This is a genomic window from Clostridium prolinivorans, from assembly GCF_004011155.1.
Classification (GTDB): Bacteria; Bacillota; Clostridia; order Clostridiales; family Clostridiaceae; genus Clostridium_AT; species Clostridium_AT prolinivorans.
In genome coordinates this window covers 1-48,961 of sequence record NZ_RJWG01000013.1, presented here as the reverse complement: position 1 = coordinate 48,961, position 48,961 = coordinate 1, and the positions used below count along the sequence as shown (strand labels likewise).

Sequence of the window (48,961 nt, the reverse complement as noted above, 5' to 3'; positions counted from 1 at the left end):
GAAGATGCTTTAAGAAAAACTGCATAAAAATTTGAGTTTTTGTGTCTACTATATTGACATAAATCCAGTAGGCGCTGTGGACTCAATTGTGGACATAGTTGGAACTGCAATATGTATTGACTACATAAATCCTGATAAAATAGTTTCATCCCCTGTAAACACAGGAAGGGGATTTGTAAAATGCCAGCACGGTATAATGCCCGTTCCGGCACCTGCAACTCTTAACATACTTAAGGACGTTCCAATATATGCCGATGAAAGGGAAATGGAGCTCACAACCCCAACGGGGGCAGCTGTTATTAAAACCCTTGCGTCGGAGTTTAGGAAATTCCCTGAATTAAAGGTTAAAAAAGCAGGCTATGGATGTGGAAAGAGGAACACGGAAAAGCCAAATGTACTAAGGGTTATCCTGGGCGAAACAGATAGTCAGGAAAACTGCATACTTGAGGCAACAATAGACGATATGAACCCACAGATATATGGATATCTTATGGACAAGCTCTTTGAAGAGGGAGCCAAGGACGTATATTTTACTCCCGTTTACATGAAAAAGAACAGGCCTGGAATAGTTATAACCGTAACTGCTCCTGTGATTCTTGAGGATAGGATTAAAGAAGTTCTTTTCAGAGAAACAACAACAATAGGCATTAGAAAGTTAAACATAGAAAGGACAGAACTTCAAAGGGAGTTTAAAAAGGTAGGTACAGAGTTTGGAGAAATAAGCTTCAAGGTTTCAAAGTATAAGGACAGGGTTGTAAATGTAACACCTGAGTATGAGGATGTAAAAAAGGCGGCAGAAAGAGCGAACCTTCCTCTGAAGGAAATTTATGGAGCCATAAGCAGACATATAGGAGAGTTTTATAATAGATAAGTAAAAATACATAGGAGACGTATGTCTGAGCTTAAAAAGAGGCAGGCCTCAAACCATTCTATATGTTTGATAACAAAGCCCCGATAAGGTTTATCTGGTTTTGTGAGGCTGCCCTCCTATAACGGGGAGAACAGCCTCACTTGGAAGTGAAAAACATGCATATTCAAGCTCCACAACCAGCATAGTTCCTAAATATCCTGTTTAACGGTTCAAGAATTCTGGTCATAATTATATTTGGCAGCTCTATGGTAATCAATCTCCAATTTTATTTATATCTCGTTTTACAAACACAAGCTTGTAAAGCTGTACAAGTACCAGTGGTATTAATGGCAGTCCATATACATAGGCATATTGATTTCCAGTAAGCGGCACAACCTCAAAGATTCCCCTTAGGGGCTCAAGGGTTAATACAGCAGTTACAAGGAGATATCCAATTATTATAGCAAACCACAGGTATTTATTTGAGAAAACCCCTATTTTAAAAACCGATTCCCTGGATCTTGAGTTTATGCCGTGTACAAGCCTTGTAAGTCCCAGGGTTGCAAAGGCCATAGTGCTTGCAACGGCTGGGCTTCCCGTAGAAAGTCCAAGGTGGAATGCTACTATGGTGCTTATTGCAATTAAAATTCCCTCCAGGATAACCTCAATACCAAACTCCCTTGTGAATATGGGAGTGTTTATGTCCCTTGGCTTTTCATTCATTATATTTTCGTTGTGAGGCTCAAGCCCTATTGCAATTGCCGGAAGGCTGTCTGTAATAAGGTTTATAAAGAGCAGGTGAACCGGTGCAAAGGGCACTGGAAGGGCTAAAAGCGAGGCATATAAAACCGATAAAATTCCTGCTGTGTTACCCGAGAGCAAAAATTTTATTGAATTTTTAATGTTTTCATATATGCTTCTCCCATTGGAAATCGCCTTAACTATGGTTGAGAAATTATCATCCGTAAGAATCATTGATGCTGCATCCTTTGCAACCTCTGTTCCCGTAATTCCCATGGCTATTCCAATATCAGCCTGTTTAAGGGCAGGTGCATCGTTAACTCCATCTCCCGTCATGGCAACCACATTACCCTTGTTCTGCCATGCCCTGACTATTCTAATTTTATGCTCAGGTGAAACCCTGGCATACACGGAGATTTTTTCAACCCTTTCCATAAGCTCCTCATCACTTATGTTTTCAAGTTCATGGCCTTCCATGGCCTCAGATTCGTCCTTTAAAATTCCTATCTGCTTCGCTATTGCCGATGCTGTTATCTTATGGTCTCCAGTTATCATAACGGGTTTTATACCGGCATTGATACAACTTCTAACTGCCTCAGCAGACTCCGCTCTTGGTGGATCCATCATGGCAATTAATCCTACAAAGGTTAAATCCCTTTCGTCATCTACTCCTATTTCCTGTCCCTCTTGAATTTCCTTATAGGCAAAGGCTAAAACCCTGAGACCATTCCTTGAAAAATCTTTATTTACCCTTTCTACATCTTCTCTGTATTCCTCTGTAAAACTCTGTATACCTGAGGAGTTTTCATAATACTTCGATCTTGAAATGAGAACATCCGGTGCTCCCTTTGTTATCATAACCATCTTTCCATCCACTTTATGAACCGTACTCATTAACTTTCTATCTGAATCAAAGGGAATTTCTCCATATCTTTTATATTCATTCCTTATCTTTAGTTCATCAAGTCCATATATTTCTCCCAAATTAACAAGGGCAATTTCGGTTGGATCACCAATTTCCTTTTTTTCCACGGTTACTGCATCGTTACAAAGCAGTGCCATAAGCACAAGCCTCTTTTCAAGAACCTTATCGTGATTCAAATCATCATGGTCAAGGATCTTTCCATCCACATAAACCCTTTGTACAGTCATCTTGTTTTGCGTAAGTGTACCTGTTTTATCAGAGCATATTACCGATATTCCTCCAAGGCTTTCAACTGCATGGAGCTTTCTTATTATGGCGTTTTCCCTGGCCATTTTTTGAGTCCCAAGTGCAAGAACAATGGTCACTATGGAGCTTAAGGCCTCAGGTACTGCAGCCACCGCCAGGGATACAGCAAACATGAGAGATTCAATTATTGCCTGTCCCCTGACAACGTTAAGACCAAATATGAAAATAGATATTGCTATTATTACAAAGGCCAGCTTTTTCCCGAAGTTACCAAGATTTGTCTGAAGGGGAGTCTTCTTTTCCTTGGCAGAATCAAGGAGGTTTGCTATCTTACCTATTTCAGTATCCATCCCGATAGCGGTAACTACGGCAGTTCCTCTTCCATAGGTGACAAAGCTTCCTGAGAAAACCATGTTCCTTCTGTCACCAAGGGCAACGTTGTCCCCCTCAATAACCTCTGTTGTTTTCAAAACCCCTTCAGATTCCCCTGTAAGTGAGCTCTCATTTACTTGAAGACTTGCGGATTCAATGATTCTACCATCTGCACTTACATAGTCTCCTGCATCAAGATAGAGAATATCTCCAACCATCAATTCCCTTGAGGGTATCTCAAGCCTTTTACCATCCCTTAGAACCTTTGCAACTGGTGAAGATAGTGCCTTAAGGCTTTTTAAGGATTGCTCAGCCTTAATGTGCTGAACTGTTCCAAGAACAGCATTTATTATGACCACTGCTAAAATTACAAGGGTGCTCTCAAACTTTCCAAGAAAGGCAGAAATAAGTGCCGATCCCAAAAGTATAAGTACGAGAAAATCCTTAAACTGCTCAAAGAATACCTGAATTGCACTCTTTTGTTCTCCCTCCGTCAATTCATTATATCCATATTTACTTCTTCGTTCCTCCACATCAGAATTGCTTAAACCCTTTTCGGTAACTTTAAGCTCCCTTAAAACTTCCTCCACACTGCTTTTATAAAACTCCTTCAATTTTATATCTCCCTTCTTTTGTTTATAAAAAAAATAAGACCTTTAATATAATTCCCATAAGTAAACTATATTAAAAGTCTCGTAACCAAAACATTGGTATACAGTGCCAGATTATTAAAATAATCGTAGTGTTGACACCGTATTTGTAACTACTCCCTTTTAATTTAATAAGAAAATATTCATTTGTATTAAGATTATATTATGAGAATATCAAGTTGTCAACAGATATCAATATTCTCCCAGAGATTTCGCATCTAATTTCCTATAAAGAAAAAAGCTTTACTGGAAATTAGATGCGAAATCTCTGTATATTCAACATTTTATTTGTGACATTTTTCTGCATAATTCATTATTATTATTTTAAGATAAATTTTTACATAATATTCTATTAATTTTTTCTTTATTCAATTACAACTTCTATCTCCGTCCCATCAAGCAAACTCACTATTATCTTTTCTCCATCAAATACTGTCATTTTCTCTATTATTCTAAAATACATATCAACATCAAACTCATCTACTATCTTTGCATCCTTTAAAATTCCCATAAACTGCTTTGCCCTATATCTTACCAACACATTCTCACTATTAAGTTCTTTCTTCCACCTTTCTATAAAATGTTCCTTATTTTCCACCATAGCATTAAAGGTATTTACAAAAGCTTGATATAAAACCTTGTCATCTATATGCTTATTCTCACAGCTCTTTTTTCCCTTTACTTCATATTTTTTATTGCATCTCCAAACAACCCTTCTTAACCTTTCATCAGTAGAATTCCACACCTTTCTTCCAAAGGCACTGCCGCAGTGTCCACAGATAACTCTTCCTGCAAAAGGATTATCAACTGTTGCATAATCAAGCTTACTAATGTTATATTTTTCTGCAAATGCTCTTCTTCTCTCCATTTCAAGCTGTACTGCAGTATGCATTTCTTTATCTATAATTGCAGGATGGCTTTCTTCTACATAATACATTGGAACTTCTCCATTATTTACTGCTCTTTTTTTGGTTAAAAAATCAACGGTATAAGTCTTCTGAAGAAGTGCATCTCCCTTATATTTTTCATTACTTAAAATCTTTCTTATACTGCTTTCATACCACTTAGGTTTCCCATTCCAGTTAGGAACACCTTCTTCTTCAAGTTCTCTTGCAATTCTATTTGGACCTTTGCCATCAAGGTAATCTTTATAAATTCTCCTCACAATTTTAGCCTGTTTTTCATTTATAACAAGGTTTCCTTCTTCATCTTTATCATAGCCTAAGAATTTTGTGTGGTTTATATGAAGCTTTCCCTGTTCAAACCTTCTCCTTATGCCCCATGTAGAATTTTCACTTATACTTCTTGACTCATCTTGGGCTAGAGAGCTGAGGATAGTAAGCAAAACTTCTCCTTTAGAATCTAAAGTGTTGATGTTTTCCTTCTCGAATATTACTCCAATGCCTAATTCTTTAAGCTGTCTTACGTAGTTTAATGTATCAAGTGTATTTCTTGCAAACCTTGATATAGACTTAGTTATTATCATATCTATTTTTCCTGCTCTGCAATCCTCAATCATTTTATTGAACTGTTCTCTCTTTTTAGTGTTTGTCCCTGAAATCCCCTCATCTGCATAAATTCCTCCGAATTCATAATCTGGATGATTTGTTATATAAGATGTATAATAAGCTACCTGTGCTTCATAGCTTGATAACTGTTCTAATTGGTCTGTTGATACTCTGCAATAGGCTGCCATTCTCTTTTTCTGCGGCTGTATCTGCTCTGCCAGATTGCTCCTGTTTGCTCTTGCAGGTATAACTGTAATATTTCTTGCCATCCTTAACTTCCTCCCTTACAATTATTGGTTCTTTTATATTAAGCCTGCTTACAACCTCATCATCAATTGATGTTCCACTGCAGGCATCTTTTCCATTTTTAATATAGTTACTGCATTGCCATACAATCTTTCTGCAATTTAATTTGCTGTTCCAAGTTCTTCTCCTTAGAGTAGAGCCGCATTTACTGCAGAAAAGCATTCCTGTTAATGGATATCTGTTTGTATATTTTTTTGTATCTCCTGCTTTATTTCCCTTTGCTTTTGCTCTTTTTGCAATTTCTATCTGAACCTGCTCCCACATTTCCCTTGAAACTATGGGAGAGTGATTATCTTCAATATAATAGCTGTCAATTACGCCTTCATTTCTTACGCTTACTTTTCTCAAATGGTCTGGTGTGTAATACTTTTGAAGTATGGCATCTCCCTTGTATTTTTCATTTTTAAGGATATTTAAAATTGTACTTTCCTGCCATCTGCCGCCTGCAACAGTGGGCACTTTATCTTCATTCAATTCTTTGGCTATAGTAAATGTTCCTTTACCTTTTAAGTAGTCTTCAAATATTCTTCTAACTATTTCTGCTTCTTTTGGGTTTATTACTAAATCGCCGTATTCATCCTTGTCGTAACCTAAAAATCTTGTGGTATTTATAATCAGCTCTCCTCGTTCAAACTTCTTCTTTACCCTCCACTTTAAGTTGTCACTGATATTTTTGCTTTCTTCCTGTGCAAAAGAAGAGAGGACGGTTAGCATAAGCTCACCATCCCCTGATAAAGTTTTGATATTTTCTTTCTCAAATATTATTTCTACACCAATGTCTTTTAGTTCTCTTACTACTTGAAGCATTATCGCTGTATTTCTTGCAAATCTTGAGATAGATTTAGTAATGATTAAATCAATTTTTCCTTCTCTTGCAAGATTAAGCATTCTTTGAAACTCTGGTCTGTTATCTGTAGTGCCGGTAATTCCTCTATCAGCAAACACACCTGCATATTCGTAATCAGGATTATTTGAAATCAGATTTTCATAATACTGGATTTGATTTTCTAAAGATTCCCCCTGAGCATCGCTGCCGGTTGAAACCCTTGCATAGGCACTAACCCTTTTCTTTTTGTTTTCCTGCTTTTTTACAGGTTCAATAATCCTAACACGCATTTTATTTCCTCCCTTCTATCAATTTGGTACTACTATACATCACTCTAAAGGTGATAGAAGTCAAGCTTAATAAAAGAAAAACCGCTACTTTAATTAACGGCTACTTATTAAATATCATAATTACAGCATCAAAGCCTGCTGCCTTTAATTTCTTCACTTGATTTTCAGCATTTTCTCTTACCTTATAAGAACCTGCCATTACTCTATAAAGAGTTTCTCCACTTGCAGATTGTATTGGTGCTGAGGCTTCGATATAATCCACTCCTATTTGAGCTAATATTGCTTTTGCTAAAGCCTTTATTATTTCATTTGTCTTTGAATCAAATAAATTATTATCCCCTGTATTATCAATAAAGCCTATCTCAACAAGCACTGCTGGAGCTTTTGTTTCTCTTAGCACATGATAGTTAGCCTCTTTAACTCCTCTATCTGTAAAACCTAAGGCTACAAGTGCTGTTTGTATCCTTTGTGCTAAACTTTTAGATTTTGTTCCTGGATTTAAATACGTATAGGTTTCAACTCCTCTAGCTTTTTCCGGCTGATAAGCATTTCTATGAAAGGATATAAAATAATCATAGGTATTTCTATTTTCAAATTTACTTCTATTATTAAGGCTTACTGTAGCATCGGTCGTTCTTGTTTCATCAACTGTAACTCCATGCCTTCTTACCTCTGCTGCTACAGCTCTGCCTATGCTTAAAACATCATTGCTTTCCTTTCTGCCATTATAAGTTGCTCCTGGATCTTCTCCACCATGTCCATAGTCAAAACATAATCTAGCCATTAATCTCATCCTCCTTATTTAACTGCTTTAAAACATCCTTTAGTTTCTCTGGTATTGGTAAGCCTATCTTAGCAGAGTTCTCTATAATGCTTATTCCTTCATTGGAAACGTAGAAAAAAATAACAGCAGTACGAATCGCACTACCGTTCTTAATCAAATGAACATCTATTATGTTTCCTATGCCTACCATTACAAAAATTAAAACCTTTTTAAATATCCCCCTAAATCCAACCTCACTTGATAGCTTTCTCTCTAGCACTGCTACCATGAGGCCTGTTACATAATCAATGACAACAAAGGTAATCAGTGCATACATAAAGCCATCAACTCCTCCTAAAAACCAACCAATATAGCCGCCAATGGCAGCAAATACTGCTTGAATAAAATTAATTGAATTTTTCACTGTAAATCCCTCCACTCTAATAAAAATCTTCTCCATAGTTTATTAAATCTACCTCAAACATATATTGAACTTTCATTGTATTTGCCTCAGTTTTCTCAACAGGCTGTGCAAGCTTGGTATGTGCTCCAATAGGTCTGCTTGTTAAAAGGGCTTGGATACATAATTGAACATAGTTGTTATAAGCATAAGTGTATCTGCTTATCCATCTGTCAGTACCAAGAATATTATGATAATAATAATTACCATAACCATTTGGAAAACTAAAATACATTTTATAGGCTTCCAGTAAATTCCCTTGAGGAGTTATAACTTGATAAAAGCTTGTACCCCCTTGAGTGCTTGTATAATAAAGATATATTCTATTGGCGCTTCTATAAAAATTATAAACATAGCATCTTCTCTCAATATTTCCACTATCCATACCCTTATTTCCAAACCAAGTGCTATTACCAATCTTAGGTTTAATATTCATATCCTGAACCTTGTTTCCTGCGGCATCTACTCTAATCCATCTGTTTGTATAAACAGTTTCATTAAATTGGCTGTCTGTTCTTGAGGTGTATCCAATAATATCAATGCAACCATCAAGATAAATTCCATCACTAGAAACTGTTCTATATGTGAAAGGTACGTTATATGCTGTATCCTTAAAACTTTGGCTCATATTTATATCAACATAGCTTAATTGAACTCCTACTTTTGTCCACTTATATATTCTCATATAGCTTTCACTGCTAATGCTGTAAAGGTAATACCCAATAAAAATAAGTTCTCCATCTGGCTGAATATATGGGCATACATGAGAAAGTCCATCGTATTTTCTTACTGCATGACTACTGTCAATGTTTAGTGCATTTCCTTCTGAATTTAATAGTTTAACCACCTTATCCCAAAACACAACATCATTTGTATTTATATCAAATGGAATCATAAGCCATTGTCCTTTTAAGCTGTCTGGAAATTGAATATAGCTTGACTGTGTTATGTTTGTATCCCTTGAATCTGCTAATATCCATCCCTTTGTTGGACTTGTAAATTTTATAGTTCTTGCATAAGAAAATAAAGTATTCACTGCCCAATACCTTTTAGGATTTGTAGTATTATATACAGCATAATCTGAATCTGCTGTTTCCCTTCCATAGATTGCGGTTCCCGCATAAAAATAATCCTTATTATCAGGGTCACCCTCTGCCCAGTAAATACTTTCAATTTTACCGTTTGCCGCATGGGTTGGAAAGTCAAATACAAAATTCATCTTTATTTTAGAATCTGTAACTTCAAATTTTGATTCTGCTCTATTTATAGTTCCACGCCTTGTATCATTTCCAGAGTAAGTATTATTTCTATGGGCAAACCCTATAATATTTCCCATAACCCTTTGCTCATTAACATTTTCCGGCTTATCATTATCAGTTAAGTATAAGTATTCAAACCAGCTGTAATTATCACATCTTCTTGTATTTCCTGCACCCATAATACCTTGAACAAAATGTCCTAAAAATGTATCTTTAAAATATAAATCCGGTATTAAGTTTTCTGTGTATGCCTCTCTTATTTTCTCCTTAGTTTCTGCATTAAAAAGTTCTAATAAAACCTTTCCTTTAATGCCCCTCTGTCTTTTACTCTTTTTACTTTCAGAAATCTCACCTGTAAGCAAATCTTTATTGTAAGCAATACTTTCGTAAGGCTGTCCCTCAATAAACATATCATCACCCCTCAGTTGTAAAGAATTTTCATCTTCCTTAATTTACACACATCATTTAATGTAGGTTTTTCTAAAATATAAGCAAACCTCAGTTTCCTATTTTGAGCAATCATTGTATTTAAAGCTGCATAATCTAAACTTGTAAGTATTGTAGGATTTATCCCATTTACAAGAAATGCAGCAGAATCTATAATATCAATACTTTCAAAGCTTGATGTATTGATATTATAGGTAAGCCAGCTTAATCCCGAATCAACACTTAAAGCTATTCTAATTCTGCCATTGGTTGTAACATCATTTAAATTTGAATCTTTCTTAGTGTACTGAACAATTGCTTCAAGTTTATTTATGCTTTTCCCATCATGTATGTTAAAATCATAGTTTTGAATAATTACCTTTGGCTTACTTGTTACTGTCTTTTCAATAAAGAATCTATTGCTATTTTTATTTGCCTTAACATCTGGATTATCAGTATAGATATAAAGAGCAGGTGAAGTGCCTGAAAGTCCTGCCATGGAAGCAGGAAGAGTATCAACGCCGTAGGTTTTAAACATTTCTTCTGTAAGAGGTAAATCTCCAATTTTAACCCATGTACTACCTTGATAGTTTTTCACTCCTTCATTATCCACCATAAGAAATTTTGTTATACATGGAATATATGAACCTTCCTGCACTATGTAATTTTTACCCAGTGGGTCTGATGGAGTGAAAATATATGATTTTCCCGCTGTTAATGCCAATGATTGAGTGCCTACATTTGGATTTACAAAACTATTTGTGCCGTTATTAGGTATCTTCTCAACAACAAGCCTTATTACTCCAGTTTCAAAAATAGAAAGTTCCCAAATAAGGTCATTGCTGCCCCAGTTGCTATAGGAACTGTTTCCTTCAAACCTTATTCTGAAAAGCTTTGTGCTGTATTCTACTTCACTGGCATAATAAAGGTTATTATAGCTGGCATCTCTTCTGTTAATACAAAGATGTTCTGATGCTCCCCCAAAGCCTACCCAGGTATTACCGCTTGTGTAAAGCTGTCTTATGGCTAAACCATTGTAATTAAAGTTAAAACCAATGTCAGGAAGAGTTACTGTACTATCATCATTTCTTGTACCATAAAGTGTCATTCCTGCATTTCCTTTTGGAAGGGACATTTGATTTATAACTGGCATTATCCTCTCCCCCTAACCTTGCTTAAGATATGCATTTATTGCAATCAAATCCTTATAAAGTGTTGTATCCCGCACATTTGCAGCATAAATTACGCCATTTCCTAAGTCCTCAATATATCCGCCTTCTCTTTTTAAAATGGGCTCCTTTATTGTTACCCTATTATAAAAGTCATAGGTTCCATCTTTGTTTTTATCGTAGTCAGAACTAAACTCAACCCAATCGGCGTCAAAAGCATAGCTGCTTGATTTACTGTTATTAAACTCTTCTATAATTCCCATTACATTTAAGGTTAACTTTGGGTTTCCATGAGATATAGCAGCAATATTAAATCTTGTATTGAAATTCTCAAGACTATAGCTATCTACTCCACTCACATTGTTGTCTAAATAATACTTAAAACTGTGTCCTGTATTAAAACTGTATGTTCCAATCTTGATATTGAACAAATTATAAAGGAAAGTATAAACAATCTCTGCCCTTGGTATACTTGCACTTAGTCCACCCTCTAAGTCTCTTCCCTCAATACTTACCTGCAGATTATTCTTTTCAATTGTAAATGTTCCATTTGAAACCTTCATCTCTACCATAAAAGTATGGTCTCCTGCCGTTACCTGTGGCATTGGAAGGGGCAATCCTATAACATTATCTCCTGATGCTAACTTTTGAATTGGCTTAAAATCGTAGTATTTTCCATCTAAGGAAAACAGAATTGTTAATGTGCAGTCTGCACTAGCTTTCCCTGTCATGGTGATATTACAATTTAAGTTTGTATCTGCTTTTGTTGTTATTCCTATAATCATTGCTGGATAGCTGCTAGTGCTGATTGTTATAGTATCGCTGTTTTTCTTGATTATTACACTGCTTAAAGTACCGCTTATTGCACTGTTTATTTCCTCTAAAAGCTTACTGGTATCCAGCTTTTCAATAATTGTGTTTAAAGGATCACCAAGCTCTATCTTTGTATTTATAGGATTTATAAGGTCTGTCTTTTTCTTTATAACTCTAAGGTCTGTTGTTACAGCTATCTTTTCATTTCTCACCTTTACAAAATCACCAACACAAACCTTAGTAAGATGACTATAGTTTTTATACTCTTCTGTTTTACTAAGTTCCATAAAATCTATTGTTATAAATACCTTTGGACTTGCAGCCTTTTCAGCATATTCTTCTGCCATTGCTCTAAGGCTTTCTACATCCTTACACTCCTTAAACTCTACCCTTTTGGTTATGGGATAGGGAAGTAATTTTGCTCTTTCTCCCTCGACTTCTATATATCTTTCTGGCAGCAATAAATTATTTGCTCCTACTGCATATATTCTTGTAGCAAGTTCACTGGTATCCTCTATAACCTTCATTCCTTTTATGTTTTTGCCGTATTTTATTAAGATTCCGTTATTTTCACCAATAGACTCTTTTATCTCTATATTGAAGTTATCTCTAAAAAGTTCTCCACCATAAATTTCAATAAGTCTAAAAATAGCATCTACTGCATTAACCTCTTTAACAGCAAAAGGTGCTATATTTTCTTCCAATGCCTTAAATAAAAATAACCCTTGAAGTTCCGGCGGTATGCTTGCTTCAAGAGCTTCTTTCATATTTGCATTAAGCACCTTTGCTGATTCTATAAAATAAAAAGCAAGATCATAGAATATATGTCTTGCCCATACCTTAACTTTACTTATTTTATCCTGTGTTCTCTCTACTTTATATATTCTAAAAAGCTGTCCATCAGCTTTAATAATATTGAGTTCCTCTAAATACTGTGCTTTTTTAGATACAACTGGATATTCAATATCTAAACTATAATCTCCATTTAACTCTTCATTTATCTCAGCCATAAGGCATTCATCTAAAACAGCAAGCCCATTATTGTCAAAGTTTCCTCTAGTTGTCTTCTTATCATATACATAGATCATTATAACCACCGCCAATTTGGAACTAATTCTATTTTAGTAACACTTCCAGTCCACTCAAATTTATTCGAGCCTGTTTTTAAAGTTATGAAATCACCATTTACATTGTTGTTTAAGTTATCTCCTGCATCATTATAGGCATCTTGCAAAACTGAATCTAATATGATTTTTCCTGTTATATCATTTAAATTAACAATGGTTTCGTTAACTTTAAGGCTTATCTTCCCAGAACCATAGACTGATATTATTGGTTCACTTTTAAGAGTACCTGGATTTATTATTGAAGCTCCATTTTCAGTAATAGTAAATATGTTATTTTGCACAGCATATTTAAAGGGTCTGCAATTAAATATTATTGGAAAAATAGATGTATATTTGAATACTTGCTTAAAATCTATAGCATTAACTACTTGTGCTTTATATTTTTTATCATCTTGAAATGAAAATATTAAATCACTTTCTCCTGCTCCAAATAGCCATGCTTTTATGTTATCTAGCTTTTCAGCTATGTTATTACCTTTAATACTGCATTCAACTGCAATTGTTATATCTTCATAAGTTCCTTCATCATATTTTAAATTTGAATCCCTTCCTGGAATATCGATATAAGATACTCTTCTTTTAGGTGATGGCAGAGATGGTCTTTTAGAAATAATAATGCCATAATCACTATAACTATTTTTTCCACCAAAATTAAAACTAAGCATTAAGCACCACCCCTTCCCATTGAAACTCTCTGCCTGTAAAATTCAAGCTCATAGGCAAGCTGCTCTATATCCTTATCTGAATTATTAATGAAATTTTCTATATGAAGTGTTAATCCGCTTCCACTTCCTCCTTTTGCTTTTTCAATTGCCCTTGCCATAAGCTCATCTAACCTATCTATAGGAAGTACAGCTTCAGTTCCTGCTTCACCGACACCGATTATACTAGGTCTGTTAAAAATCCCTCCCTTTGCATACCAATCTACACCTAGATGAGGTACACTTGGAGGCTTTAAGCTGAATTCACCTTTAATACTGAAGTGTGGCAGTTTTATATGTGGAAATTTTATATCTAATCTATCAAAGAAACCTTTTATTTTATCTAACTGTTCCTTAACAAAATTCACTGCTGCATTAATTGGTGTCATTATTGCAGATTTAATATTATTCCATATATTGATTGTAACTGATAAAATACTGCTCCATACATTAGATACAGTATTTTTAATGCCATTAACGGCATTTGTAAAAAGGCTTGATACGCCGCTCCACATATTTGAAAAGAAACTTGATATAGAATTCCAAATAGATGTGGTGGTATTCTTTATTCCATTCCATACTGTACTTAAAACAGACTGTATGATATTCCAAACAGTACTTGTCACTGATTTTATGGTGTTCCAAGCTGTGGTCAAAGTAGAAACTATGGAATTTATTATTGGTGTAATAAAATTCACTATTCCGTTCCATACTGTATTTATTACAGAAGAAACTGCATTGAATACTGTGGATGTGGCAGCTTTTATGTTATTCCATGCAGTAGTAATTGTATTCCCTATTGCTTGAATAATGGAGTTTAGAAAGCTGACTATACCATTCCAAACTGTACTTATAACCCCAGAGATTGCATTCCACACAGTTGTTGTTATCGTCTGAATAAGCTGCCAAGCAACGCTAATAACGGCTGTAACTATATTTATATAGGTTTGAACAATAGATGATATAATAGTCCAAGCACTGATAAAGATAGCTTTTATCGCTTCCCATAGGAAAGCAAAACACGTCTTTACACCTTCCCATATTGTTTTAATAACATTTGCTATACCTTCAACTATTGGAATTACCACAGCTTTTATTGACTCCCAAGTAGAAACAATAACTCCTTTTACAGCTGTTACTGAGCTTTCAATAACACTCTTCATACCTTCCCAAATCGCACCAGCAGTTGACTTTATAGTATCCCAGTTTTTATATAGCAAAACTCCAACAGCAACAAGTCCAGCAATAACAGCAATAGCAATTCCAACTGGACCAGTTAATGCAGCAAAAGCACTACCTAATACTGCAGATGGACCGCCTGCTGCAGCCATAGCCCCTGATATACTTCCAATTACAGTAGATAAAGTCCCTGCTATGCTGATTACTTTACCTATTATTCCTATAATAGGTCCAACTGCTGCAACAACTAAACCTATTTTCACAATCATCTCCTGCTGCTCTTTAGATAAGCCTTGAAATTTATCCATTAAAGGTTTTACTATTCCTATTAGTTTTTCAAGTATAGGAATTAAAAGCTGTCCGAACTGAATACCAAGCTGCTCTGCCTGTTCTTTCATGACCCTGATTTTATTTGTAGGTGAATCCATGGTTCTTGCAAGATCGCCTTGTGCATTTTTCGTAGATTCCATAATAACCCCATATCTTGCCATTACCTTCTGCTGTTCTGTTAAAGCTTCACCTTGTTTTGCAATGCCGTGAGTGTAAGCATAGGTTTTTATTGTATTATCATTAACCAAAATACCCAATGATTTAAGAGGCTCTGCTTCTCCACTTATACCAGACTTTAATTTTTCAAAGGCTTCCTCTGGCTTAAGGTTGTAAAATGAAGCCATATCATAGGAAAGTTGTGTTAAGCCTTCTGACATCTTAAGTGATTCTTGTGCTGTAAGCCCCATACTGGTAAGCATTGAATTATAGGTTGCTACATTTTTTCTAACATTATATGCATTAAGCCCAAGAGCCTTTGAAGTTTCTTCTGACCACTTCCTCGCATCTCCAGCCATAGAACCCATAGCTACCTCAAAGAGATTCTCTGATTCTACAGCATCCATAGCCATTTTAGTTGCAGCAGTTCCTATTCCAACTAGAGGAAGTGTTACAGCAGTTGAAAGCTTACTTCCAACTGAGGACATCTTCTCTCCTACAGATTTCATCTTTTCTCCTGCACTATTCATGCTTTGAGAAAGCTTATACCAAGCCGAGCTTTTTTCCTTGAGTTCTCTTGTTGCTTCTTTCAGCTCATTCTCCATTTTATTTAGTTCTGCAGTAGCATAATTAAGCTTAATTTTAAGATTTTCAGTAGCTTTTGCATCTTCGCCCTTTGTTTCTACACTCTTTTGGTATGCTTTTTCTAATGCTGAAATTTTATCCTTCTGAAGTTCTATCTGTTTATTTAAAGTATCTGCTTTCAGCCTTAGACCTTCTTCAGATTTACCAAAGTCACCAAGCTTAGAAGAAGCTGCTGCAAATTCACTTTGAACAACCTTTAGACTTCTTTGTATTTTGGCAACACCTTCCTGAAAGCCTCTATCATCAAGACCTACTCTTGCAACAACTGTATTTGCATCTCTTGCCATCATCTCACCTCCCTGTTAGAAAATAATGTTGTCTATATAATCAAGTTCCTCTTCTTCCTCTATTCCGTTTACTCTTTTGTATACATTAAAAAGAGCTTGTAACTTCTTAGGTGTACTTTTCCAAAACTGCTCTTCTGTCATTTTTAAAAGATTTGTTCCCAAATAGAAAAGCCACTCCCAATCCCAGCCCTCTTGATTGGTGTGGCTTTCTATTCCCCCAGGTTTTCAGTTATCTCTGGCATAGCCATATTCAAAGCTTCATTAATAGCTATGCCTAATCTCTCCATATCATTTAATGTAAGCATTTTGCCTACTTCTTTAAGAGTAACACTTTCATCCTCGGCTTTAATTGCTGAATATATAAGTGCCCTAATTGCTTTAATCTTTCTGTTCTGTAAATCTTCAAAGGCTTGGTTAATATCACCATACACCTCTTCTAACTCACAGAAGGTGTTCATATCGAATTTGAGTTCATATTCTTTGTTTCCTATGGTAATTTTAATACCTTTATTTTTAAGTTCTGATGCTTTCAAAGTTATCCCTCCGATCTATTTTAAGCAAGAAAAAAACAGGGTGCAAAATTCCCTGTTAAGTTATCAATATAAGATTATTATTGGCATTACCAATTATTTAGCAATGTATTTGAAATTTCTTTAAATCTTTCATCAGATATACCAAGTTTCTTCTTAAATTTTTCATCTTCTATTCTTGTGACAATTATCTTATCAGGAGATATTTTCTTAATAGTATTTTTTATCATCTGAATTGATTCTTCATCATCGTTATAACCTTTAATTATAGTTATTTCTAATATAAATTTACCATTGTATTGTTTATTAAAGGAAACCATGTTTGAAATATATTCTTCTAACGTATACCCTTCAATCGGTCTTTGGATTTTTTGAAAATCCTCTTCTTTTATTACTTTTATCTCTCCAATAACCTCATCACATTTATCAGCAATTTTCATATATTCATCTCTACCCAGTAAATATCCATTAGAAAGCAGTCTTACAGGTAAACCTTTATCTTTAATTAGATCAATAATATCGCCAATTTTATCATTGATTAAGGCTTCTCCTTTTGAGTTAATAAAGACTAATTCTGCTTTTGTATTTTCAATAATGATTTCCAGTTCTTTTAATGAACTATCCATTTCATCAAATGACTTTTGGGTATCTACCTTATTTTGTGACCTTCCAATAGGACAAAATATACAATCAAAGTTGCAATGCTTTTCCGGAAGTATATTAACTTCCAACACTCTTTTTCCATCTTCAACATAAATATCTTTATAAGTGAAGCCACCCATTATCTTGCCCTCCTCAAATTAATCTATTGCAATTTCTCTATTATTAATATCAAGAATTGAAATCATACAAGTACCATCCAAATTATCCTGTACTGCTTTTGCTAAATCTTTTAAACTATTCTCAAAATCTTTTATTCTTTTTTCATCAATTAATTCGATGCACAAAAAAGCATTCTTTGTATTTTCAGTGAGCATTGTTCTTACTGATTCCCGCCAATTCCAACACCTGCAAATTGCTCCTTCATTATCTTTATATACTATCTCACCTTCATATGGAGGTTCACTTTTATCCGTTCCTAATGTAATAAAATTTTCATTACCAACAGCCTTAGTCAATCTAATATCACCAACAAATGTATCAATATCCTCACCACCACATGGTAATGCATATCTTAATGAAATAGAATTATAAATATTAACTAGTGGATTAATAGTCTCTAAATGGTTTCCATTATACACTCTCTTTAGTAAAGCCTCAATAGATGACCTTGCACCCTTCTTCGTCTTGAATTTTTTAAAAGCTTCTCTCCATACTTTTATAACTTCATTGCTACTAAATTCTTCATTCTTTAAATATTTTAGTGCTTCCTTTTCAGCCTCTAAAAGCATTTTTTTATATTTTTCTTCATTCTTTATTGAATTATCTATATCATTACAAATAACAATTCCTATCTTAGTATTAGGAAATATACTCCAAAATTCATCTTCAATAACAAACTTTTTCATTTAAATCCTCCATCATATTGAAATCATACTACTAAAACGTAACACACTTATAATCTTTTGGCAAAACTCTACTTATTTTAATTATTTTGAACTACGTAAGTTATTAGTCTATTGATATTAATTTTAGACCAACTATCCCAAAAGCTATAAATAAAATACAAATGATACGCATGAAATTAATCGGTTCTTTAAATAAAATAATACCTAAGACTACACTACCAATAGTTCCTATACCTGTCCAAATTGCGTATGCATTGCCTAGTGGTAAGCTCTTTAAAGATAATGATAAAAAATAGATACTTGCAATCATTCCTATAACAGTTAATATGCTAGGTAGTGTTTTTGTAAATCCATGTGAATACTTCAACCCCATTACCCAACCTACTTCGAAAAAACCTGCTACAACTAAATAAATCCACTCCATAAATTCTACCTCCCTAAAATCGGTAATTATAATAGTACATCAGTATCTCATGGATTATTTTTAAAAAAATAAAGACAAAAAAGCCATGAGAAATATTATTGAAATATCTCCCAGGCTTTTATCCTTCCGTGTACACAGTTACCTGTGCGTTTTCTCTTGGACCAGCCAGCTATAACTGCGGAACCCTAGAAAACTAAACTGTATAAATCTTTTTTAATTCAATCTATAAGTCATGACTTATAAATTCAGTTTAGCACAGTAGTAGCTTTAAGTCAACTTCATATTTTTTATTTGAACCCGTAAAATGATACTTATACAGCCAATATTAACGATTTAAGCACGAAAATTTATTAGATAGAAGTTCTCTAAGCTCTTATTGTACCATTATAAAAAATTCATTTAGTCGATATAAGTTTCAAATTGCAATTACAGTTTTCTTAAAATCTACAACTACATATTAACTGCATGATTAATTATATCTAGCATTTACTCACATTTAAATTAGCTTCATTTAATAATTATGGGGTCATCACCGGCTCCTCAGGAACAGCAGTAAACCACCCGCTAATAATTGTTGCATCAACACCTTCAGTATCTTCATCACAAATAAATCTGTAGTTTCCATCAAAATCCCTTGAGTAAAATTTTCCTTTAAGCTTTGCACTCTGTGCCTTTGGCTTTTCTGCTTCAGTATCATATTCATCTGTGGCAAGTTCAAACTTTCCTTTTAAAAGCCATACATATCTGTATTTTCCGTTGTTCTTCTTTGATTTAAAACCAAGTGCTATAGTTGGAGGCATATCATCCTTATTTTCCACTAATACACCCTTTACAACCTTTGCTCCCTGCAGTTTTGCTCTGCTTGCAAGTGATAACTGATTAACTTCAATTTCAACATCCACCCCTTCAAAAGCAGTTATTATATCTTCCACTGTATCATCAGAATAAATATTTTCTGAATTTGATTTTGGAGAAAGTTTAGCACTTATTGCCCTTTCTAATTTTTCCGGAGTGCTGTAAGTAACACCAGTACTGTCATCCTTTGTTAAAATAGCTATATGAATATCTCTAAGCCCTATCTGTCTTGCCATACTTATTCACCTTCCTCTAAATAATAAAATTTAAGACCTTTATGATAGATTTTTGTATCTTCTTCATAAAGGTCTATTTCATTTAATCTTTTGAACCCTGCTTTAAGCAAAAGTTCTTTTATATTTTTAACTATATTTGTGTAATCAGCCTTTGACCACACATCCACTTGGATATAATGTGCTGTTAAAGCTTCCTCGTCATCTTCATACTCTTCACCTGCTGCCAAATACTCATGAAAAGTAATATAAGTTTCTGATTTTCCACTGTACTTTTGAAACGCTACTGGAATCTTAAGAGGTTTCAATGTATCCATAATCAACTTATTTATCATTCCTCAAGTCCCCTTTGCAGTTCTTCCTTTATAATATTATTTATCTCTCTTTTATTCTCAAGGACAGAGTTCTCTGCCCAATGCTGTGCAGGAATTTTACTTGTACCAAATTCAGTAAATTTTGAATAAAAGAACTCTGAATTATCTCCTTTATTAGGACCTATCTCAATAAAATCTACGCCGTTTTCTTTTTCAATATCCGAAACCTTTATATTATCTGCCATATGTCTTTTTGTCTTGTTTGACCTTGGAGCATTTTTTTCCATGCTAGTTTTCACTAAATTCCCTGCTTTATCAAGTGCTCTTTTCTTTATTACATCTCCTCTTGCACCCAGCTTGTTTACTCTGTCTATAAGCTCCTGCATTCCTTCAAGTTCTATTCTAGCCACTTACTTCAACCTCCAAAGCCTTAATTTCAATGAATTTATTCTTATATTTGATGTTATCAATAGAAGTTATATTATACTGTTTTCCTCTAAAAATAATCCTCATTGCAGTGTCAATTTCATCTGTGTACCTTATAGTAAATTTCACAGTGTTCTCAGCTTGAACTGCTGCGGCTTCAAAATATTCTCTGCCATGAAGATTTTCAGTTTTTGCCCATAGCTCTTTAAAATCTGCCCAAGTTTCAGTTTCAAAGCCATTATCATCTGTTTGGGTTATATTTTTCTGCAATTTTATTCTATGTCTTAATTCTTCTGCCTTCATACTGGAATCACCCTGTTCATTGAAAGAAGAGCATTTCTTGCTTCCTCTAACTTTGTTTTTTCCTCTGGTCTGTAATCATCATACAAAAGCTTCATTTGAAGAATAATTGCCCACTTTATTGCTTCAGGCACTTTATCTCCACTATCTCCATAGCCTGCAATTAATCTTACTCTTACTGCATTTACTGACTGAAGTTCTACTGTAGGCCAATGCTTTCCTCTATTTAAAACAACTCTATTTACAAAGCCATCTAAATCAAAAATATAATTGCTCTCATCAAATAAATACTCCTGCCTGTTTACATCATAATATTTTATGCTTTCTACCTTTTGCACCGGAGAGCAATTATTAAAAACTATTGCATTTCCTTGCGGAAAGCTGTCAAGCACTAATTCCAAAGTCTGGGTTATATATTTTCTGTTTTGATAATTTTCACAATACTCTCTTGCCTGCTTTATAAGGCTCATAATTAGAATATCATCATCATTTCCATCAACTCTCAAATGATTTTTTGCTTCCTCTAAAGTTATGGGTTCAACTGATGGAGGAATTATCACTTTTATTGCCATGTTTTATCACCCCAAAAGAAAAGGAGCACTAAGGCTCCTTGATTTAACTGCTGTATCTGCTGTCTATAATAACATCTGCACTTGCAAAATTAGCTGCTTGAGAACTTGCCCCGATTTTAATTCCGATACAAGTAAATCCTTCATTTATATCAAGCTTTGCAGGATCTATTTGAAAAACAATCTGCTTATTTCCTGCTGTTTCTTCTACTGTATATCCTGCTCCATCTGTTTTTAATAAAGTATCTGCAGTCGTATTCTCATTTGCCCATACTGGTACACTGCTGATTAATGCCTTTGAATCTGTTCCTTGTGTATCTTTTGCCTGATATATGGATATTTGTGTTTCATGAGCTGCTGCTTGAGTAAGATTTACAATTACTACAGCATTTACTGCATTTTTTAAATTTACATATCTGCTTTCTATACCTTCATTTGTTGTCTTTGGTGAAATGATCTGTATTACTTTATATTTTTCAATAAACATAATTTTTACCTCCTACCTATCTGCTAAAGTTACAAAAGGACTTAGTGGATTTGCACCCTTGTAAGGCATAATTGGCTTATTCTTATACGGCATTCCATTAAATTTATAGATGAATCTGAATACCTGCTCATCATATAAAAATCTTACATGGATAGAAACATCAGAAGTTAAACTTTTTTTATCTATTCCAATGTACTGTGTTGGATCTGCTAAAATAATATCTCCTTTTTTACCAAGAGGGGAGCACTGCTCTATTGGAATAATTGGTCTATTAAGTAAGGTACTGTACTGTGAAGTTGCAGCTCCACCAGAAGGCATAAACACAGGTGCTCCACCAGTTCCAATATTAAGAGCCATAGTGTAAAGCTGTGGTTCTATCTCTTGGTTTATATACCATACAGCATTTGCTCTAAGTCTTGCAGGCATACTGCTCCACATTTTAAGTATATTTTCATACTTAATAGTTCCTGCTGCTTGGTCTTTTTCTTTAGGTACAGTAACTAATGCATCAGAATTTAATATTCCAAGAGGCATTCCTACACCCGTACCATTAATTATTGCATCATCTATTTTAAAACTCATTTCATCAGCATAAGCCTGTCTTACTATAGCCTCTAAAGCTGTATTATCCTGAAGAAGATCATCAGTTACATAGCAAAGTGCTAAAAGTTTTTGAAGGGACATTTCAATTTCCCTGAACTTTGGCTTGCTCTGAGCTGCAGTTTCAGCTTCAGCTACCCAGTAAGCCTGAACACCTCCCCATCTTGAGCCATTGGCTCTGCTGTTTTCATCAATTCCAAGTGCTCTAAGTCTATTGGTATTAGCACCTATTGGAATCATTCTTATTCTGTTTGCCACCTGACTTTGTGCCATCATGGATTCAAATAAGTCATTTATAAACTCATTTTCTAGTAAAAATCCTCCTTCTGAAGCTATGCTTTCATTAAGTCCTGTTGCTGAGTTCTGGTAAGTTAATCTGTTGTCCATCCTTCCACCTGGAGATGAAGCCTTTGCAACGGCACTTAAAAATTCTCCCATGCACTTCCACTTCTTTTCATTGTGATTCTTTGGCTGAGCATATATTGGTTCATTCACTGGTGTTTGTGCCTGTTTTTCTCTTTCTACATTTATTGCATCAATTTCTTTTTGTGCTTCAATCTTGGCTTTTAAAGCCTTAATTTCAGAAAGTTTTGCATTTATTTCATCAGCTGTAGCCTCCTCTTTATTTATAAGGTTTTTAGATTCTGTTTCTAAATTTGATAACTGAGCTAATAATTCTTTCATTTTTTCTGACATATACATTACCTTCCTTTCAAAATAATAAAAGCCCTAAAGTTCACACTCTAAGGCAAGTTTTGCTTTTAATAATTTTATTTTTTCTTCATCTTTATAGGTTTCTTTAAACCTTTGATTATACTGTTTTATAAAATCTCTAGTTCTGGTATTAACACTATTTTGAATAGCAAATCTGCTGAACATAAAAGAATTTTCCACTGATTCTTCTTTATTTTGTGTATAAAGCATTCCATCTACAAAGCCTTCAGCTAGTGCTTTCTTAGCACTCATCCATGTTTCTTCATCCATCATCTGTGATATTTTTACTCTTGATTTTTTAGTCTTAAGCTGATAAGCATTGATTATGGTTTCCTTTACTTCATCCAGCACATCAGCACCATGTCTTAAGTCTTTAGCCTCACCTTGGAAGTTTCCCCAAGGGTTATGAATCATTAGAATTGAAGTTGGAGACATTAGAATTTCATCTCCTGCCATGGCTATAACTGAAGCTGCTGAAATTGCTACACCATCTATTTTTACTTTTACCTTTCCCTTATGCTCCTTAAGTGCTGTATAGATTCTTGAAGCTGCATAAACATCTCCTCCATAGGAATTAATCCAAACATTTATATCTTTACCTTTGTACTGAGCAAGCTCTGCTATAAATCCCTTTGGAGTAACATTTTCTATACCAAATAGCATGGACCAAAAGTCATCATCCATAGCAATGTCACCATCAATTCTAAGTTCTATCTCCTCCTCATTTTCTTCATTATTTTTAAAATTCCAAAATGCCATCTTATCACTTCCCTTCACTTATTAAATTAAATACTTCTTCTCTTAAAGCCTTAAGCTGATCTTGCTGTTTCCCTGCTTCACTCATGTTGAGAGGCTCAAGATATCGGTCACCGTTCTCTACAGGATTCATATTTTCAAGCCTTCTAATATCATTAACAGAAAGCCATCCCCACTGTCTTCCCTGTGCATAAGCTTCATATCTTGATTTAATATCTCCACGAAGAAGTCCGCTTATATTGAATTCAAAGTATCTGTTCTTTCTTCTTGATTCCTTTGATAAAAGCTGAAGATTTAAATTTTCTTCCCATTTTTTAAACCACGGCAGCATAGTGTAAACAATAAACTCTAAGCTCTGATGTTCAATATTGTTATTTGTGGATCTTGTTAAATCCTGCACCAGATGAAGTGGTACTCTGAAAATTCTGCACACATCTTCAATTCTGAATCTCTTGGATTCTAAAAACTGTGCATCTGTAAGCTTCATGGTTATTTCCTTAAACTGACCGCCGCCTTCAAGAATCATTGGAACACCTGCATTAGAAAGTCCTGTATAATTCTTTTTTATATCCTTTTTAAGCCTTTGAAATGCTTCATCTGAAAGCTCGTTAGGATACTGAAAAATACCGCTGGTTGAAGCCCTGTTATGATAAAAATTTCTTTCAAAGGTGTCCTGAGATAATCCAATATCAATAGTAAGTGCCGCATAACTAAGAGGTGTTATTCCTATATACCCGTCTAAAGTAAGTCCCGGAATATGAAATATTTCATCTCTTGTTTTAGGTTCTTGCTTTCCATCAATATAATAAAGAAGTCTTCCTGTAGATTTATCTATATCAATTCTTACTCTGTCCCATGATATAGGTCTAAGCTCTAAAAGCTCTCCATGAATATTAAAAACCTTTTGTGCTATAAAGTTTCCGCCAAGATTTATATTTGTCATTCCAAACTCTTTAAACTGCACTGGTGTCATTTCTGCATTTGGTGCATAATGAAGTACACCATATTCAGCAGTATCTGTAACCTGCCTTCTGTTTCCTTTATCATCTTTTTCATAAAGCATTATAGGACAGCTTGCCAAGGTTTCAGAAAGGACTCTATTGCAGGCAAAAACTGCAGAAAAACTCATAGCGGCTGCTGTATCTATTTTAAAATTATCTTTTACAACTTCTTCACCATTTAAAAAATCCTCCGAATATTTCTGAAGGACTTCAAACAAGGCATTCTGCGGTGTTAAAAATAACTTTACTCTATTTTTTAGTTTCAAAGCACCACCTCCTAATCAAGAAAACTTCTCATTCCTCTTTTTTCATATACACTTTCTTTATTTCCATGTCTTATTGACCTGTCAAGTGCCATAATAAGTGCTACAGCACCATCTATCTTTTCAGTAGACTTTTCTTTGTCAGGCTTTATATTGCCTGCAGGATCAGTTTTTACATAAATATTATCCATCATCCACCTTAAAACAGGATGTCCTCCATGGGCTATTTTCTTTTCTAAAGTTATCTTCATAAGCTCTTTAGTTGGTGGACTCATATCTTTATACCCTTGACCAAAAGGAACTACAGTAAACCCTAAGCCTTCAAGATTTTGAACCATCTGCACGGCCCCCCAGCGGTCAAAAGCTATTTGTTTTATGTTATATTTATTTCCTAAGTCCTCTATAAAGCTTTCAATAAATCCATAATGAATAACATTTCCCTCTGTAGTTTTTAAGTATCCCTGCTTTTTCCAAATATCATAAGGTACATGATCCCTTTTTACCCTCAGCTTCAAATTATCCTCTGGTATCCAAAAGTGAGGAAGAACAATATATTTTTCATCTGATGTTCTTGGAGGAAATACTAAAACAAAGGCTGTGATATCTGTGGTACTTGAAAGGTCAAGTCCACCATAACATTCTCTTCCTTTTAATTTATCTATATCAACTTTAAAAGCACACTCATCCCACTTATCCATCTGCATCCATCTTGTGGACTGCTTCACCCATTGGTTTAATCTAAGCTGGCGGAATATATTTTCTTCAGCAGGATTTTCTTTTGCACTGTTAAAGGCATTTCTAACTTTTTCTATATCTATGGTATGCCCAAGAGAAGGGTTTGCTTTATACCAGTTTTTCTCTAAGGTCCAATCGTCATTGTCATCTATTCCATAAATCACAGGATAAAAGGTTGGGTCTATTTTTCTTCCTTCTAATATATCTACTGCCTTTTGATGTACTTCATAGCATATAGAATTTCTATCTGTTCCGGCTGTGGTTATAAGAAAAAACAGCGGCTGCAATCTTGCATCACCACTTCCTTTAGTCATAACATCATATAAATCCCTGTTAGGCTGAGCATGAAGTTCATCCATTACAACTCCATGAACATTAAGTCCATGTTTGGAGTAGGCTTCAGCAGATAATACCTGATAAAAGCTGTTTGTAGGTTTATATATCAATCTTTTTACAGAAAGAACAGGTTTAATTCTTTTCTTAAGAGCAGGACACTGTTCTACCATTTCAACAGCTACATCAAAAACGATAGAAGCCTGTTGTCTGTCTGCAGCACAGCCGTAAACTTCAGCTCCCCATTCTCCATCTCCGCAGGTCATATAAAGAGCAACTGCAGCAGCAAGCTCGCTATTATGTGTAGGAATCATGGATTTACCTGCTAAATATAATCTTGATGGGCTGTCAACCTGAATACATCTCATTTTTGTCTTTCCTGTTTTTTCAATAGACTTTATATAATGAAAATGTGATCTTGTTTTAATATTTCTTTCTCTGCCTCTTTTAAGCTTTCTATCTAATCCTGATACTTCTAAGTCATTAAAAGCAGTAAACTTTATTAAATAACATATTTCACCTGTTTCAATTCCATATCTAGCCGATGGAGCTGTCTTTAATGTATTCTTTATTCCCAATGACCATAATAAATCCTGAACATCTTTGGCAAGTTCAAAAAGAATTGTCACATATATTGCCTGACTTTTAGCAGTGCTTACACATCCATCAGAATCTATTAACCCTTGTAATAATCTTTTTCTTTGGTGAGCTGATGCTCTTAAATATTCAATAGGTATCCTTTTTTCCCTAAAGTTTTTAACTAATATACTTTTAAGTTCTTTATATACTAAAATATCGCTGTTACCCTCTTGCTTATATCTATTATGAAGTTTATATGGTATATTTTTAATAACTTCGTCAACATCATCTCTCATTACAGTTATTTCAGGCTTTACAGCATTACCATTTCCTATCCAGTACCCAAATAGATATGGATCTATAGGAAGTTTATTTTCAGGCAAAATAAAAGCATCCGCTATTGGGATGCGAAATAATGCTCTATTTTCTTTACTTTTAGTTTTAAACTGCTTTTGATACATTTCTCCTGTTGTTAATAGTTTTTCTCTTCTGCCATTATTAGTAACTTGAACCTTCCATAGATGCCTTTCTCCAGCTACTATACTTGTTCCATCTCTAAAATTTATTTTATATGCCTGCTCCGTATCATCAATTTCACTTATTGCAACAACATTACAAGGTCTCCCCTTTTCATCAATTACCTTATCTCCTGCTTTTATTTCCCCCATTGTAGTAAAGCCTGTAGGTGTTGGGATTGGAGTATCAAGGGATAGCTGTTTTCCATTTTTCTTTGGAATTTCAACATAAGCAGTATTAAACTGCCTGTATCCATTTTCTTTTACTGTTCCGAATATATCCCTTATAATTTTATCCTGCCAAGGCAGAAGATCAAAAGGAACACCACGCCACTGACCCTTTGTATGCTTTAAGCAGTTAATAAAGTTTACGGCATGTTGTGCTTTTGCTTCATCATACACTCTTACTGCCTCCTTTATAAAGTATAAGTTCCATTGGATCTTCTTCATCATTTATATTGTCAGTGACTATTCTGCTTCTTGCTGATGGAGTAAGCCCAAACTGTTCGCAGAATCTGTTCATAATTTTAAGATAGGTTTGAGCGATAGATACCTGTGGCACCTGCTGCCAGTATCCCGATGGTGTTTTTACAATAGTTCCATGTTTAGTTATAAATTCTTCTGCTTCCTTCCACCTTGCATAGGCTTGACAATATCCTGCAAAGGCTGCCATATCTATTTCTGTAAGTATTCCCATTGCCTCAAGCTGCTTTGACATTCTCCTCCACTCTTTTTTAGCTTCAGCATCAAGCCAGCCTGGACATTTAGGTGCTTTTTTCTCATGTTTTGGTTCATCTTCATTAAGTGGTCTTTTTCCTGGATTTCCTTCAAGTATTTTTAATGCTGTTGGTTTTGGTTTTCTTCCCCTTTGAGCCATAGGTATCACCTCCTCTTTTGGCTAACTAAAAAGAGCCTACAATCGTAGACCCTTAAACTTATTTTCTTTTTCCTTTTATACCCTTGTAGTTGTAATTCCCTTTCTTAACTTCTTCATATTCAGCTTCTACAGCTTCTTTATAATCACTACGTTTCCTTTCCTTTTCCTTGCAGCTTAAGCAAATGCAATCCTCATTATACATTGACATTATTCTACCCTCTTTTAAGCTTTCTCCACAGCGATCACAGGTTTTCTGAGTAAAAAATTTATCCATTTATTTCAGCACTTCCTTCCTGTTGTAATTTTCTAAAAGCACAACTGCCTTCAAGATTTGAAAGAAGTGTTTTCCTTATATCTTTATACCTACTTCCATTCATGCCAAGGCGAATGAGCCAAGTTCTGAATGCATATTTAGGGTTATCCTCCTGAGTCTGCTTAAAAGAGGTGTGTTTTAATTTTTGTGCGTTCACATTTATTAAAGATGCAAGTTCTATAAATGCGGATATTTTTTCATGGCTTAAGGTTTCACCTAATAGCTTAAAGGTAAAAGTTCCTTTCTCAAAATCAAAGGATATGCCTTTGCAACCATCAGTTCCAACTTCAGTAATAGCATTTTGAAATTCTTCTAAAGTTTCTGTTCTCTTTAAATTCAAATTCTTTATAAAGGTTTCCTCAATAAAAGGTTCTTTTAATTCGAAGGTTTTAACAATTAGCTGCTGTTTACTGTAAAGCATATTTAAAATATTTATTAGCGTTTTTCCCGTATGCTCTCCTAATGGAATTTCTAAATTAAAACTATCAATAGTTGTATCCTCTATTTTTTCTTCAGAATCCTCTCCCTTTAAAATTTCGTTAAGTGTAACAACCCTACCTTGCGAAGTTATAATGGTTCCCTGCCTATCTATTGTGTAGATTTCCTTTTCCGTTTTAATTTCATAGGCAAAGCTTGGTGCTCCAAGATACTTTGCTTGAGAACCTAAGGCTTCACTTAAAATTTTAACTATTTCTTTTCTATCCATCTTCATTCCTCCCTGTGTTTTGGTAGTTACATATATCACTCTAAACACAGTTAATAGCAAGTACTTTGTATAAATATTTTAAGAAGAAAACAGGCCCTTCAGTCTGCTTCTGTCTAATTTTCAATCGCTGTGTACCTTGGGTAGGTGTAGCCTTCTGAATCTACTAAAATGCTTTTCTTTGTTTTTGTGTTCCTAACCCTTATGCATCTTAGCTCTCCTTTTTCGTTGCAACCACCATCTTCTTTGGTTATCCAAGGCTGGTCTTTGCAGAAGTCTTTTGCAAATTCTTTAAATTCCTCATCTCTTAGTTCAATTTCTTTTGTAACTTCGTAGGCTGTTCCTTTTACTCCATCCTTCTTAGCTTCTTTTGTAAGTTCTTTAAGTTCCTTTAAATTTAAAACCTTTCTTCCAAATAATGCTATCATTCTAAAACCTCCAAGTGTGTTTTTGTTATACTATATATCACTCTAAAACACACATATATCAAGCTAATTCTTAAAGTTTATATCTATTATTTTTGCTTATAGCTTCAGCACTTACTTTCAATGCTTCTTCAATAAAACCTATATCAAAACCTGAAGATGTATATCCTTCTTTAACTATTCTTAGATACCTTTCACTTGGAAGGTTTAAGTTAATCCTATCTTTTATTTTATTGGTCATGATGTACACCATAGCAGTTACTATTTCTCCACTTTCAAGCTCCACCTCTAAATCTTTTTTATAATAAAAGTTTGGGAAACCTTCGTAAATGTCTAAAGCTTTCTCATCTTTAGGTTTAACCTCCCAAACAAGTACTGGTACCTTTCCACCCTTAAAAGGTTCAATAGTAGCATAAGCATTATTAGGTACTCCTTTAAAAAGCAACCTAAAATCCTTTAACTCCCCCTTGCCATAAACCCTAGCCGTAGGACATCTTTTTTCCATCTGCTGAAGATTTAAGTTTGAACCATAAGCAATATACAATCTTTTCATCTATCAATCCACCCTTTCTGAAAGCTTCTAATTGGGCCACAGTTCCCCTGTATTGCCTTAAGTTTAATTCTTAGCCCATTAGTTCCTTCTACTACCCTAAGGGCGGTAATTCCGCCCTGTGGCTTTATGAAGCCGGCCGCCTATCTATGCGGCTCTCTGAAATCTCCAAGCTGCTGAGCCTTGAAGGTGCTTTATAAGGTGTTCTCTGCAGTTTTTGAATTCTTCACCTATAAAGCCTATTCTGTTAAGCCAGGTCCTCATTGCAAACTTTGGATTTTCAACCTGTGGCTTTTTACTGCTTGCACTCTTTTGAGTAAGGGCTTGATGGTTAAGTGCCAAGGCTAAAACTATATTTGACCTAATAACTCCTGCGTGCATGGTTCCATTAAAACCTCTAAGTTCAACTGTTCCTGTTCCTTTGAAAAAGCTGTGTAGGTTTAAGAAGTGGTATCTGCTTTCATGGTAATGCCTTTCTCTATTTGAACCGTATCCCTCGTACCAAATATCCTCAATCTGCTTCATGGTAGTAGGCTTTTTCTTGTTTATCCTTTCCACCAAATCTGCATCCATCTTTTTGCAGTATCTCATTCTTTCTCTCTCAATCTGAAGGCTTTCATAAAGCAGGTCATTTCTTGAGTAGATTATGTTTATAAAGTTTCTAATACTTCTTGGTGTATGGTCAGCTCCATCAAGGTGTATGTGAATCCCTGTGCAGTTTTGCTTTTCTGAAAAGGCTCCTGCTTTTCTAAGCTTTCTTACTATCTCCTGCAAAGTTTCTATGTCTTCTTTGTAGGTAAGTATTGGACTTACTAGTTCTACACTATACTCTTTTGTAGCTGCTACCTTCTCGTCATTTACTTTCTTTTGGGTGTAAATACTTCCGTCATACATAAGCTTCCATACTCTTCCGTCTGCTGCTGTTACCTTATAGGTATCATAATAATCATTTTCTCTTTTTATACTTCCTCTTAAAACTTCTGCAACAACCTTTGCGGCCTTGTTTCTTGTAACTCCTGTCATTTCAATTTCAATTCCAAATCTTGCTTTTAAAAAATCTGTGTTTTGCATTTTTGTTTCCCCTTTCTTAGTGTGTTTTTGGTCATGTACATATATCACTCTAAAGGGGAGTAATAGCAAGTATATTATCAAAGATTATTAACACTATTTTTATTTAATAGATTGTGCTACTGCAAAAGCTACATTTACAGTTACTGCATTACCTGCCTGCTTATATAGCTGAGCATCTGAATTTACAGCCCTTGCTTTTTCAAATAATTCATCTGGGAAGCCTTGAAGTCTGAAGCATTCCTTTGGTGTAAGCCTTCTAATACGGTAATTTTTGTCCAATGTAGCCATTTGGCATCCTGTATCTAAAGTATTTGATATACCTTTTCCAACCCTGCCTCTTCTTGTTTTTGAATTAGGTACTGAAATATTTATGCTGTCTCCAATCTCAGCTTCAGCATAGCCTTTTTTTGTGGCTTCTTTAACTGCAACTCCATGTCTGTCCTGACTTGTTAAAGTAAACATTGGTTCATCTGCATTTTTAAATCTCCTTCCATTCTGACGTTTATTTTCTCTTTCAGGAGTTATAACTGCCCTTGCTTCAAGAACAGCACTATTCATTGCGGTTCTATTAACCACTCCTGCTGTATAACGTGATGTAATGCATCTTGAGGTATCTGTGAGCTTTGGCTTTGTATAAGACTGGTCTATAAAAATTTTACTTCCTTCGCCCTTATTAGTTGTAACTGTTGGAGCAATTCCTTCTGATGAATAAACATTTCCATTCATACCTTTGCCGCTTGGATTTATATTTCCTATGCAGTAAAGACCAGTCTTTGCTCCTCCACCTACGCCACAACCTGTAAGTGTGCAAGCTACTCCTTCTGCATCATAAACTCGCTCACCTTGACAGCCGCCTATAATCTGCTTAAGAGCTGCTGTGTTTTCTCCTCTGACAGGTAGTATTTCTCGTCTACCTCTGGTTCTAAGATTTGCAATAATGAACACACGCTCTCGGTTTTGGGGAACTCCGAAGTCTTTAGAGTTAAGCACCTGCCAGATTGCATCATACCCTGCTTCGGATATACAATTGAGATAGTTTGTAAAATCGAAGCCTCTATTACTTGATAAAAGTCCTTTAACATTTTCAAAGATAAGGTATGTGGGTTTATCTTTTTCTTCTTTGGCTTTAACGAGTTCAATAAATTTAAAAAAGAGTCCACTTCGCTCTCCTGATAAACCTTTTCGCTTTCCTGCAATAGATACATCTTGGCACGGAGTGCCTCCACACCAGATGTCTGCATATGGGATATCTTCGCTTTTAAGTTTTGTAACGTCATCTGCATACCACTCTCCTTCCGTATCAAACATAGCTCTATAGCTTTTTACTGCAAATTTATCTTTTTCACAAAATCCTATACATTTATGTCCTGCAAGTTCTAACCCCAATCGAAAGCCACCTATTCCTGCAAAGAAATCAAGGAAGGTCATATTAATCACAACCTTCCTTTTTTATATCAGCATATTTAATTTTAACCCCATCTCTAACTAAAAATACTTCTTCATCTGTACCAACCTGCTCTATATACCTTTTTACAATAACATCCGCATACTTTTCATCAAGCTCTATGGTATAGCAGATTCTATTAGTCTGTTCACAGGCAATCAAAGTAGAACCACTACCGCCAAAAGGGTCAAGAACAATACAATTGCTCATGCTGCTGTTTTGAATTGGATAAGCACAAAGAGCTACTGGCTTCATTGTTGGATGGAGAGCATTCTTAGATGGTCTGTCAAAGCTCCATATAGTACTTTGTTTTCTATCAGAGTACCAATTATGCCTGCCTTCCTTCTTCCAACCAAAGAGTACAGGTTCATGTTTCCACTGATAAGGACTTCTGCCCAGTACCAAGCTTTGCTTTGCCCAGATACAAACTCCGGATAGATAAAATCCAGCAGCTTTAAAAGCCTTTCTAAAGTTTAATCCTTCTGTATCTGCATGGAATACATAAATTGAAGCATCTTTCTCCATTGCATCATACATATTAGTGAAAGCCTTATAAAGGAAATTATAAAACTCCTCATCTTTAAGGTTATCATTTTGAATCTTTCCGGCTTTTGCTTCATATGCAACATTGTAGGGAGGGTCTGTTACCACAAGATTTGCTTTTCTACCTTCCATCAAAATATTGTAAACTTCCGACTCCGTACTATCTCCACACACAAGTCTGTGTCTTCCAAGCAGCCACAAATCTCCCTGCTTTGAAATTACAGGTTCTTTTAAAGCATCTTCAACATCAAAATCATCTTCTTTTATTTCCTTGTCATGAACATTGCTAAACAGTTCTTCTATCTCCGGCGGTTCAAAACCTGTAAAGGAAACATCATAATCTATACTCTGCAAATCCTTAATAAGCTCAGCAAGAAGTGCTTCATTCCACTCCCCGCTTATTTTATTAAGTGCCACATTCAAAGCCTTTTCTTTTGTTTTATCTATATCAATAACAACACAATCAACTTCTGTATAGCCTAAGCTTTTTAAAACCTTCCATCTTTGATGGCCACCAATAATTGTAAGGTCTGAATTTACAATAATGGGGTCTACATATCCAAATTCAGTTAAACTATTTTTTATTTTTTCATATTCCTTATCACCCGGCTTTAAATCTTTTCTCGGATTATATTTAGCTGGTATAAGGCTGTCTATTTTTAACTTCCTAAACTGCATCTTCTTAAACCTCCCCAAACCTTGATTTTATATAACAGCTGTGACTGCAGTATTTTCTATTTTTATTTCCATAAGAGCTGAACTCTTTTCTGCAGTAGGCACAGGTGTATTTATAAACAGCTGTATCCTTCCTGTTTCTTTTGTCTTGATTATTTTTCCACCAGATTCTTCTGCATTCTTCAGAGCAGAATTTCCTTACTCTCCCTTTTTTCTTTTGTTTTAATTTCTTACCACAGTGAAGGCATACAAAACTCTGCTTTTTCATCTCTTCAATGTTCAAACTTACTACAGAAACATCACCGCAAAGACCATTCCTTTTACAGTAGCTTTTTACTGAATCTCTTGATAAACCAAGAACTGCAGCTATTGCTTTATATCCTAAACCTTTAAGCCTTAGTTCATGAATCTGCTGTTTTTCCACCTCAGTCAATTTCTTTATGCCTCCTTTCTTTTTTTGCGATAAGATTAATGCAAAATCTTTAGAAAATGACTTAAAAACACTTAAAAATCACTATTTAAAATTGATTTTTGAATAGTTTTTATACAAACATCAAAAGCCTATAAATCCTTGTATTTTTAAGGTTCACAGGCTTTTATCTTCTGATTTTTTATAGATACTTATCTGCAAAATATAAAACAGCTTGATTGCTGATTTTCCAATGACTACAGCTGATTTTTTATGAAATATATGCTACCCCCCTTATTAAATTCTGCGAAATTTCGTGCGAAGGGAGCCGCCCGACGTAGGGGGTTCAAGTGGTGAGGATAATGATGCCCCCTACCCTTTGTTGAAGAATTATCAACAGATTGTCCACAGGTTATTAACATATCATTGTTGATAACTTTAATAAGAATAGACTCGTCCTTTCCTTCCCCATCTGCCGTCTTCCTTAGCAGTCTTTCTATCATGACAGCTTTTGCATAAACTCTGCCAATTGCTCTCATCCCAGAACAACCTTTCATCACCTTGATGTGGTTTAATATGATCCACTACAGTTGCAGCAGTAACAATACCCTTTCTTTTACACTCTTCACAAAGTGGGTGTTTATGCAGAAACTGTTTCCTAAGTCTTCTCCACCTGCTGCTGTTGTAAAGGTAGCCGTAAGGTCTGCAGGTTTTATTGTAGTTTTTATCTATCTCCTTTTGATGTTTCTCACAGTATCTGCCACAGGTAAGTTCAGGACACCCTGGATAACTGCAGGGTCGTTTAGGTTTTACTGGACACATTTCTTTTTCTCCTTTTTGTTTTATCATCACAATTTGTCCTTGCTTTAGGAATAACTATAGATTCTTTTCCATTAGCAGTAACGTTCTCTGATATTGTTTCTTTCATAATGCACCTTGGAAATATACAGTATAGAATATTATCATTTATCTTATTGCTCCAAATGCATCTTTTGCATTTATGAACAGCCATATCTATTCCTCCAAAATAAAATTCAATCAATATATCACGGCATAGAAAAAGCCCTTAAGAGTTTTTCTCAAAAGGGCTTTCATATTTTAATGCTGCGTTTCCTTGGAATCATTCTGATATAACCTTGGCATATTCTATAGCATTTTGTTCTTTTTCTATACCTTTTCACTTTATATAATATCATAGTACAATAGTGACATTCAGTGACATTTAGTGACAACTTTTAATTTTATCTATTTCTTTTATTGCCTTTCCATGCATTCTGAATATAGTTCTCCTGTCACAGCCCAATTCTACTGCTATTACATCCCAGCTTTTCCCGCCTATATATCTCATCTCCAGAAGCAGTTTATAACTGCCGTCGCTTAGCTGACCTATGGTTTCAATAATCTCTCTTTTTAAATCAATTAAACGGTCAATATCATCATTAATCTCATGTTTTAATTCTATTAATTTTACTACTGCATTTTCCATAGGACTTGTTGAAGCTTTCCCCCCGGATACTTTTTCCTGACTTAAATCTACTGTTGTTTTTTGAGCTATAGCTTCTAGTTTCTCCATCTGCTCCAGCTTGTTTTGAATTAATTTGTCAAGCCAGACAGCCTGTGATAAATATTCTTTAGCTCTCATGCCGACTCCCTCCCATCTTTAACATTTTACTCTTCAAGTTCAAAAAACTTATTTTTTCCCATGTAATAGCGTTCAATAATATACTTTTGCAGTCCTTTATCTAATGACATAATTCTTTTTCTTGTTCTTTCTCTATCCTGCTCCTGATGATGCCTAGTTTTATAAAAACTGCATCCTTTTCCTTCACACTGCTTTACTGTTAAAGCTCTGCATCTGCCTTTATAATAAGCAAAACAGTCCTTTGCAATATTATCTTTAAATATTTTTTCTTTGCCCATAGCTTCATCCCCCAATTTTATATTTACTCATTTGTGCCTTAACTGCTTCAATAAGAGCAGTCTGACTTGTATTTTTATCTGCCAATGCTTTCATTACTTTTTCATCTATAGTACCTTTTGCAATAATGTGATGAATAATTACAGTTTCCTTCTGTCCCTGTCTATGTAATCTTGCATTGGCCTGCTGATATAGTTCAAGACTCCATGTTAATCCAAACCAGATAATGATATTTCCTCCTGCCTGAAGATTTAAGCCGTGGCCGCAGGATGCCGGATGTGCCAGAAGAATCTTTACTTCTCCTCTGTTCCAGTCTTTTATATCTTTATCTGACTGAAGAATCCTTGGATTTAATTTACTAAGGCAATTCATAATTCTATCTTTGTCATGCTGATATCCATAAAATATAAGTACCGGCTTGCCACTGGCTGCTTCAATCAGCTCATCTAGTGCTTTTAATTTTTCATCATGGATATATTTAACTTCTCCATCTTCATCATAGACAGCACCGTTTGCCATTTGTAATAATTTGTTTGCAAGTACCGCAGCAGAACCTGCTGATATATCCGAATCATCAAGAGATAATATTAATTCTTTTTCCAAAACTTCATATTGCTTTTTTACTGCTGAATTAAGTTCAACTGAAATAATATTGTCTATCCTTTCAGGTAATTCTAAGTAATCCTCAGCTTTCATGCTAACGCATATATCAGATAATTTTTCATAAATAGCTTCTTTTGCTCCTTCCTTTGGCTTATAGGTAAATACTATATACTGATTTCTCTTATCTGGCAGAAAGTATTTTTCCCTGAAGCCGGTTACTGTTTTTCCAAGCCTTTCCCCTCCATCTAAAAGATAAATCTGAGACCATAAATCTATAAGTCCATTAGGAGCAGGAGTGCCTGTAAGACCTACTATTCTTTTTGTTAAAGGTCTTATTTTTCTTATTGCCTTAAATCTCTCTGATTTTGATGACTTAAAACTTGATAATTCATCTATTACTACCATATCAAAGGGCCAGTCTGCTTTATAAAAGTTTACAAGCCATCTAACATTTTCACGATTTATAATATAAACATCAGCTTTTGTATTCAGTGCAGCAATCCTTTCTTTCTCTGTTCCTAATACCTTCGATATTCTTATATTTTTAAGATGATCCCATTTAGCCACTTCTTCATCCCATGTACTGTGTGCTACACGTAAAGGTGCAATAACTAATACTTTAGTGATTTCAAAGTAATCATATAAAAGCGCTAATATCGCTGTTAAGGTGATTACTGTTTTTCCAAGTCCACAGTCTAAAAATAGTGCTGAGTATTTTTTATCTATAATCCAACTGGCAGCATACTGCTGATATGAATAAGGTGTATATTTCAAACTTCCACCTCCTGTATAAATTTTTCTACTCCTTCAAATGAATCAATAACATAAACTTTAAAGCCTAAACTTTCAAACTGCTTTTTTCTCTTACACTGAAGCGGTCTTAATTTTTTTCCAGGTGCCTTTAATTCTACAAATACTGCTTTTCCTGAAGGCAAAAGCACCAGTCTATCAGGCACACCCGCCATACTTGTAGAGATAAGCTTTAAGCATAAACCTCCCTTTTTTTCTACTTCCCGTTTTAATCTATCTTCAATTTTTCTTTCCTTCATAATCTTTATCAACCCTGTCTTTAGAAATTAAATCCTTCTATTCTTTTTGGGGTTTCATTTTTTACTCTCAGTTAGTTCTTTTGTTATTGTTGAAAACCTTGTATTTTCAAGCTTTTCAGACTTTAAAACTAACAAAGCTTAAAAAATCCCCTATACGCGCGTGCACATTAGGCGTGCAGGCGTATATATACTTATATCTATATTTATTACCTCTATATAATATTTTTTGTTATTTAGTTATTATAAAAGCTGAAAGTCTTTATTCATCAACACTTAAAGCTAATAATTAAAAATGAACTAAACCTTAACTAAAAGCCTTTTGTTATTTTCTTACCCAGACTCTCCTATGCCCATAAATACCTCCAGTAGCCAGTTTTTCACCATGCTGCCATTTTCCAATTCTTTTCAGCATTTTAGTTATTTCATAAGATTTAACTCTTTCAAGATCTGCTTTATTTTTGCCGAAAGCTTCACACCAGATTTCAATTACTGAAACCTGAGTGCGACGGTTTGTACCTTTAGGAATAAGACTGTTTTTATTATGGTATTCACTTATATACTCCCGCCTTTCATATAAGTCCATTTCTTCCCAATTGTCAGGGAGGAGCATTTCCAAGTAATCTTCAACGATTCCCTGACGTTCATCTGTTTCCAATGCATCATTCTGCATGCGGTTTGCATATTCTTCAAGTTCATCTGGAAGTTTTAGTTCTTCTCCAGCTTCATATCTTACAAGAATTTCCGCCCAAATCTGCTTTACTTCTTCTTCAGTAATCTGCCATGGTTTCTTTTCTGAACCATAAACCTTTACAGGCCAAAACCTTCTATTGCCTGTTGTATCTCTTAAATAGCCTTTTTCGTTTGTTGTGCCTATAAAAATGCATTGTCTTGGATGAGGCGTAGCTCTTCTTCCAAAGGCAGCCCTGTAAATATCATTCTGACTGGATAAGAAATTTTTCAGCTCATTTTCTTCTGCCTTTTTCATTCCTGCAAGTTCTCCTATTTCTAATATCCAGTAGCCTTGAAGTTTTTCAGCTGCTGTTTTATCCTTTGTATCCGAAAGCTTTAAAGAATCACTGAACCATTCTCCTGCCAGTTTTTGTATCAATGTGCTTTTGCCTATTCCCTGCGGTCCGCTTAATACAAGCATCCAGTCAAATTTAATCCCAGGCTTAAATACTCTTGCAGCAGCACCTAAAAAAGCTTTTCTTGTTACAGTTCTTACATATTCATTATCCTCAGCACCTAAATAATCAATAAGAAGAGTATCAGCTCTCTCCATTCCATCCCACGCAGGCAGGCTTTTTAAATACTCCCTTATAGGATGATAAGACCTGTCATCTGTAACTTTAGTAACAGCGATATCATAATTACGTGCTGAAAAATTTCCATAAGTTAAATCTATATAACTGATAAGCTGTGCATCATCTGCATCACGCCACCATTTGCTCGGATGCTGCCACGGTACTTCACCTTTAATTTCCATCCCATCACTTAACTGATTAAAAACAATTCCCTTAAGATTAGGGTCATTTTCAAGAATTGTAATTAAATTTTTTAAGCTGTTTTTTATTTCACCGTTTTTGGTTATTTCTAAATTTTTCTGCCAGTCTTCGTCTTTAAAATCATCTTTTGCACTGTCTAACTTTTCTGATACAATCTGTTTTCTTACATCTTTATCTTTTACAGCAAAATCCACCATTGCTTTATATGATGGAAGTTTATTCACAGGCACTCCTTCTTTAGCTTCATCATCTAATTCGCCGAATTTATGAATTCTGACTAAATCAAAGGCGTTGCAAAGCTTTCCGCTTATTGGGTCTGTAGAATGATGGGAATATGCAAAATCTCCATTTTCATAAATTACAAGACCGCCTGCTGTAGAACCTGCTGCATAGGTATAACGATTTGCATCTTCACAAGGTGTATAAACATCACTTAAAAATTTTTCAATTGCCTCTGTAACTGAATAAGTTCTGCAAAATGCTCCTACTACACCCTCTTTTTCCCTTGGGTTTCCCTGCTTGTCTGCAAGCTTTTTTCTTTCCTTTTTAGTCCTTATACTCTCCGGCCAAAATGATGAATCCTTCCAGTTACTGTACCTTGAAAGCACAGTATCCGGATCAATCCAAGGTTCATCTGCCAGCTTAAAAACAAACTCTCCATCCGATGATGTTGATGGCCAGTACATAAGCCTGTGAACTTCATAAGTAGAATCATCAAAGAAGTCTATGCCAAGGTCTGCTGCAATCCTTCTTGCAATAGGAACATATTCATCAGCAGTTACAGGTCTTAATAAAGGTATTACAAGTCTCAATCTTGGTTTATCGGGGTGATGTTTATGAGTGGAATACATAACACACCCATACCCGAAAATAGTCTCAACAGATGACCATAAATCTCCTTTTACAAAATCTGCATCAAGGGTTACAAGCTGTCTCCATACAACGCTGTCATGTTTTCTTCTGCCGCCCTTTAAAGTACCGCCGACAAAACCGCCTACATCTTTTATTTCATCCTGCTTTGACTTTGAAAGTTTCTTATACTCCTCATAGGTTTCATGGGTTCTGATAGTCCTGCTTAATTTAGCCACCATCTCAGACCACAGCATTTCTTTGTTTTTCCAATTAAGTTCCTTTCGATTTCTGCCCACGGCTATAGTTAGCATGCCGTCATGTTTTAATGAAATACCATTGCTTTCAGCTTTATTCTTCATCTCCATTGCCATCTTTCACCTCCAATTATCACAAACTCCATCTCCTTAAGCTGAAACTGTTCTTTCAATTATTGGAAGCAAGCTGCATTTATTCTTTAAAAGATCATAGAGAAATAATCTTCCTTTTTGAGTCCAATAGGTATGCATTACGCTTTTTTCTGCATCAAGTGCATGAGTTTTTGATTGAGTGTATCCCATGTGTGCATATTTTTGATATAAAAGCCATGTATCTCCCATTTTATACTGCACCCCTAAATCATGAAGCAGTTTATTCATTGCTTTTCCTGACATACCATAGTCTTTGGCTATCTTACTTATAGGAACCAAAGATTGGTTCTGCAGTATTAAATCATAGTAAGTTGCTTTAGGTTTTAATTCTCCGATAATTTGTTTATTCTTAGCATTTTCAAGCTCAAGCTGTTTTCTTTTTTCTTTCTCAAGTTTAAGCTCTGTAAATAATTTAATGCCAAGCTCAGGATTTGTAATAATATCGTCTATAACTTTATCTGTTGCATAAACACCATGCTTTCTTATGGCAGGCAGTACCTCATCAAATACCCAACGTTCAAATTTTTCTGCCGCAGGTAATTTTGATTTAACTATAAGCCTGAAAAGATCTCCTTCTGGAATATATCTAACCTTCTGTTCTCCTCCTTCAGTAGGGGTGAGGAATTCACGCACCCCTTTGCAGTGCATTCTTATTGCTTCCTGTGGGTTTTTATATCCAAGTGTCCTTGCACATTCCGTCGCTGGGAAATATTCTTTATTGTCCTTAATCAATATCTTCAACTCACCAAACTCTGTATTTCTGAATACCTGTAAATTATTCATGTTCTATTTCCTCCTGTTCTATAATTTTTCCGCATTCACATTCATAAAAATAATCAACTATTTCTCCATGCTCTATATGCATATTAATCATAGCTTCATTTCCACAAGCAGGACATTTTACTGCTTTATCAACAGATTCATAAAAATCGTCTTCCCAGTTCATAGATTTCTGCTCCTTCCTAATCTTTTTTATAATAAAAGGCTTCAAAGCTGTCAGCCTTAAGCGGCAGACCTTTAGCCCAGCTGACAGGCTCAGCCATAATTTTTTCAACTTCTTCCTTTGAGCCTGTGCCGTTTTCAGCTTCAAGAATAACCTCATCATGCACATGAAATTTTATTTTATATCCTGCTTCATCAAGCCTTAACATTGCTACAGCTAAGCAGTCTCTTGCAATAGCCTGTGTAATATTTTCCACAAGCTTGCCCCCATAAGTAGGAATTCTTCCCCACTGCTTTCCCTGCTCATTTCCTTCATAGGTAAGCTGTTCTTTTCCAAAACGCTCATCTACACCGATTTTAGGTCTTACATATGAAAGAGCTCGTCCTGAAGGAAGGGTAATAAATAAAATACCTTTTGTATAATGAAATTTAATCCCATACTGTATTTTTACTACTGCTTTTTCTTTTACAGCCTTTACAGCAGCCTCTTCTACCTCCCACCAAAGCTTAACAATATTTGGATTTGCATTCCTCCAAGCTGTTACAAGTTCAGATAGTTCACCTTCTGTAAGACCCATATCTAATGCACCCATTTGAATCAATGCCCCTTTTGAGCCTCCGTATCCAAGGGCAAGTTCTGCAATCTTACCTTTCTGCCTTAACGGACTGCCTTTATCAATAGTTTCAATTGGTACTTTAAACATCTGTGATGCTGATGCTTCATAGATTTTCCCATGAGAGTTGAATACATCCATTCTCCATTTCTCCCCGGCAAGCCATGCTATAACTCTTGCTTCAATAGCACTGAAATCTGCCACTATAAATCTTGAATTTTCAGTAGGTATAAAGGCTGTTCGTATAAGCTGAGATAATACATCCGGTACACTGTCAAAGAGCATTTCCAGTGCTTCAAAATTTCCTGATTTTAAAAATTCTCTTGCTGACTGTAAATCACTCATTTTATTCCTTGGAAGATTATGAATCTGAACAAGCCTTCCTGCCCACCTCCCAGTTCTATTCGCACCATAAAACTGCAGCAGTCCTCTAATCTTTCCATCCCTGCATATTGAACGCTCCATAGCCTCATATTTTTTAACAGATGTTTTTGACATAGCTTGTCTTAGCTCTAACATACGTTCTACTTCTGAATCAGAAGATTCTGATACAAGCTCTTCAACTTTCTTTTTAGAAAGACTATCTACTTCTATACCTTTCTCCTGCAGCCAGTTTTTTATCTGGGCAGGACTGTTAGGATTATCAAGTCCAGATAAATTGACAGCTTCCTCAAACATTTTTGCTTGAAAATCCTTATCTGCTTTTATTGCATTTTTAACAAGCATCATATCAATTAACACTCCTTCATCGTTTATCTTTTGATCCAGTTCCCATAGTTTCTGTTCAAGCTCTATGATAGGAAATGCTTCAAGTTTCTTTCTTATATGCCTTTCAACCTCAACGTCCTGTCTGCAGTAACTTTTAAATACCTGCCATTTTTTCATATCATGCTCAGGCATATTTCTGTTTCTTAAGCCGTTGCCTTTTGAAGGTTTGCACGGCATGGAAAAATATTTTATAAGTGCTTTACCTTCTTTCATTTTCTGCTCTGACAGTCTTAAACACTTTGCTACACCATCTAAACTTCCCGGAAGACCTAAAGCTAAAGCATGAACCTGCGAACATCTCCACTGATTAGATGGCATAGGTTTTTTTAAATATTTTGATAAACAGGTTCTTTCAAAATTTGCATTGTAAGCTGTCTTTATAACATTGGGGTCTGTTAAAGCTTCAATAATATTTTCAGGTATTTCTTCTCCTTGGGCTATGTCAATAATCTTTACCTCTTCATCATCAAAGGCATATGCAAAAAGTAATATTTCAAAATCATCAGAGTCACAGTAGGCATAAACTCCGCATTTAGTTAAGTCTTTACTGCTGAATGTTTCTAAATCTATACTCAAAGTTCTCATTTTCTCTTATCACCTGCTTTTAATTCTTCTTTGTATAAAGAAGGAGAGAAAGTTAATCTCTCCTCTATTTATCCTAAAACATCTTCCTCATCATCATCTGCAAAGTCATCCTCTGCACTGCTTCTTCCTCCAAGAGGCTCACCATCTGCTGTTTTCATAATGTTTTGAAGCCCTGCTGCAATTCCTTTATTTCCATTTACGTTAAATCCATAAAAAGTTAAACTCACTCTGCCATAGCAGCCGCTGTAAAATTCACTTTGGTCTATAATAGGATTCAAATCTCCATCTACAATTCCTGGTTTTATTTTGCTGTTGGCATTAATAAAGTAGCTGTCTGCATAAGCTTCATCATCTTCTCTGTCCACATCGCCGTCACGAAGGGGTGTCTTAAGATTTGCAGGAATTTTTCCTCCAAACTTGTCCTTATTTTCTTCAATAGCTTTTTGAATTGCATCTTTTATTTTCTTTACTGATTTCTTATCTGACTTTGGTATGATAATGCTGACAGAATACTTTAAATCACTGCCGTTTACACTTACTGGCTGATGCACATTTGCATAGCTGAATCTTACTGGGTTTTCCTTTGTTCCAATTGTAATTTTTACCATATCTTTTTCCTCCTCATTAATTAAAATCTTCTTCTGGTGAAGCTTTAACAGCCTGCCTGTCATCATCTTCAGGCACTAATTTTAATCTGCCCTGAGATTTTGTTATATACGAGCCTAAAAGCTCATTAAATGTTTTCTTTCCTAATGCCTTTTCAAGATTTGTGATTGTATTAACTGATTTTTTATAAACCACATCACTGTCATAACCTGCATCTAATAGTGCTTTAATTACAGCTTCTTCATCAGTAAACTTTCGGGTGCCTTTCCCCTCTACAAGCTTCATTCCAGGCCATTTTTTATTTTCTTCAACAGCTTGTTTTAAAGCATATTCCTGTACATCTTTTGCCCAGTTTATTAAACCATCAACAGCAGTCAATACTTCTACAATCTCTTCATCTGAAAGAAGGGAAGGTTTTTGAAAATCCATACAGGCAAGTTTCATATTCTCCTCTGCTCTTGCCCTGCAGGTTGCTTTAACTTTACAAAACCTGCAGTGCTCCCCTGAAATAAAATCTCCATCACCTTTAAATGCAAGTTCTGCCTTAGGCTTAACTATCTCATCTCCCCATTTCACTAAATCTTCTACAGACATTTCAAAGGTAGCAATGCTGTCAAGTCTTGGCTGGCAGATAGTCATGCGGATTGTTTCAAGGTCATATAAAAATCCAAACTGATTAACAGCACCTAATGCATACAGCTTCATCTGTGTATTCTCATAAGCACTTACCGCAACTCCTTTTCCATGCTTGTAGTCAATTATTTCTAATACTTTATCACTGATAATTGTGGTATCTGAAGTTCCAAAGCCGTCTGGTACCCAAGGACTGTAATCAAGCCGCTGTTCTAACATAATTACAGCATCCTTTGTTGCTGCCTTTGCTTCATTAAATCTTTCAATGCAGAATTCTTTATATATTTCTGTTGCCTTGTCCATCTCTTCTGTATATAAAGGGTCTGACCTTATCTGCTGTAATTTCTTTAAGTATTTTTGTTTTGATATTTTCCCTATCTCCACAGCTGTCTTAATTTCAGCAAGGCTGTGAGCTAAACTGCCTTCAGCTGCATAAATAGATTGCTCTTCTTCTACAGATTCCTCAAGTCTTGGTGCTTTGGTACAAATCATCCACCTATGGGCTGATGATGCAGAAAGTAATGCGTGACTTGCCATTACAACACCTCTGCTTTCTCAAGAAGCTCTTGGTACTTACTTGACGGAATATCACTTAATTTCTTAGCTCCAAACTCTGTTATGAGTGCTTTTACTTGTGCCTGCTTGCCATCTTGTGATAGTGCTGCAAGCTTTCCTCTGACTTCCTCTAATGTAATTTCTTTAACTGCAGGTTCTTTTATTTCTGTTTCTTTAGAATCCTTTTGTTCACAATCTAACTCTTCTAAAAGCTTATGAATTGTATCTGCAACATTTCTTAAATCATTTGCTATTTCCCTTAAAAGCTGATTCCTTCTCATCTTCATCGCCCCCTTTCTCCATTTCTAATAAACGATTTGCAAGTCTCTTTGAAACAATACTCATTGCAGTTAAAACACCTATCATCTCTTCCTGAAGTTCTTTGTGTTTATCAATCTGCATATATTCCACCTCCTTTTTCCCTTCACTTATTAGCCAATGAGGATGATATTTTGGTAACCAGATTTTTTTAATATTTTACTTAATTTTTTTCTGGCTACCATTTAAATATCTCCTCAATAGTTAGCCAATAGGGACTATGGTTTGGAAACCGAATTATTAAAATTTTATTTATATTACTGCTCCTTTGATTAACAGTCTGAAAGTTTCTCGCCCTTTTGGTGTAATCAAGGTCTGAGTGCCTGCCCAACCGGTTTTTTCATTCTTTGCTTCTTTAATTTCAAATAAACCGTTATTTTTATCTGCATAAGGTTTGATTTTGCCTTTTTTATCTCTATAGATATATTTTTTATCAATTAGAAATTTTATAAAGTCCTTTTCCTTTATTTTTAATTCTTTTGCTGTATCCCTAAAATTAGTAAGCAGATTCCTGTCTACCAGTTCATCAAAATAATCTGCTTTTGGCTGCATAACGGCATTAGCTGTTAATAATCTTGAATTTTCAATCTGCAGATGTTTTATTGTCTGCTCTGCCATTTTCAAAGCTCTGGACATTACCATTTCAGGTGTATTCCATGCCTTTTCAATAGAAAGGAAATATTGGCGAGCCATTTTTCCCTTTTCAGTTCTTTGAATCATGCATAATTCTTTTGCCATAGGGATTGTTAAACAATAATCTGTTGTGGGCTGATGGTTTTTGGGGTGGTCAAAAATGACCGGGGTATAATCTATTCCTTCAGTAAAGTCATACTCACACATTCTTGGAAACCAATGTCTAAATTCAGTTTTTATTTCTAAAAACCTATGAAGTTCTCTCGCAGACACTGTTGGTCTTTCACTGCTGTAATCGACTCTAATTAAATTATTCACCTTTTACTACCTCCTTTATGGATACCGACTCAACTATTTCGCTTGGTACTAGCACTAATAGCTTCTGCTGATTACCTAAAAGTAGATTTAATAATCGGTCTCGGATTTTTATATTTCCACCTTTTAAGACGTTCACCTTATTCCCTTTGGAATCAGATACATTAATTTCCACCTGATGTTTTAACATTCTTCTCACCTCCATTTTCATGAAGTTTTTCCCCTCTATATATAAACCTTGAGAAAGAGATGACCTCTACACTTTTTTAGAAAATATTTTTACTTTTTATAAGTTTTTTTAATTTTGTTCTCGCCCTCCATGCTTTTTGTGAAACACTAGACTCTTCAATACCAAGCTCCTCTGCATATTCTGCTTGGCTCATAGGCCTATCCGAAAGGTACAGTTTGTTAATTAAATCTCTTTGCTGAGGTTTTAATTCTAATATGACATCTTGTACAATTTTTGTTACAGCTTCACTTTCAATTTCTGATATCACTTCTTCTTCAACATAAGCATTGTGGTCTATAAATATTTCTGCTTTATCGGTTAATTCGTCTATACTTTCATGTCTTCTTGTTTCACTTCTATTTAAGTCATAAGCTTCATCATCAAGCTGGTGTAGTGTTTCTATTATTGCTTCTGTTACACCATCTTCCCCAGGTCTTAAAATTGTTCTACTACCATCTACACTGTAGTAAATATAGTTCATTCTGTTCTTTTTGCTTGTCTTATGATTTCTTGACATATTTTTACACCCTTTCCGCCAAACTGCATTGACGGCAAAGGATATAAAAATAGGTCTATGCTTGAAGTACACACACCCTCTGTCCTGAAAATGAGCGCAATAAGGTAAGGTACTTCTATTGCACCGCAATAATCCTTATGGATTGAAGCGAAACAATATGTATCCTTTGCCCTTATTGCAAATCAGGCATTTGATATTTTTTTGTAGACAGAAAAACTCGTCCTATGAGGCTACCATGAGCCTTACCCTTGTCTAATTTAATTCTATAGTTTACACAGGATAACTGATAGTCAGCATATTAACTATTATTTATTTAGAATATTTTTCTTTTAATTATTGTTATGATTATTAAATAGTGGTATTATTTACCTATGGTTATTTTTATTGTTACTATTTTAGGATATAGAATCATAAAATAACTTTTACAATTACTTTTAAGTGTTGAGGAGGATTTACTAATGTCTCAAAATGCTAATAATTTTTTTGAAAATAATTTATTTCGTTTCCAAAGCTGTGCCTGTGATTGTGTTGAAGATATTATTCATACCGCACCTGGACATCCAGAAAAACGAATATTAAAGTTACAAGCTATTTTAGAGGATACCATTCACTTTGCATTTGCAGCTGGGGATATAGGATTAGTACGTCTTGGTACTAAAGGTGCATTGATTGAAAAAAATGTACTGGGTAATTTAATCTCTATAAAAAATGGGGATACCTCTGCATTATTTAATTTTTTCAAAAGAAATGGTTTCTTTTTTAACATAAGTAGTACAGAGTACGAAGAAATTGACGGGATATTATTATTTGAACTAATTAGCAGAATCAGAGCAACTGTAGAGCTTATGAGTGCCCTAACAGCAATCCGTAGAGATTATGACAAAATATTGCATTTAACTTTATATTTGCTTTTATCAGAGCCTATAGTTTTAGACCTTCCATCACTGAAAACTCCATACATGACTTGTGTACATCCTTTTTTGGAGAAAATAAAAAATGCCTCTAATCTACTAGTAGTAGATCGAGGACAAGAAAGTTTCGATAAATATACATATTCAATTTCTGATACTATATACTCTCCTATTTATGAGCTAGATATTAATAACTACAATGATATTATTAGTGGCCATATGAACTCAAAAATCGGGTCTGATAATCCATTTTTTAAGAACCTAACACTTTTATACTGTAATGCTATTAATGAAGACCTACCGCTACGAGAAACCATTGATTTCCTGTTTCACTATCAATATAATGTTGGAATAATAAAAGCTATTGATTATGAAAACGGAATAGATTACTTCACAGCGCCTAATAAAGACAAATTTGATAAACTCCTCAAGGATGCTTTAATAAGAGTTGCACATATTGTATTGGGAGAAGAAATAAATGCTAATCTTGATGGTATTCACCCTCAATACGATGCGATTAAAATGTACCCATCATGGAACATTGATAATTTGATGGCCGCACTGTACTTTTCAATTTTTTATATGACACAATCTGAATTATATCGACGTTGTGCTAATCCTAACTGTGGTGTATATTTTCTTGTAAGAACCACATCAACACGAAAAAAATACTGTTCGGATGAATGTCGTAATAGATTCCAACAACATAAATACAGACAAAGGAAGCGTTCCAAGCAAGAAAGACATGAATAATGGTGTTAGTATATTAGTGTAGACACAAAAAGCCGAACGCCTTAAAATATAAAAAGGGAAGGAAGTG

The 48,961-nt window shown here is 34.9% G+C and carries 53 protein-coding genes and 1 riboswitch; of the genes, 2 read left to right on the top strand and 51 right to left on the bottom strand.

Features of this window, described 5'->3' with window-relative positions:
• Positions 1 to 31 precede the first annotated feature (31 nt).
• The gene (larC, locus tag EGD97_RS10045; protein ID WP_265936971.1) at positions 32 to 871 is read left to right on the top strand and encodes a nickel pincer cofactor biosynthesis protein LarC; all 840 of its coding nucleotides are present in this window, start codon (positions 32 to 34) and stop codon (positions 869 to 871) included.
• A gap of 252 nt (positions 872 to 1,123) precedes the next feature.
• Here larC and EGD97_RS10040 read toward each other — a convergent pair whose 3' ends face one another.
• From EGD97_RS10040 to EGD97_RS09805, 51 genes are all read right to left on the bottom strand, one after another.
• Positions 1,124 to 3,748, bottom strand: a complete 2,625-nt coding sequence (locus EGD97_RS10040; protein WP_127837242.1) for a calcium-translocating P-type ATPase, PMCA-type — start codon at positions 3,746 to 3,748, stop codon at positions 1,124 to 1,126.
• Between the two features lie 400 nt (positions 3,749 to 4,148).
• A complete protein-coding gene (locus tag EGD97_RS10035; protein ID WP_127837248.1) occupies positions 4,149 to 5,480 on the bottom strand; it encodes a recombinase family protein in 1,332 nt (443 codons plus the stop codon).
• Positions 5,425 to 6,714, bottom strand: a complete 1,290-nt coding sequence (locus EGD97_RS10030; RefSeq protein WP_127837241.1) for a recombinase family protein — start codon at positions 6,712 to 6,714, stop codon at positions 5,425 to 5,427. The genes EGD97_RS10035 and EGD97_RS10030 overlap by 56 nt, the downstream gene beginning before the upstream one ends.
• 100 nt (positions 6,715 to 6,814) lie before the next feature.
• Positions 6,815 to 7,498, bottom strand: coding sequence for an N-acetylmuramoyl-L-alanine amidase (locus tag EGD97_RS10025; protein WP_127837240.1), 684 nt, complete (start codon positions 7,496 to 7,498; stop codon positions 6,815 to 6,817).
• Positions 7,491 to 7,901 (bottom strand): phage holin family protein, encoded by a 411-nt coding sequence (locus tag EGD97_RS10020; RefSeq protein WP_127837239.1) that lies wholly within the window; start codon positions 7,899 to 7,901, stop codon positions 7,491 to 7,493. Before EGD97_RS10020 ends, EGD97_RS10025 begins: the two co-directional genes overlap by 8 nt.
• Positions 7,902 to 7,917: 16 nt before the next feature.
• Positions 7,918 to 9,606: a hypothetical protein gene (locus tag EGD97_RS10015; protein WP_127837238.1), complete on the bottom strand. Its 1,689-nt coding sequence runs from the start codon at positions 9,604 to 9,606 to the stop codon at positions 7,918 to 7,920.
• An 11-nt stretch (positions 9,607 to 9,617) separates the two neighbouring features.
• Positions 9,618 to 10,775, bottom strand: a complete 1,158-nt coding sequence (locus EGD97_RS10010; protein WP_011838208.1) for a hypothetical protein — start codon at positions 10,773 to 10,775, stop codon at positions 9,618 to 9,620.
• A gap of 12 nt (positions 10,776 to 10,787) precedes the next feature.
• On the bottom strand, positions 10,788 to 12,692 hold the full coding sequence (locus EGD97_RS10005) for a phage tail spike protein (RefSeq protein WP_127837237.1): 1,905 nt from the start codon (positions 12,690 to 12,692) through the stop codon (positions 10,788 to 10,790).
• The gene (locus EGD97_RS10000; protein ID WP_127837236.1) at positions 12,692 to 13,396 is read right to left on the bottom strand and encodes a distal tail protein Dit; all 705 of its coding nucleotides are present in this window, start codon (positions 13,394 to 13,396) and stop codon (positions 12,692 to 12,694) included. Before EGD97_RS10000 ends, EGD97_RS10005 begins: the two co-directional genes overlap by 1 nt.
• Positions 13,396 to 16,029, bottom strand: coding sequence for a phage tail tape measure protein (locus tag EGD97_RS09995; protein WP_127837235.1), 2,634 nt, complete (start codon positions 16,027 to 16,029; stop codon positions 13,396 to 13,398). Before EGD97_RS09995 ends, EGD97_RS10000 begins: the two co-directional genes overlap by 1 nt.
• 15 nt (positions 16,030 to 16,044) lie before the next feature.
• Entirely contained in the window at positions 16,045 to 16,191 is a 147-nt protein-coding gene (locus tag EGD97_RS12435) for a hypothetical protein (RefSeq protein ID WP_158080470.1), read from the bottom strand.
• A gap of 47 nt (positions 16,192 to 16,238) precedes the next feature.
• Positions 16,239 to 16,562, bottom strand: coding sequence for a tail assembly chaperone (locus EGD97_RS09990; RefSeq protein WP_127837234.1), 324 nt, complete (start codon positions 16,560 to 16,562; stop codon positions 16,239 to 16,241).
• Positions 16,563 to 16,648: 86 nt separating this feature from the next.
• Complete coding sequence (locus tag EGD97_RS09985; RefSeq protein WP_127837233.1) at positions 16,649 to 17,341, bottom strand: radical SAM protein; 693 nt, start codon at positions 17,339 to 17,341, stop codon at positions 16,649 to 16,651.
• An 18-nt stretch (positions 17,342 to 17,359) separates the two neighbouring features.
• Positions 17,360 to 18,067 (bottom strand): B3/B4 domain-containing protein, encoded by a 708-nt coding sequence (locus EGD97_RS09980; protein ID WP_127837232.1) that lies wholly within the window; start codon positions 18,065 to 18,067, stop codon positions 17,360 to 17,362.
• 103 nt (positions 18,068 to 18,170) lie between these two features.
• Positions 18,171 to 18,491 (bottom strand): DMT family transporter, encoded by a 321-nt coding sequence (locus tag EGD97_RS09975; protein ID WP_127837231.1) that lies wholly within the window; start codon positions 18,489 to 18,491, stop codon positions 18,171 to 18,173.
• A 105-nt stretch (positions 18,492 to 18,596) separates the two neighbouring features.
• A riboswitch (guanidine-I (ykkC/yxkD leader) is annotated at positions 18,597 to 18,691 on the bottom strand.
• Positions 18,692 to 19,009: 318 nt separating this feature from the next.
• Complete coding sequence (locus EGD97_RS09970; protein WP_127837230.1) at positions 19,010 to 19,582, bottom strand: major tail protein; 573 nt, start codon at positions 19,580 to 19,582, stop codon at positions 19,010 to 19,012.
• A 2-nt stretch (positions 19,583 to 19,584) separates the two neighbouring features.
• Complete coding sequence (locus tag EGD97_RS09965) at positions 19,585 to 19,914, bottom strand: hypothetical protein (RefSeq protein WP_127837229.1); 330 nt, start codon at positions 19,912 to 19,914, stop codon at positions 19,585 to 19,587.
• The gene (locus EGD97_RS09960) at positions 19,911 to 20,303 is read right to left on the bottom strand and encodes an HK97-gp10 family putative phage morphogenesis protein (RefSeq protein WP_011838216.1); all 393 of its coding nucleotides are present in this window, start codon (positions 20,301 to 20,303) and stop codon (positions 19,911 to 19,913) included. The genes EGD97_RS09965 and EGD97_RS09960 overlap by 4 nt, the downstream gene beginning before the upstream one ends.
• Complete coding sequence (locus EGD97_RS09955; RefSeq protein WP_127837228.1) at positions 20,296 to 20,622, bottom strand: phage head closure protein; 327 nt, start codon at positions 20,620 to 20,622, stop codon at positions 20,296 to 20,298. The genes EGD97_RS09960 and EGD97_RS09955 overlap by 8 nt, the downstream gene beginning before the upstream one ends.
• Positions 20,619 to 21,191, bottom strand: coding sequence for a head-tail connector protein (locus EGD97_RS09950; RefSeq protein WP_127837227.1), 573 nt, complete (start codon positions 21,189 to 21,191; stop codon positions 20,619 to 20,621). The genes EGD97_RS09955 and EGD97_RS09950 overlap by 4 nt, the downstream gene beginning before the upstream one ends.
• 43 nt (positions 21,192 to 21,234) lie before the next feature.
• Positions 21,235 to 21,675 (bottom strand): hypothetical protein, encoded by a 441-nt coding sequence (locus tag EGD97_RS09945; RefSeq protein ID WP_011838219.1) that lies wholly within the window; start codon positions 21,673 to 21,675, stop codon positions 21,235 to 21,237.
• Positions 21,676 to 21,687: 12 nt separating this feature from the next.
• Positions 21,688 to 22,971 carry a phage major capsid protein gene (locus EGD97_RS09940; RefSeq protein WP_228202007.1) on the bottom strand — a complete coding sequence of 428 codons (1,284 nt, stop codon included), beginning with the start codon at positions 22,969 to 22,971 and terminating at the stop codon, positions 21,688 to 21,690.
• Positions 22,972 to 23,004: 33 nt separating this feature from the next.
• The gene (locus EGD97_RS09935) at positions 23,005 to 23,748 is read right to left on the bottom strand and encodes a head maturation protease, ClpP-related (protein ID WP_127837224.1); all 744 of its coding nucleotides are present in this window, start codon (positions 23,746 to 23,748) and stop codon (positions 23,005 to 23,007) included.
• A 4-nt stretch (positions 23,749 to 23,752) separates the two neighbouring features.
• The gene (locus tag EGD97_RS09930; protein ID WP_127837223.1) at positions 23,753 to 25,012 is read right to left on the bottom strand and encodes a phage portal protein; all 1,260 of its coding nucleotides are present in this window, start codon (positions 25,010 to 25,012) and stop codon (positions 23,753 to 23,755) included.
• 11 nt (positions 25,013 to 25,023) lie between these two features.
• Positions 25,024 to 27,573: a terminase TerL endonuclease subunit gene (locus EGD97_RS09925; protein ID WP_127837222.1), complete on the bottom strand. Its 2,550-nt coding sequence runs from the start codon at positions 27,571 to 27,573 to the stop codon at positions 25,024 to 25,026.
• A complete protein-coding gene (locus tag EGD97_RS09920; RefSeq protein ID WP_127837221.1) occupies positions 27,566 to 28,048 on the bottom strand; it encodes a phage terminase small subunit P27 family in 483 nt (160 codons plus the stop codon). The genes EGD97_RS09925 and EGD97_RS09920 overlap by 8 nt, the downstream gene beginning before the upstream one ends.
• Positions 28,049 to 28,106: 58 nt before the next feature.
• Positions 28,107 to 28,322 carry a hypothetical protein gene (locus EGD97_RS09915; RefSeq protein ID WP_041734294.1) on the bottom strand — a complete coding sequence of 72 codons (216 nt, stop codon included), beginning with the start codon at positions 28,320 to 28,322 and terminating at the stop codon, positions 28,107 to 28,109.
• Positions 28,315 to 29,067: a hypothetical protein gene (locus tag EGD97_RS09910; RefSeq protein WP_079411911.1), complete on the bottom strand. Its 753-nt coding sequence runs from the start codon at positions 29,065 to 29,067 to the stop codon at positions 28,315 to 28,317. Before EGD97_RS09910 ends, EGD97_RS09915 begins: the two co-directional genes overlap by 8 nt.
• A gap of 113 nt (positions 29,068 to 29,180) precedes the next feature.
• Complete coding sequence (locus EGD97_RS09905) at positions 29,181 to 29,492, bottom strand: hypothetical protein (protein ID WP_011838226.1); 312 nt, start codon at positions 29,490 to 29,492, stop codon at positions 29,181 to 29,183.
• A gap of 70 nt (positions 29,493 to 29,562) precedes the next feature.
• Positions 29,563 to 30,042: a gamma-glutamylcyclotransferase family protein gene (locus EGD97_RS09900; RefSeq protein ID WP_011838227.1), complete on the bottom strand. Its 480-nt coding sequence runs from the start codon at positions 30,040 to 30,042 to the stop codon at positions 29,563 to 29,565.
• A 144-nt stretch (positions 30,043 to 30,186) separates the two neighbouring features.
• Positions 30,187 to 31,110, bottom strand: coding sequence for an amidoligase family protein (locus EGD97_RS09895; RefSeq protein WP_127837220.1), 924 nt, complete (start codon positions 31,108 to 31,110; stop codon positions 30,187 to 30,189).
• A 99-nt stretch (positions 31,111 to 31,209) separates the two neighbouring features.
• Positions 31,210 to 32,538, bottom strand: coding sequence for a DNA cytosine methyltransferase (locus tag EGD97_RS09890; RefSeq protein WP_205693984.1), 1,329 nt, complete (start codon positions 32,536 to 32,538; stop codon positions 31,210 to 31,212).
• Position 32,539: 1 nt separating this feature from the next.
• On the bottom strand, positions 32,540 to 33,775 hold the full coding sequence (locus EGD97_RS09885; RefSeq protein ID WP_127837218.1) for a site-specific DNA-methyltransferase: 1,236 nt from the start codon (positions 33,773 to 33,775) through the stop codon (positions 32,540 to 32,542).
• Positions 33,776 to 33,779: 4 nt separating this feature from the next.
• Positions 33,780 to 34,205 (bottom strand): RNA polymerase subunit sigma-70, encoded by a 426-nt coding sequence (locus EGD97_RS09880; RefSeq protein ID WP_079411914.1) that lies wholly within the window; start codon positions 34,203 to 34,205, stop codon positions 33,780 to 33,782.
• A gap of 414 nt (positions 34,206 to 34,619) precedes the next feature.
• Positions 34,620 to 35,003 (bottom strand): HNH endonuclease, encoded by a 384-nt coding sequence (locus EGD97_RS09875; RefSeq protein WP_127837247.1) that lies wholly within the window; start codon positions 35,001 to 35,003, stop codon positions 34,620 to 34,622.
• Positions 34,984 to 35,193 carry a hypothetical protein gene (locus EGD97_RS09870; RefSeq protein ID WP_035380439.1) on the bottom strand — a complete coding sequence of 70 codons (210 nt, stop codon included), beginning with the start codon at positions 35,191 to 35,193 and terminating at the stop codon, positions 34,984 to 34,986. The genes EGD97_RS09875 and EGD97_RS09870 overlap by 20 nt, the downstream gene beginning before the upstream one ends.
• A 210-nt stretch (positions 35,194 to 35,403) precedes the next feature.
• The gene (locus tag EGD97_RS09865) at positions 35,404 to 35,823 is read right to left on the bottom strand and encodes a DUF1492 domain-containing protein (protein WP_035380437.1); all 420 of its coding nucleotides are present in this window, start codon (positions 35,821 to 35,823) and stop codon (positions 35,404 to 35,406) included.
• A 26-nt stretch (positions 35,824 to 35,849) separates the two neighbouring features.
• On the bottom strand, positions 35,850 to 36,101 hold the full coding sequence (locus tag EGD97_RS09860) for a hypothetical protein (protein WP_205693983.1): 252 nt from the start codon (positions 36,099 to 36,101) through the stop codon (positions 35,850 to 35,852).
• Positions 36,102 to 36,105: 4 nt separating this feature from the next.
• Positions 36,106 to 37,476 carry a DEAD/DEAH box helicase gene (locus tag EGD97_RS09855; RefSeq protein ID WP_127837217.1) on the bottom strand — a complete coding sequence of 457 codons (1,371 nt, stop codon included), beginning with the start codon at positions 37,474 to 37,476 and terminating at the stop codon, positions 36,106 to 36,108.
• Complete coding sequence (locus EGD97_RS09850; RefSeq protein ID WP_035380433.1) at positions 37,473 to 37,751, bottom strand: VRR-NUC domain-containing protein; 279 nt, start codon at positions 37,749 to 37,751, stop codon at positions 37,473 to 37,475. Before EGD97_RS09850 ends, EGD97_RS09855 begins: the two co-directional genes overlap by 4 nt.
• Positions 37,752 to 38,073: 322 nt before the next feature.
• On the bottom strand, positions 38,074 to 40,473 hold the full coding sequence (locus EGD97_RS09845) for a virulence-associated E family protein (RefSeq protein ID WP_127837245.1): 2,400 nt from the start codon (positions 40,471 to 40,473) through the stop codon (positions 38,074 to 38,076).
• Between the two features lie 39 nt (positions 40,474 to 40,512).
• Complete coding sequence (locus tag EGD97_RS09840; RefSeq protein WP_323052688.1) at positions 40,513 to 41,247, bottom strand: phage antirepressor; 735 nt, start codon at positions 41,245 to 41,247, stop codon at positions 40,513 to 40,515.
• 43 nt (positions 41,248 to 41,290) lie between these two features.
• Complete coding sequence (locus EGD97_RS12430) at positions 41,291 to 41,461, bottom strand: hypothetical protein (RefSeq protein ID WP_164850201.1); 171 nt, start codon at positions 41,459 to 41,461, stop codon at positions 41,291 to 41,293.
• Between the two features lie 16 nt (positions 41,462 to 41,477).
• Positions 41,478 to 43,424 (bottom strand): DNA polymerase, encoded by a 1,947-nt coding sequence (locus EGD97_RS09835; protein ID WP_127837215.1) that lies wholly within the window; start codon positions 43,422 to 43,424, stop codon positions 41,478 to 41,480.
• A 68-nt stretch (positions 43,425 to 43,492) separates the two neighbouring features.
• Positions 43,493 to 44,032 (bottom strand): DUF2815 family protein, encoded by a 540-nt coding sequence (locus EGD97_RS09830; protein ID WP_127837214.1) that lies wholly within the window; start codon positions 44,030 to 44,032, stop codon positions 43,493 to 43,495.
• 16 nt (positions 44,033 to 44,048) lie between these two features.
• Positions 44,049 to 45,200, bottom strand: coding sequence for a DUF2800 domain-containing protein (locus tag EGD97_RS09825; RefSeq protein ID WP_127837213.1), 1,152 nt, complete (start codon positions 45,198 to 45,200; stop codon positions 44,049 to 44,051).
• Positions 45,200 to 45,505 carry an rRNA biogenesis protein rrp5 gene (locus EGD97_RS09820; protein WP_205693982.1) on the bottom strand — a complete coding sequence of 102 codons (306 nt, stop codon included), beginning with the start codon at positions 45,503 to 45,505 and terminating at the stop codon, positions 45,200 to 45,202. Before EGD97_RS09820 ends, EGD97_RS09825 begins: the two co-directional genes overlap by 1 nt.
• A complete protein-coding gene (locus EGD97_RS12425) occupies positions 45,462 to 45,620 on the bottom strand; it encodes a hypothetical protein (RefSeq protein WP_164850200.1) in 159 nt (52 codons plus the stop codon). The genes EGD97_RS09820 and EGD97_RS12425 overlap by 44 nt, the downstream gene beginning before the upstream one ends.
• A gap of 168 nt (positions 45,621 to 45,788) precedes the next feature.
• Positions 45,789 to 46,487, bottom strand: a complete 699-nt coding sequence (locus EGD97_RS09815) for an antA/AntB antirepressor family protein (protein ID WP_127837212.1) — start codon at positions 46,485 to 46,487, stop codon at positions 45,789 to 45,791.
• Positions 46,480 to 46,674: a hypothetical protein gene (locus EGD97_RS09810; protein ID WP_127837211.1), complete on the bottom strand. Its 195-nt coding sequence runs from the start codon at positions 46,672 to 46,674 to the stop codon at positions 46,480 to 46,482. The genes EGD97_RS09815 and EGD97_RS09810 overlap by 8 nt, the downstream gene beginning before the upstream one ends.
• Before the next feature lie 76 nt (positions 46,675 to 46,750).
• Positions 46,751 to 47,230 (bottom strand): RNA polymerase sigma factor, encoded by a 480-nt coding sequence (locus EGD97_RS09805; RefSeq protein WP_127837210.1) that lies wholly within the window; start codon positions 47,228 to 47,230, stop codon positions 46,751 to 46,753.
• A gap of 458 nt (positions 47,231 to 47,688) precedes the next feature.
• On the opposite strand from EGD97_RS09805, the gene EGD97_RS09800 reads away from it, so the two are divergent.
• Positions 47,689 to 48,894, top strand: coding sequence for a CGNR zinc finger domain-containing protein (locus tag EGD97_RS09800; RefSeq protein WP_127837209.1), 1,206 nt, complete (start codon positions 47,689 to 47,691; stop codon positions 48,892 to 48,894).
• The last annotated feature ends 67 nt before the right edge of the window (positions 48,895 to 48,961 follow it).

What these genes read in the sequence shown, in the direction of transcription:
- EGD97_RS10035 (WP_127837248.1), bottom strand. Translation starts at nt 5,480, where the DNA reads ATGGCAGCCTATTGCAGAGTATCAACAGACCAATTAGAACAGTTATCA.
- EGD97_RS10030 (WP_127837241.1), bottom strand. Translation starts at nt 6,714, where the DNA reads ATGCGTGTTAGGATTATTGAACCTGTAAAAAAGCAGGAAAACAAAAAG.
- EGD97_RS10025 (WP_127837240.1), bottom strand. Translation starts at nt 7,498, where the DNA reads ATGGCTAGATTATGTTTTGACTATGGACATGGTGGAGAAGATCCAGGA.
- EGD97_RS10015 (WP_127837238.1), bottom strand. Translation starts at nt 9,606, where the DNA reads ATGTTTATTGAGGGACAGCCTTACGAAAGTATTGCTTACAATAAAGAT.
- EGD97_RS10010 (WP_011838208.1), bottom strand. Translation starts at nt 10,775, where the DNA reads ATGCCAGTTATAAATCAAATGTCCCTTCCAAAAGGAAATGCAGGAATG.
- EGD97_RS10005 (WP_127837237.1), bottom strand. Translation starts at nt 12,692, where the DNA reads ATGATCTATGTATATGATAAGAAGACAACTAGAGGAAACTTTGACAAT.
- EGD97_RS10000 (WP_127837236.1), bottom strand. Translation starts at nt 13,396, where the DNA reads ATGCTTAGTTTTAATTTTGGTGGAAAAAATAGTTATAGTGATTATGGC.
- EGD97_RS09995 (WP_127837235.1), bottom strand. Translation starts at nt 16,029, where the DNA reads ATGGCAAGAGATGCAAATACAGTTGTTGCAAGAGTAGGTCTTGATGAT.
- EGD97_RS09985 (WP_127837233.1), bottom strand. Translation starts at nt 17,341, where the DNA reads ATGGGTGGCTTCACTTATAAAGATATTTATGTTGAAGATGGAAAAAGA.
- EGD97_RS09980 (WP_127837232.1), bottom strand. Translation starts at nt 18,067, where the DNA reads ATGAAAAAGTTTGTTATTGAAGATGAATTTTGGAGTATATTTCCTAAT.
- EGD97_RS09975 (WP_127837231.1), bottom strand. Translation starts at nt 18,491, where the DNA reads ATGGAGTGGATTTATTTAGTTGTAGCAGGTTTTTTCGAAGTAGGTTGG.
- EGD97_RS09970 (WP_127837230.1), bottom strand. Translation starts at nt 19,582, where the DNA reads ATGGCAAGACAGATAGGGCTTAGAGATATTCATATAGCTATTTTAACA.
- EGD97_RS09965 (WP_127837229.1), bottom strand. Translation starts at nt 19,914, where the DNA reads ATGATAAATAAGTTGATTATGGATACATTGAAACCTCTTAAGATTCCA.
- EGD97_RS09955 (WP_127837228.1), bottom strand. Translation starts at nt 20,622, where the DNA reads ATGAAGGCAGAAGAATTAAGACATAGAATAAAATTGCAGAAAAATATA.
- EGD97_RS09950 (WP_127837227.1), bottom strand. Translation starts at nt 21,191, where the DNA reads ATGGCAATAAAAGTGATAATTCCTCCATCAGTTGAACCCATAACTTTA.
- EGD97_RS09945 (WP_011838219.1), bottom strand. Translation starts at nt 21,675, where the DNA reads ATGTTTATTGAAAAATATAAAGTAATACAGATCATTTCACCAAAGACA.
- EGD97_RS09940 (WP_228202007.1), bottom strand. Translation starts at nt 22,971, where the DNA reads ATGTCAGAAAAAATGAAAGAATTATTAGCTCAGTTATCAAATTTAGAA.
- EGD97_RS09935 (WP_127837224.1), bottom strand. Translation starts at nt 23,748, where the DNA reads ATGGCATTTTGGAATTTTAAAAATAATGAAGAAAATGAGGAGGAGATA.
- EGD97_RS09920 (WP_127837221.1), bottom strand. Translation starts at nt 28,048, where the DNA reads ATGGCTCAAAGGGGAAGAAAACCAAAACCAACAGCATTAAAAATACTT.
- EGD97_RS09915 (WP_041734294.1), bottom strand. Translation starts at nt 28,322, where the DNA reads ATGGATAAATTTTTTACTCAGAAAACCTGTGATCGCTGTGGAGAAAGC.
- EGD97_RS09910 (WP_079411911.1), bottom strand. Translation starts at nt 29,067, where the DNA reads ATGGATAGAAAAGAAATAGTTAAAATTTTAAGTGAAGCCTTAGGTTCT.
- EGD97_RS09905 (WP_011838226.1), bottom strand. Translation starts at nt 29,492, where the DNA reads ATGATAGCATTATTTGGAAGAAAGGTTTTAAATTTAAAGGAACTTAAA.
- EGD97_RS09900 (WP_011838227.1), bottom strand. Translation starts at nt 30,042, where the DNA reads ATGAAAAGATTGTATATTGCTTATGGTTCAAACTTAAATCTTCAGCAG.
- EGD97_RS09895 (WP_127837220.1), bottom strand. Translation starts at nt 31,110, where the DNA reads ATGCAAAACACAGATTTTTTAAAAGCAAGATTTGGAATTGAAATTGAA.
- EGD97_RS09890 (WP_205693984.1), bottom strand. Translation starts at nt 32,538, where the DNA reads ATGACCTTCCTTGATTTCTTTGCAGGAATAGGTGGCTTTCGATTGGGG.
- EGD97_RS09885 (WP_127837218.1), bottom strand. Translation starts at nt 33,775, where the DNA reads ATGCAGTTTAGGAAGTTAAAAATAGACAGCCTTATACCAGCTAAATAT.
- EGD97_RS09875 (WP_127837247.1), bottom strand. Translation starts at nt 35,003, where the DNA reads ATGTGTCCAGTAAAACCTAAACGACCCTGCAGTTATCCAGGGTGTCCT.
- EGD97_RS09870 (WP_035380439.1), bottom strand. Translation starts at nt 35,193, where the DNA reads ATGGCTGTTCATAAATGCAAAAGATGCATTTGGAGCAATAAGATAAAT.
- EGD97_RS09865 (WP_035380437.1), bottom strand. Translation starts at nt 35,823, where the DNA reads ATGAGAGCTAAAGAATATTTATCACAGGCTGTCTGGCTTGACAAATTA.
- EGD97_RS09860 (WP_205693983.1), bottom strand. Translation starts at nt 36,101, where the DNA reads ATGGGCAAAGAAAAAATATTTAAAGATAATATTGCAAAGGACTGTTTT.
- EGD97_RS09850 (WP_035380433.1), bottom strand. Translation starts at nt 37,751, where the DNA reads ATGAAGGAAAGAAAAATTGAAGATAGATTAAAACGGGAAGTAGAAAAA.
- EGD97_RS09845 (WP_127837245.1), bottom strand. Translation starts at nt 40,473, where the DNA reads ATGGAGATGAAGAATAAAGCTGAAAGCAATGGTATTTCATTAAAACAT.
- EGD97_RS12430 (WP_164850201.1), bottom strand. Translation starts at nt 41,461, where the DNA reads ATGAACTGGGAAGACGATTTTTATGAATCTGTTGATAAAGCAGTAAAA.
- EGD97_RS09835 (WP_127837215.1), bottom strand. Translation starts at nt 43,424, where the DNA reads ATGAGAACTTTGAGTATAGATTTAGAAACATTCAGCAGTAAAGACTTA.
- EGD97_RS09830 (WP_127837214.1), bottom strand. Translation starts at nt 44,032, where the DNA reads ATGGTAAAAATTACAATTGGAACAAAGGAAAACCCAGTAAGATTCAGC.
- EGD97_RS09825 (WP_127837213.1), bottom strand. Translation starts at nt 45,200, where the DNA reads ATGGCAAGTCACGCATTACTTTCTGCATCATCAGCCCATAGGTGGATG.
- EGD97_RS09820 (WP_205693982.1), bottom strand. Translation starts at nt 45,505, where the DNA reads ATGAAGATGAGAAGGAATCAGCTTTTAAGGGAAATAGCAAATGATTTA.
- EGD97_RS12425 (WP_164850200.1), bottom strand. Translation starts at nt 45,620, where the DNA reads ATGCAGATTGATAAACACAAAGAACTTCAGGAAGAGATGATAGGTGTT.
- EGD97_RS09810 (WP_127837211.1), bottom strand. Translation starts at nt 46,674, where the DNA reads ATGTTAAAACATCAGGTGGAAATTAATGTATCTGATTCCAAAGGGAAT.
- EGD97_RS09805 (WP_127837210.1), bottom strand. Translation starts at nt 47,230, where the DNA reads ATGTCAAGAAATCATAAGACAAGCAAAAAGAACAGAATGAACTATATT.
- EGD97_RS09800 (WP_127837209.1), top strand. Translation starts at nt 47,689, where the DNA reads ATGTCTCAAAATGCTAATAATTTTTTTGAAAATAATTTATTTCGTTTC.